This is a genomic window from Acidimicrobiales bacterium (assembly GCA_030747595.1).
GTDB lineage: Bacteria > Actinomycetota > Acidimicrobiia > Acidimicrobiales > MedAcidi-G1 > UBA9410.
Window position 1 is genome coordinate 57,307 of sequence record JASLKK010000009.1, and the last position, 57,006, is coordinate 114,312.

Here is a 57,006-nt window from a genome sequence, read left to right on the forward strand (position 1 = left end):
GTATTGATCGGGGGACGCCATTAGGGGAAGCCGACGTGATTGCCGAACGGTGTGGAGTTCGGGCTCTTGTGGTTCCGCCGGGCGGTTCTGCCGAGGGACGAGACTGGACGGAACTGTCACGGGAACACGCCGTGGAGGTGGACGCGACCCTTGGCGTGGTTTCGGTACTGGGAGGGAAGCTCTCAGATTGCCTCAATGTAGGTGAGGAGGTAGTGGAGGCCGCCGCTGCCTGTGGTTTATCGGGTCGCAGACCGGTGCGGCGGTGGTATGGCGAGCCAGGCAGAACGGCTCGTCGTCGTTATGACGAACGGGCCGCTGACCTCCAGTTGGCCCCGGGCGTGATCGCCGACCTGTGGCGTCGGCAGGGGATGCGAGCGTTTGCTGCCCTCGACCTGATTGCTACCGATCGATCCCTAGGTGAACCAATGGGCCCACTGGTACCACTGACCGAGGCTGAGGTTCGCGTCATGGCCGACCACGAATGGATCGTGGAAGCCGACGACTTCCTACGGCGACGAACAATGCTTGCCCAGGTCGAACGGGCAGAGGATCTCGCTGCGGACCCCGCCGTGGCCCGTGCTCTGGAGATCCTGAAGATCGCCTAACAGCGACTGGGGAATGATTGGCGGTATCGCCCGACTCTTGACCACTCCCCAACGATCGTGGCACCGTGGGCCGTCTGCCGGAACTACCTGCAGCAAGGACGGATGGGCGGCAATCACACCATGTACATCTACAACCGACAGTTAACGATCAAGCCGGATTCGCTCCGAGCGGGCAACGCAAGTGCAGCGGGCCTCATCAGTCATCTAAATCAGAATACGTCCTTGCAGTTCAATCTCTGGCAGGGCCTTCTGGGCGGTCCGGTTGGGACGGTTGGAGCGTCGAGTCGTCTCGACTCCTACAGTGACTTCACCGATGAGGTGGCCCGTCTCTATGCGGAGGACGAGGCCTACGTTGACATGGTGGAGGCAGCGGGGGCTCATTTTGTCGGCAACGCCGAGGACTCCCTCTGGAACGTGGTACACGTGGCCGGCGAGCAGGGCGACGTCCCCAACGTCTGCTCGGTGGTGCGCTTCCAGACCGAGGGGAGGGACTTCCCGTCAGGCGTGGCGTTCGCTACCGAGATGGCCGACTTCTTCAATTCGATCCACGGCGCGTCGATTTCGGTGTCGACGAGCACCTGGGGCGTACCGTTCGGCATCAGCGTGATCGCCGCCTACGACTCGGTGGCCCACTTCGAGGCGTCCACCATGGCGACACAGGCTGATCCCGGCTTTCGCGAGCGCATCACGGGGGCCGTAGGCATCCCCGGCAGCAACATGCACGCGGTCATGCGTCGCGTCATCTGACAGTCCCCTTTTCGGAGGGGCGTTCCAGGTCGAGGTTGAGGGAGACTGCGAGGATGGAGTTATTCCAACGCCGCCGTTGGATCTGTCCGGACCGGGTGGCCGAGGGGTTGGAGGCTTTTGTAGCCCAACTCGACTGGATCGACACCCATACGGGCCTGTCGATGGCCGGTTGGCGGGCAGAGGGGCACCCTGGCGGTTTGGCTGCCGAACCGGGGGCCATCCTGGCCACCACCACCTACCACGATCATGGCTGGTTCCTCGAAGAGGTAGCCCGCCTGCAATCGCTACGTAACTACGGCCCGGTCAATGAGGCAACTGCGACTCTGACCGTGGGCGTCGACACTTTCGAGCGATGGAACGCCCCGATGCACCTGCCGTCGTGCTGGACACTCGGCGATCCCACGTTCCGACAGGACACTGGCCCAGACGCTGAGATCTCTCACATCGCTACCTGGAGCAACGTGGAGGGTGGTGAGGGCCACGTGACGTGGTTCCCCGATGAGGATAAGACGCCCGCGGCAGCTCGTGGCGGGGTCCGGACGGAACGGTGGCGCCGTATCCACTGACAGGCCTCAACCGGACCCGTCGGTTGGCCAGGTCCAATGGCTGGGATGGCGGTCGTCGATCTCGCACTCGTGGTCATCGCGACGGCTGTGCCACTCGGCGAGAGGGTGCATGACCCATTTGCCCACAGAGTGGGCGAGTTCCCCGGATCGAGCCAGGACCGGCTGAAAGCGAGTCTGGCGTTCCACCGGAATGGGTTGGCGTACGCGTGTCCGGTAGGCCAGATAGAGGGCTAGGAGGCCGAGGATGATGGCGAGCGTCCAGAAGTAAGCCGAGGGACCGAACGACTCCATCGTGAAACCAATGATCATCGGCGCCGCCATAGCCCCGAGACTCGATGCCAGTACGAGCGTCGAAGCCGCAGCAACACGCTTCTCCGGTGGTACCCAGTCATTGGCAAGCGCCACGAACTGGCCGTACAGCGGGAACACGAAGGCGCCGAAGACCAGGTTCAAACCGATAAGGGCGAGGTGGGAGGAAGGGGTGAGCGCCCCGGCCACAGCCAAACCGCAAGAGATGCTGCTGACCACGAGAATTACTGCCCGGCGCGGGTAGCGATCGGACAACGAGCCAAGGGGCACCTGTAGCAGCACCGCACCGACCACCGCCGCAGAGGTGAACAGGGTGATCCGGCCGGTCCCCATGCCGGATGCGGTACCGAACACAGCCGCCATCGATGAAGCGGCCGCGGCGCTGAACGAGCAGAAGACAATGCCCACCACAGCTGACGGAATCGTCCGATACAGCTCCCGTAGCGGCATCTTCTCGGTGCTCGGCATAGGAGGAGCGGTCGATGCCGACAGCGTCACCGGGACCACTGCAAGTGAGATGAGTACTGACGAGAGTACGAACAACTCGAGACCATCGGCTGACCCCAGGTTCAGCAGCAACTGCCCCCCGGCCGTGCCACCCATCATGACCATCATGTAAACGCCGAGGATGCTGCCACGGGTTTCGTTGGTTGCCCGGTCGTTCAACCAACTCTCAAGAATCACGAATACGCCGGCGTTACACAGGCCGCTCACGAAGTACACCAGTGACCAACTGGGCGTAGTCACGAGTACTGCGTTGACAAGGACTGCAGTGGACCCCGTAGAGGCCAAGGCGGCGAAGACGCGTATGTGTCCGACGGACGTCAGGGCGATCGGAATGACCTTGGCCCCCGCGAGGTACCCGGCGAAGTGCACGGCCATGACAACTCCCATGGCACCCGCACCAATACCCTCCGACTCTCCGCGAAGCGGTAGCAGGATGCGCTGCAGCCCGGTACCAACTTGTAGAAGGGCGAACCCCAGAAACAGTGCCCAGACGCCAAGGAGCGACGAGATAGCCGACGACCGGATCTCCGTGGGGCCGCTCAACGAAGGGTCCTCACACCCTTCCCGACATGGTCGGGTGACGGCACTTCTGCATGGCCCGCAGCGGCGGCTAGGGCGGCCGAGGCCACCGGTTCGACCATCGGGGCCACCATGGGGCCACTTGGCCCCTGGACGACGTGTAGCAGCATGCACTCCTGGGTGGCCACCGGATCGGACTCGTCGTCGGCAAAGAGGTCATGGTGAACGTGAAGCCGCTTGGCGTCAGCGCCGAGGACCAACGAGTCGGTATAGATCTCCGCTCCTTCCCTGACCTCACGTAGGTACCGGATGCGGGTCTCCACGGTGTAAAAGGTGCCATTGGTCGCCAGGTAGTCGGATCCGAACCCCAGAGTCGACAGGATGGCATCGGTGGCATGACCGAATGCCACGCCATAGAAGCCCTCGGTCAGGTGGCCGTTGTAGTCGATCCATTCGGGGGGCACAACGGCGCGCCATACCTGAAGGGGTTCGGTTGCTGCCTCCATGGGGAGACCTCCGACGTTGAACTCCGCCCGGCGGCGGCGCGGACGCGCGCAATCTACGGCTCATTGGGGATCGGGAGCAATCACCTCTGGTGGTCATGGGGCACAAGAGGCTCCAGGGGATGCTGTTAGCCCAGAGGGCCCGGCGGAAGGGTCCTCGGATCAAGGGTGGCCAACGCCCCGATGTCAGGTGCTGGCGCCGTACCGAAGACCTCTTCGGCGGCACATAGAAGGGCTACTAGGGCGGCATCGTCATGACGTCGTCCAGCAAACTGGACCCCTACCGGAAGACCACCGTCGGTGAAGCCTGCCGGTAGGGACGCCGACGGTGCGCCAGTCACGGTGATCCTCGAACAGGACCGCATCCAGTGGGTGTAGTGGTCCAGGGGCACACCGTCGATCTCGTCAACCCATTCCAAGCCGACGGGAAAAGGTGGTACCTGGGTGGTCGGGGAAAGGAACGCATCGAATCGACCCTCGACGAAGAACCGATCCCAGTCAGATCGGATACGCCCCTCGGTGGCCACTGCCGCGGCTATCCGGTCTGCATTCAGAGAAAGTCCCAGTCGTATCTCGTAGCGGGCTGTGGCCTTCACCCGCTCGTCGTCGACGAGCGGCGCCATGTGAAAGGTCTGGAAGAGGGCCCGTAGGTCCTCGAAACAGCGATCGGCACCAGTGAGGTCGGGGCAGGCTTCTTCGACCTCCCATCCGGCATCCGCCAGTGCCTCGACGGCCCGAGCTGTGGCCGTCCGGATGTCGGGATCTACCGGAAGGTCTCCGAGGTCGGGAGAGAACGCCACCCGAGGAGCAGTTGTGACGGGCTCTATCGACACTTCGGAAGCGCTCATCACCCCCAGAAGGAGTGCTATGTCCGCCACCGTCCGGCCCATTGGGCCGGTGATCGGTTGGTCGGTTCGGGGGTCGGGATTCACGTCGTGGGGAATGGATCCCGTGGTCGGACGGAAACCGACCACCGCGTTGAAGGCTGCAGGATTCCGTAGCGAGCCACCCAGGTCAGAACCGTCGGCGATGGAGAGCGAGCCACAGGCAAGCCCCACGGCAGCACCACCACTGGATCCGCCTGCGCTGCGTGTCGGGTCCCATGGGTTACGGGTCAGTCCCAGAACCGGATTGAAGGTATGGGAACCCTTCCCAAACTCGGGTGTGTTGGTCTTGCCGACGGGCACTACGCCACACCGGCGGAGATGGGCGATCAGGGGTGCGTCTTCGGACGGTACGCGGTCCTCGAAGACCAACGATCCCCGGGTGGTCCGGACGCCGGCGGTGTCAACGAGATCCTTGAAGGCGGTGACCAGGCCACGCAGAGGTTCACCCTCAAGCAGGGTCGGGTCGTTGTCGAGCCGACTGGCCAGGCGCTCTGCGGTATCCCAGTGGACGGTTGGTATGGCGTTGACCACCGGCTCGGTCATCTCGGCCCGGGTCCGGCAGTCGGCCAAGAGTTCTCGGCACGATGCCTTGCCGGTGTCCAGTAGCACCCTCTGCTCGGTGGCGGTCAACCCTGCGAGATCCATCGTCGGCGAACCCTAGGGGACGTCGCTGATCAACTTCTTGCCGGTCTCGGACCGGAAATCCGGTCAGTGGCCGTGCAGCTCCCAACCGTGGGGGACCGATAGCCCGAACTCGGTGCAGGCGTCGGCCACAGCGGTAAACAGGAACTTCCCGAACGACCGCTCGCAGCTGATCAGAAACGATGTCTGGCCACCCTGGTCGTCGCGCACCCAGTCGCAGCCCACGGCGCCCAAAGAACCGCTGAACACAGCGCCGTTGGGCGTGAGCTCGTCGGACAGGTCGAGGTTGCAGATCTTGGACAACGACGCCGTGGCATTCACCCCACTGATCCTCAACATCGCCCGACCGTGGGTGATGTCGATGACCGTGACGAAGCCTTCGGTCGGTACCGATGCCGCGATTGCACCGGCTCGGCCCGGGTTCCCGTAGATAGTCCACTCGTCGGGTCGGGTGCCGCAGACCAGGTCGCCGTCGGCGTTCCGGTTACTGCTCCCGTAGGAGACGCCCAAGGTCGCCGCGGCAGCCGTGGTGGTGCCGGCTCGAACCTGAACCTTGGTGGTGGCGTAGGCGTCGGCCAGGGTCACACCTCCGTCAGGGGAGGTGAGCGGACCGACGTCCACTGGACTATGCATCGTGGTCTCAGACACGCTGGCGTGCTCCTTCGTGATCGAAGTGGGCGTGGTGCTCCTGCACCAACGCTTTGATGCGCCGACCGTCGGCCAGCAGCACCGTGATCTCGGTTCCGGTGGCCGACATCGACGGATCGACCTGCCCGAGGCAGATCGATCGACCCAGCGTCGGCGACATCCGGCTCGAGGTGATCCGACCAAGGATCGTGTTCTCGTTGCCGTCCACGATCTGGGCAGCCTCCTCTGGAACGATCGAGCCGTCCACAGTCTGGATGCCCACCAGGATTGGGAGGTCATCTCGCTCGTAAGCGTGCTTCAACTCGGGCAACCCCAGCGTGTCGGGCTTGTCGAGCTTCACCAGACCACCGAGGCCTGCCGTCGGGGCCTTGGATAGCCCGTCGGTGTCCTGGCCCACGATGTAGTGGCCTTTCTCCAGGCGAAGAATCCGTTGGGCCTCGACGCCGAATGGGGCGCAACCCAAGTCGGCTCCGGTCTCCAGCAGGGTCTCCCATACGTGGAGGGCGTGCCCTGAGGGCACGTGAACCTCATATGACAGTTCCCCGGTGAAGCCAATCCGCCAGATGATGCAGTCCGACACGTCGGCCACCGTGCCCTGCCGCACACTGAAGTACGGAAATGCATCGGCGCTCAGGTCGACCCCCTTGGTCAGGCGTTCAAGCAGTGTCCTGCTGTTCGGGCCTGCCACGTTGATGCTGGTCAATCCGCCGGTGACGGCGGTGACGTGCACGTCCCACTCCGGATGGGCGGTCTGCAGCCAGTCCTCAAGCATCTCCCATACCGCTCCGGCCCCCGACGACGTCGTCGTCATGAGCCAATGGTCCTCGCCAAGGCGACCGGTCACTCCGTCGTCGGAGACGACGCCGTCCTCGGCCACCATGGCGCCGTAGCGCACCCGACCAACGTCGAGCTTCTGCCATTTGTTGACGTACACCAGCTCAAGGAGCTTGGGTACGTCGGCGCCACGGAGGTCGAGCTTGCCCAATGGGGTTACGTCGATGAGACCGACGTTGGCACGCACATTGGCGGCTTCGGCCATCGCATCGCCGTACTGGTCGGGACGAACCCACTGTCCAGCAAGGAGCGGCGTCGACCCGTGGGCCTCGTGCCAGTCCTGCAGGGCCGAGCGACGTATCGGCTCGAGGATCCGCCCGGCGAGGGCGCCCAACGAGATCGGCGAGTACGGCGGGCGCCACACGGTGGTCCCGATGTCGGCCATGTCGACACCGTTTGCCTCAGCCAGCACGGAAGCGGCGTTAACCGTCTCGAGCTTGCCCTGGGACGGACCCATGGTCACGGTGGTGTACCGCTTCATGAGCTCGATGGAGTCGAAACCTTCTTTGGAGGCCTGGACGAGGTCCTTGGATGAAACATCCTCAGAGAAGTCGACCATGCCGTGGGTACTGCTCTTGTAGCACTCCGGATGTGGGTTGCGACCAAGAGGTGTGCGGCTGTCGGCCATCTCTTCTGGTTTAGGCCATGTGGGATTACCGGCACGTGCCGTCTGGCTGATCCGGTCGTGCCGGCGACGCAGCGACCGGTTGGCCGCCAGCTCGCCGGTGGCCCGACCGTGCGTCTCTAGCTCGACGGTCGACCCGTCGCCGGCGATGCCCCCTGTAGCCAGAATGTTGTTGGGTAGGACGCCAGACGAGAAGTACCGAGCGGCGGTGGCGTCATACACCGGGCGATCACCGCCCATGTTGAGCAACGACGTCGGTGCGGTCCAGCCGGTAGCCGTGACGACAGTGTCGGCACTCAACGACCGACCGTCACTCACCTCCACCTTCGAAACACGCCCCTTGCCCTCGACGGACACGATGGTCTCGCCCTTGCGAGCATCCAGTACGGCAACGATCTCAACGCCAGCACGCTCCAGGTCTGCAACGGCAGCGTCGCCCTCCTCGTTCGCGGTCAAGACGACGGCCCGATTGCCCGGCTTCACGCCAAACAGGTTGATGAGGCGTCGTACGGCACCCGCCAGCAGGACACCGGGGGTGTCATTGCCGGCGAAAACGTAGGGACGCTCGATTAGGCCGGCAGCCACCACCATCACGCCAGCGCGTGCCTTGAGAAGGCGTTCGGGGGCAATGGGGTGGTTCCGCTGATTTACGGCGATCCAGTTGTGGTCGTATCGCCCGGTGACCGTCGAGTCGACTAGCACCTCGATGTTCGCATGCGCCTCACAAGCGGCAGCGAGGTCAGCGGCCGCAGACCGCTGGGCGTCGTCCCCCCAGCGGAGGTGGCCACCTAGTTCGGTGTAGTGCTCGACGAGGAGCACCGAGGCACCAGCATCGGCCGCAGCCAACGCCGCGCCCATGCCGGCGGGTCCGCCGCCGGCAACCAGAACGTCTGGGTGGACATACCGTTTGTCGTAGGCACCGTGTGTGCTGGTCCTCCAGTGGATCTCGCCGCCTGGGGCGAACTTCCGCAGGATCTTTTGGTAAAGCGGCCACAGGAACTGTGGACGCATGAAGGTCTTGTAGTAAAAGCCCGATGACAGGAAGCGCCCCACCAACTGGTTAGCCGCCGCGAGGTCAAATTTGAGGCTTGGCCACACGTTTTGGGTCGAGACCTCCATCCCGGCCTGCAACTTGCGGCTGCCAGCCCGAACGTTGGGCTCGTCACCAACTTGTAGGAACAGGTTCGGGTCCCAGTGGTCGGCCGTCATGATGCCGCGCCTGCGGTGGTACTTCATGGAGCGACCGAACACGTCGACGCCGTTGGCGGCGATTGCCGAGGCAATGGTGTCGCCCTCAAAGCCGGTCATCTGTTTGCCGTTCCAGGTGAAGGAAAGACTGGTGGACCGGTCGATCACCTCTCCGGGCTGTACGGGAAGTCGGTTCGTCATGACGCCTCCTGACCACGGATTTCATTGGTGGCCGTGTTGCGTTCGATTGTGAAATACCGGCGGCAGCCGCCCCGGCAGTACCAGGTCTCTGTGACCCAGCCGGCGGGATTGGGTCGCATGTACAGGTATTCGCGCCACTCGCTCAACGAGCATGTGCCGGGATCGGGCCGGGAGATGACCTCTCCAGCCGGTCGAAGGTCCCCGGAGTTCCGGGGACCACAGTTGGGACAGGGAACAATGATCATTAGTGACCCACCGCCGCAGCACCCTTTTCGCCAACAAGGTCACCCTCGGTGAAGCGTTCGATGCCGAAGGCTGCGATCAGGTCCGCATTGCGACCGGTGGCGATCGTCTCAGCCAGGGTTTCGCCAGCCACCGGGCCGGCCTTGAATCCGTAGGTACCCCAGCCGACGTCGACCAGGTAGCCCTCGACGGGTGTGTTGCCCATCACAGGCGAGTAGTCCGGAGTCATGTCACACAACCCAGACCACTGGCGCAGCAGGCGCATCTTGGAGATGCCCGGCATGAGCTCCAGTACGTGGCCGGCCAGTTCCTCGGTGAACTCGAGGGTGCCATTGACCCGGTAGGTGCCCACCGGGTCGACTGAAGCGCCGAACACGAGCTCGCCGCGGTCGGTCTGACTGACGTAGACGTGCAGTGAACCCGACACCACCACGGTTGGCAGGAACACCTTGCACGGCTCGGTGACCGCCGCCTGCAAGGGGTGGGTGGTAATGGGTAGTGGCACCCCGGCCATGTTGGAAATCAACGTCGCCCAACCGGCCGTGCAGTTCACGACAACTGGGGCACTGATATCGCCACGGCTGGTCTTGACGCCAGTGACCTTGCCGCCCGCACCCTTCCCCCCGGGGCCTGAACCGCCCTCGACCATGATGTCGAGGACCTCGGTCTCCTGGAGGATATGGACGTCGTGTACATCAGCACCGCGGGCGTAGCCCCAGACAACCGCGTCGTGCCGGACGATGCCGCCCGGGGGGTGGTGAAGTGCACCCAGGATCGGGTACCGGGTGTCCGACGAGATGTCGAGACTGGGCGCCTGCTTCTTGACCTCCTGGGGGTCGATGACGCTGGAGTCGATGCCTTGGAGCTTGTTGACCTCAGCCCGCCAGTGCATGGTCCGAAGCGCAGAGTCGGTGTGGGCCAGTGTCAGATGGCCCCGTCTGGAGAACATGACGTTCAAGTTCAGGTCGGTAGCCATCGTGTTGTACAGAGTGAGCGACCGGTCATAAAAGGCCACGCCCTCCGGCGTGAGGTAGTTGGAGCGCACGATGGCCGTATTGCGACCTGAGCCACCGCCACCGATGTAACCCTTGTCGACCACGGCGACGTTGGTGATGCCGTGGTTCTCGGCCAGGTAATAGGCGGTGGCCAAGCCGTGCAGGCCGCCACCGACGATGACCACGTCGTATGACGATCGCATCTCTGGGCGTCGCCACATTCTCGGCCAATCGCCCCCGGTCAGACCGTGCTTGATCAGCGAGCTCGCCGAGTACTTCGGGGATTGTTTCCCCATGGGCTGTCTTCCCTTCTTCCTAGAGTTCGACCCTGCGCCACGGAAGTGGGTTGACCCCGGTTCCGTAGAGCGGTTGATCGTCGGATTCGTCGCCGGCTGGAATCCGAGTGGATCCGGTGAACCGGTCAGCGAGCATGTTGTGAAACCGGTGGAGTGGCTCCTCGAAACGCGGGGAAAGGCGGCCCGGCGTGTACCCGCCGGCGGTGAGGCCCTTTTGTCCACGCTGAACGATGTCGATGTCCTCACCGTTGACGTCCAGCCAGAAATCCCGGGTGGTGGCGAAGTCCTCGTCTGCAACGTGGGGATTGGACGGCGGTAGCAACCAGGTACAGACCTCACGGGTCATGCCGGGTGCGATCGGTTCAAGGCGCATCACGAAGACGTGGTTGGGAAGGATGCTAAGGAGCACGTTCGGGAACAGCGCGATGAACCGTCCACTGGCCATATGGGATTGGTCGAGCCCCTCGGCGGGGGGCATGGTCGCCCAGTCGCCCCGCTCGTCGTTGGACAGCGGGGTGGTGGTCTGACCGCAGTACATGCCGGCGCCCTGGTAGCGGTAGTGGTCTTCGACCCTGGAGACCTTCGCCAGTTCCGGATGAACCCAGCGAAGGTGGTAGTACTCCTGGAAGTTCTCGCTGATGAGCTTCCAGTTGGATTCGATCTCCATGCACTGGGTCAAGTGACTCCGCCAATCGGCCAGCCGGTAGCCATACAGCCGGTCGCCGAGGTCGCCGAACCATTCGTGTACCGGCGGGGTTTCTTCGGACAGGCAGACCACTAGAAGGCACTGCCAGGTATCGACCCGCACCGGGTGAAGCCCGTAGTCAGAAGGATCGAACCCGTCCACGCCAGCATCGGCGAACTTCGGAGTGGCCATGAGGGCACCGTCACGGTCGTAGCCCCAGCGGTGATATGGGCATCGGATCATGCTGCCTAACGTGCAGTCGTCCTCGAGCAACTGGGTACCGCGATGGCTGCACGAATTCATGAAGCCTCGAAGACGACCGTCGGCGTTACGGGTGAGGATCACCGAGCGGCCGGCGACCGTTCTCACAATGGCGCTACCAGGGGAATCAAGCTCGTCGTGGAGGCCGACACAGACCCACGAGGTGGCGAAGACGCACTCTTGTTCGTCGGCGAAGAAGGACTCGTCGACGTAACAGTCGGCCGGGAGCGCGTGGGCCTCGTGGACGGGACGCCGAGTCCCGACCCATGCCTCCTCGGTGGTCCATCGGGACTCCGGGACGAAATACAACTGTTCGGTGGAAGTGGTCATACAGCAAAGGGAGTCGCATTCGTGATCATCTGTCCACGGCGACAACGGCGCGACGGTACGCCCGGTTTCACTCTGTGTAAAGCATGAGTAATCTCATGGGACCATGAATCAGATCACTACCCACCAGTCCGGCGCAAGCGGCCCGACATCAAGGACCGGAGACCTCCCGTCGATCCAAGGACTGAACACGTTCGCCATAGTGGCACGACATGAAAGTTTCTCTAGCGCGGCAGACGAACTAGAGATCGGCCAGTCGGCGATCAGCCACGCCATCCGCCAGTTGGAACGATGGTTCGGTTGCGCCCTGTTCGATCGAGACCACCGGGGGATACGCCTCACCGCAGAGGGTCGGATCCTGGCTGACGGCGTGGGTGCCGGTCTGGCCCGTGTCCACCAAGCGGTCCGAGACGTCCAATACCTCCACGACCACCTCACCGAGGTGGTGACCATCTCGGTATCCACGGCCACGGCCAGCAACTGGCTGATTCCCCGTCTGACCCGATTCAAGGCCGATCACCCGGAGATCGACGTGCGATGTGTCACCACGGATTCGGATCGCAATTTTGACACCGGATCGGTCGACCTGTTCATCCCAGTTGGTCGGGCCCGTTGGCCGGGCTGCCAACGATGGGCCCTGACCGACGAGACCGTCTATCCGGTCTGCAGCCCGGAGTACGCCGCATCCGTCGGGCCGATGCCGTGGACATCCGATCAGTTGATGGGAGCGGACCTTCTGGCGCTTCAGGAACGACACCGATCCCGGATGCGATGGTCCGAGTGGTTAGCCGCCGCCGGCTCCGGTGTGCTGGGCGGGGCAGGTCAAGGCATCACCAATGACTACTCGGTACTGCTCCACGCCGCCATGGAGGGGCAGGGGGTTGCCCTTGGATGGCACCACCTGGTGTCCGACCTGGTAGCGCAGGGGCGCCTCGTGCGACCGATGGCTGAGGCGGTCACCACTGACGAGCCGTTGTGGCTGAACGCACCGCCGGGCCGCTCCCTCGACTCCGCCACTGAACTGCTGCGCGACTGGCTGCTCGACCACGCTTGAGGAAGTGCCGGCTGGGGGGCCGACCTAGGGTGCGGCCATGAATGAACCCGCCATCTCCGGCCTGCATGTCATCGACCATCCGCTGGTGGCCCACAAGCTCACCCAGATGCGACGGGTCGAGACGCCCAGTGGGCAGTTCCGATCCCTGCTGACCGAGATCAGTCTCCTCTTGGCTTACGAGGTGACACGTGACCTCGAGCTACGAAACGTCCGGATCACCACGCCGATGACCGAAACCGATCAGCCGGAACTGGTCGAGGATCCGGTGGTGGTGTCGATCCTCCGGGCCGGCAACGGGCTACTCGACGGCGTGCTCCAGGTGATCCCTTCGGCCCGGGTAGGCCATGTCGGCCTCTATAGGGACCACGACACCCTCGAAGCTGTCGAGTACTACTGCAAGTTCCCTCCGCTGAAAGGCCGAACGATCATCGTGGTGGACCCCATGTTGGCTACCGGCAACTCAGCCGCCGCGGCCCTCGACCGAATAAAGCTCGACGGGCCGGCGTCGATTCGGTTTCTGTGCCTCCTGGCAGCCCCGGAGGGCATCGAGGCTCTTCAGGTCGCCCATCCCGACGTGGCCATCTGGACGGCATCGGTCGACGAATGTCTAAACGAGGTTGGCTACATCGTTCCCGGGCTTGGAGACGCCGGTGACCGGATCTTCGGGACGACTTGATTCGGGGTTGTTTCGGTGAAACAAGTTCACGTTGGCGGCCGGCTGGGTGCCGCCGTGCTGATCCTGATGGCCTTCGGCCTGATGGCTGCCCTGACCACTGGACCGGCGCGAGCGGCCCCGACTGGTCTGGTGGATGTCGGTGAAGTGGAGGACACCGGGGCCGAGATCGGTGGGGCCGACGGCCACCCGACCAGCCGAGACCCCGGGGTCGTCTACCTGACTTTCGACGACGGTCCCGACCAACTCTTCACCCCGATCCTGCTGGACCTGCTGGATCGGCACGGCGCCCGCGCCACCTTCTTCCTCCTGGGACGGAACCTGGCAGCCCGGTGGGGGAGTGACGAGGTTCAGGACCTGTTGAACCGGGGGCATGCGGTCGGCAATCACTCCACTCACCACCGGAAGTTGACCGAACAGGATCCATGGAGCGTGGCCGCTGATCTCGAGGAAGCGTCGCTTCTACTGGCCGACCGGACTGGATTCCGACCCTCGTGCTGGCGTGCGCCCTACGGCGACCTTAACGAGATGGTCCACTCGGTGGCCGGTTCGCTGGACATGACCCATGTCGGCTGGACTGCCGATCCACAGGAGTGGCTCAACCCCTGGGTACCAGTAGTTGTTGACTACTTGACCCGAAAGCGGCGCGACGGTGCGGTGGTGTTGCTTCACGACCGGAAGTGGCTGTCGCTCCACATCGTGGACGACCTGCTACCGGTATTCCACGACGACGGATGGAGGTTCGATGCCTTGCCGACTTGTCGTGCCCCGGGGGAACGTGAAGCCCGGATGGCGACCCGGGGGAGCGATGCCACGCCGGTTGGCCGGGTGGATCGGGTAGCGACCGTCGGTGCTGTCCTGGAGGTCACGGGTTGGGCTTACGACGCCGACGCCCCGAGGGGCGGTCTGGACATCCGCGTGAGTGTGGGCGACCCCGACCAGGAGGCACCGACCACGACGGCGTCCCGGACAGGATCAGACCACGACTTCATCGTTCACCTGGACGAGGTTCCCGACGCCCTAATTTGCGTGTGGGCGGTTGACGCCGGACGACGACAGGACGCTTCCCTTGGTTGTCATCGCCCCGAGATCGCCCCCGAGGGGTGATGACACCCGTACCCTCCGTCGGGTGACACGGCAGTTTCCCAACGGGCCACCCGTAGACGAGGCAACGGCCCTCCTGTCCGTTCAGCACCGGGTGGCCCGCGCCATGAGCTTGGTGACCCGGCTCGAGATCGGGCCCCCACCCGATGTCACGCCCGGTCCGGTCATCCACGCAGCCAACCACCGGAGTCTGGCTGACCTCCTCCTGGCGGCCAATACATTCAGCCGTTGGGGATGGCCCATCCGCCCCCTGGTGGCCGGCTCGTACTTCAAGCGGGCGGGCATCGGTTGGCTGCTCAAGCGTCTACGTTGCATTCCAGTCGATGGCACGGAAGCGCTGGAGCTGGCCACCGATGCGCTGCACCAGGGATGGTCGGTGGCGATTATGCCGGAGGGTCGGATCGTGCCCGAAGCGGAATGGGCCCCGACCGGGGTGGGGCGTGCCCGTTCGGGGATTGGACGTCTGGCCATGGACACCGGCCTCCCGGTGGTGGCTATCGGCGCCAGCGGTACTGAACGCTTCTGGCCCCGCGGGGCGTCCATGCCTCGGATTAGGCCGGGTCACCGATTTCCTCTAGCCGTGAGCTCCGAGGTGGTGGGTGTCATTGCCGACGAGGCGGCCCGGGATGCAACCGACCGGATCATGGAGGCCATCGCCCGTCAGGTTGTCGAGTCGGATCGCAAGACCGGTCGAGTTGCCTGAGGGCTGGTGGATAAACCCTGAACGTGTCTGTAAGGGGCCCACGCGCCGAAGTCCGTTCGCAGGGCCTCGGAGACGAGCACCGTTTCCGGCGGGCTTTCGACAGTTCGGCGTTCGTCCAGCGCCGACCCTTGCTATGTCACTTCGGGCTCCTATTGTCCGTTCATGTCGTCTACACCCGTGCCCGCCGTCGAGGTTGAGGTACTGGCCACCTACGACTCCTCGGCAGACCTCGAGGGGAAGCGGAGGTGGACGCCGGACAAGCGAATGCAACTCGGTCCCGTGGGTCACATCGCTGACGAGCGTGAGCTCCTGCTGGGCCGTTCCTGGGAACACTTCGACGCCCACCTTGTGGCTCCGACGGTTGGAGCGGTGCTGCACGGCGTCGACCTGTCTGGCGACCTGCCAATCGAGGTCATCGACGATGTCCAGATCGCGCTGGACACCTACAAGGTCGTCTTCTTCCGTGAACAGCACTTGACCAAGGACCAGCACTTGAGACTCGCTCGGCGGTTCGGCGAGTTGGAGGTCCACCCGTTCCTTCCATCCGACGACTTTCAGCCGGAGCTGGTCCGTTTCGACAAAGGCCCAGACGTCGGCGGCTATGAGAACAACTGGCACCATGACGTGACCTGGAGAGAAAGGCCCTCGAAGTCGACCATCCTGCGGTGCGTCGAGGCGCCACCGATCGGTGGAGACACCTTGTTCGCTGACATGTGTGCCGCACACGACGGGCTTCCCGGCGACCTGCGAGCCGAGATCGACGGTCTCTCGGCGGTCCATTCTTTCGAGCGGTCGTTCGGCTCGCAGGTGCCCGATGAACGCAAGGACGAGTTTCGAGCCCTTTACCCAGAAGTCGAACACCCTGTGGTCTGCACTCATGATCGAACCGGCCGTCAGTTTCTCTATGTGAACAGAGTCTTCGTAGATCGATTCGTTGGCCGCAGCCATGGGGAAAGTATTGACCTATTGGACCGCCTCTGTCGACAGACGGATTACCCCGAATACCAGTGCCGTTTTCGCTGGGAACCAGGGTCTATCGCCTTCTGGGACAACCGGTCCGTCCAGCATTACGCGAGCAGCGACTACTGGCCCGCCGTGCGAGTCATGGAACGTGCCAGCATCAGGGGAGAACGCCCCGTCGCCTAATGCAGGCAGTATTGGACGCTTTTAGGAGTCCTGTTACCAGAGGCCGGTGCTCATGCCTCCGGCCAACGTTGCTCCCAGCTCAGTGGCTGCTTCTAGGTCGGCATCGGTGACGTCCCCCGTCACCACTAACGGCGGTATGACTGCCCGCCAGTCCAGACCAGTGGCCAGCGGGACCACGGCCTCAACCGCTGCAGATCCACCTCCCCCAGCCTTGACGAGGAGTCCGTAGGGCCGGGCTCTTGTGTGTTCCAGGCACGGGTAGTAGGTCCGATCGAAGAAGTCTTTCAAGGCTCCGGACATGTACCCGAAGTTCTCCGGGGTGGCTAGGAGGTAGCCGTCAGCGCCCAGGACGTCGTCGACGTCGGCTTCGAACGCTCCGCGGACGACCACGTCGACATGCATGCCGGCGGTTGCAGCTATTGCCGGGTCCCGAGCACCGGCAACTGCAGCGTCCACCAGCATTTGGGTCCCGCCAGAAGCAGAATGCAGGACCACCAGCAGTTGGAGCGTCTCGTCGTCTGTCACCGGGGCAGGGTCTTCATCTGAGATGGGTTCAGAAGTGATACGGGAAGTCGTCGAAGTCCTGGGGGCGCTTCTCCAGGAAGGCGTCACGACCCTCCCGGGCCTCGTCGGTGCCGTAGGCCAAACGGGTGGCCTCGCCGGCGAACACCTGCTGGCCAACCAGCCCGTCATCAATGAGGTTGAACGAGAATTTGAGCATTCTTTGAGCCATCGGACTCTTTGCGTTGATGGCGGCTGCCCACTCGAGGGCCGCCTCCTCAAGTCGTTCGTGCTCGACGACCTCGTTGACGGCGCCCATGGCATGCATTTGCTCCGCGTCGTATTCCCGACCGAGGAAGAAAATTTCCCGGGCGAACTTTTGTCCCACCTGGCGTGCCAGGTATGCCGATCCGAAGCCACCGTCGAAACTGGCCACATCGGCGTCGGTTTGCTTGAATTTCGCGTGCTGCCGACTGGCCAGAGTGAGGTCGGCCACCACGTGGAGGCTGTGACCACCGCCGGCCGCCCAGCCGGGCACCACGGCGATGACAACCTTGGGCATGAACCGGATAAGTCGTTGCACTTCGAGAATATGGAGGCGACCAGTGCGCGCGGGATCCACCGACTCAGCGGTGTCTCCGTCGGCGTAGCGGTAACCGTCCGTTCCGCGGATCCGTTGGTCGCCGCCCGAGCAAAAGGCCCAACCGCCGTCACTGCTGGACGGACCGTTGCCGGTTAACAGGACGGTGCCCACGTCGGAACTCATCCGGGCATGGTCCAAGACCCTGAACAACTCGTCGACCGTGTGCGGTCGGAAGGCGTTCCGCACCTCTGGCCGATCAAAGGCGATCCGCACTGTGGCCTGGTCCACGGCCCGGTGGTAGGTCAGGTCGGTCAGGTCGAAGCCCGGCACCACCTCCCACCTACTGGGATCGAAGATCGCTGAAATCGTGCGGTCCGAATCGTCCGTCGTCATGGGCCGGGAGCATAGGACCGGATCTAGATCGGGCTGGAACCAGCCCCGCGATCGCTCCGTCGATATCCGGCATTCCTGCTGAAGAAGCGCCAGCTCAGGGCATCTAGGGCACCCCAAAACCGGATAGGCATTCCTCAAGGGCACTTGGCGTGCCCGGCGCCAGACTTAGAGCTTCACTCAGTCCCATAGCCTGTAAATCGTCATAAGTGACGGGCATCATCTTCGACACCGCTGCATCTATCCAGGTGTCGTCTGGCACCGCCAATGCCGAGGTTGACGACTGATCGCCGAAACCGGTGATCACGGCCATGCCCGTTGGCCCTACGTCCAGCGTGGTGACCGTGAGGTCAGGCCGGTTCTCCCGGAGGAGCACGACCGCCTTCCATACGTCACCGCTCCACACGGCTGTCATCCGATCACGGGTGGACGTGGCAGCGTCGATCGGCAGGACGTCATGGACCAGCACCACCGTTCCCGGATGGGCGTAAGGCTCGATGGCCAGAACATCAGCCATCGCCACCTCGAAGTGATGCAGTCCGTCAACGAACGCCAGGTCCACCGAACCACCCAGGAGACCTGTGACGTCGTGAGACTTGAAGAACTCCTCAGAGGTGGCGGCAACCATCGTCCAGTCGGGATGGTCGAGGGCCGTGACCAGCGGTTCTGGGTCGACTCCCACGATCTTGGTCTGGGGTCGAACGAGGCCAAGCGAGTGTCCCTGATTGACGCCGATTTCCAGGTAGCGGACTGGTCGTAACCGTCGGTGTACGTCGACCAGGAGGTGGAAGTACGTCGGATAATCGACGTCTCCGGCTGCCGATACGGGCAGTTCAGCTACCGGATCTTCGTTCAATGGGTCCGTTGCCACCAGACGCCCGTCCAGTCAACCGGGACGACCACCTCGGAAATGTTGCATCTAGCGCGGTAGTCCTCGACGGCCTGCCGGCATGGTTCGAACGCCCCGTAGTCGTCCACGATCAGGATCCCGCCCACTGAGAGCTTCGGATACAGGTTCTCGAGTGCCTCCCACGTTGACTGGTAGAGATCGCCGTCTAACCGCAGCAGGGCGAGGCGCTCGATGGGGGCCGTGGGCAGCGTGTCGGCGAACCAACCCTCTAGGAAGCGAACTTGGCTATCCAACAGTCCGTAGCGGGCGAACGATGCCTCGACCTCAGGTCGCGAAACGGCCAGTGCCTCCACCTCGGAGAGGTCTACTCCCTTGTCTGCCGGCCAAGTTTCAGCATCGGGTGGCGGTAGTCCCCGGAACGAGTCGGCCACCCATACGGATCGGTTGTCGTCTCCCCATGCGGCCAGGGCACCTCGCATAAGGACCGTGGCTCCACCACGCCACACGCCGGTCTCCATCAGGTCGCCGGGCACATCGTTGTCGAGCACCATGGTCAGGCAGTCCACAAGGTTGTCGAGTCGCCGCCGACCGATCATGGTCTCTGCCGAAGCTGGCCAGTCGCGTCCTTCAGAGCGGGCTGCTATCTCGACGTCGGGTTCCATTTCTGGAAACAAATCCCGACACAGACAGCCGGCCATCAAGTCCAGATAACGACGACGAAGAAGAGCGGACGACCCATCGATCATTCTTGACCCTCCTTTAACCCCGTCCAGCGACTCCCGCCTGTCGTCAACGGTTGTCGGGTCGCCTCGGTCAGTCAAGGGCCTCAAGGGCTCCTGATTGGATTAGGACGTCGACATGCCCTGGATCCATTCCTAGATCCCCGGTGCAGAAACGGCGACTGTGTTCTCCGATGAATGGTGCCTGGAAGATTGCCGGGGGGCCCATGCCCGACCCAGTGAAGCACGGGCCGGCTAGAACAATGGGTCCCAGTCCCTGCTGATCGACGTCCATCAGGAAACCGCGTTCGGCGAGATGCGGATCCTCGAGCTGGTCGACACAGAACATCACCCGGCCGGCCGGTACGCCTTCGGCCTGGCAGCGATTCTGGACCTCGGCCCGATCTAAACCAGCCGTCCATTCGGCTACGAGCCTTTCTACACGTGCCCGGTCGGCCATTCGTCCCTTAGTGGTGGCCAACGAGGACTCCCGAGCCCAATCCGGGTTGCCCATGGCCCGACAAAGACCCTCCCAGTCCTTGTCCTCGCGAACACACACCACGACCCACCGTTGTTCACCGGCACAGGGAAAGGTTCCCCATGGCGCTCCACCTGGAGAGGAGTTCCCCCGGGGTTGCACACTGCCTGGATTGAGCGCTTCGGCCAGGAACTCGTCGGCCAATGTGGCCATGAGCGCCTCGACTTGAGCGACCTCCACGTGCGAGCCGGTGGCGCCCCGGTCCCGACCGACTACCGCGGCCAATGCGCCAAGCGCCCCGAGTCGACCGGCCAAGTGATCTGGGTGGATCGCGTTGCTGCCCGGAGGTCCGGCTCCGTCGTCGAATGCCCACAACCAACTGAGACCACCGGTCGTCTGGATGGTGGGACCGTAGCCAGACCACTCGGCCTGAGGCCCCCGTGACCCCATCAACTGGCTGGACATGAGAACGGCGCCAGGGTTCATCCGATGGACGTCGTTCCAACCGATCCCGAGGGCAGCCATCGTGCCCGTCGAGTTGTTTTCCACGATGACATCGGCCCACGCCACCAGATGTTCGATGACCTGGAGGGAGTCCGGGTGCTTTAGGTCGAGACCTAGACACCGCTTGGTCCGATTCGACGACGCAAACGGGCTGCTCATCTCGCTGCCCATGATGATGCGGATGAAGTCGGGATAGGCATGGCTTTCGACCTTGACCACGTCGGCGCCGTATTCGGCAAGCATGCGGCCGCATTCCACCCCGACACCGCCGTGTCCCAAGTCGGCCACCCGTAGGCCCCGTAACGGTAGATCCGATGCCGGTCCTAGTGGCGAGGACATGGTGAAACGGGGGCCATCGAAGGACGCCTTGTGTTCACCGGGTTCGGGGGCCCGCTGTCGATGACCGATACGAACTCCGTCGATTTCCATGGATCCGGCAAATACTGGTGCTTCTACTCCAGGGGTGACCTCGGCGGTCGTGAAGGTGCCTCGGGCAGCAAAGTGTTCATCGGTTAGGAGGTCAGCCGGTGAGAGCAGGGGAGTGGCCACCACCCCTCGGCGTTGGGCTTCGCGGCATCCTTCGATCATGGGCAGCCCGGCCCAGTGTCCGGCGTACAACTCATTGATGACGTCGGCGTTCATAAGCCGGTTGACGTAGTCGGCCCAGTAGTCATCGGCGAACGCCTCGGGTGAACCCATCCACTCCCACATGGCAGACCACTGGCGTCGCGTCATGATGACGCATCTGACCTTGCCGTCGGCGGCGTCGAAGGTCGGGTACATCGGGCTGTCACCAGACCGCACCGTGGGCGGAATCGACCCCCTTCGGAGACTGTCGCTGGTATTGGCCAGACCCCAGGTGTTCATCTGGCTCACCGCCTCCAGAGCCGACACGTCGAGGTGTTGCCCGCCGGCTCCTCGGGCCCGATGGACGAGGGCGACGAGCACAGCAAAGGCGCCCAGAATGCCGACGGTGTCACTGGCGATCGATCCAGGCAACAGGAGTGGCGGCTTATCGGGCACCCCACTCAGGGACTGCCAACCCGACAGGGCGAAGACCACGTCATCGGTGGAGGCAAGGTCCCTGTCGGGGCCGGTCTGACCGAAGTCGGTAAGAGATGCCACCACCAGCTCTGGGTTTGCAGCCAAGAGGACGTCCGGGCCGAGTCCGAGTCTGTCGAGAGTCCCCGGTGTCCACGACTCAACAACTACGTCAGCGTCCGCAACTCGGGCCAGGAAGGTCTCCCGGTCTCGGACGGCCTCCGGATTCTGCAGGTCTAGGACCGCGGATCGCTTGTTGGAGTTGCGTACAGCGAAATGTAGTGACGACCCGTCCGGGCCAAATGGAGCCCTTCGGCGGGACTCCACCCCTTCCGGCGGCTCGATCCGTAGTACATCGGCACCGAAGTCGGCTAGTAGTCGACCGCAGAGGTCGCCCCGACCATCTGTCAGATCGAGTACCCGTAGGTCGGCGAGCGGATGACTTGTGGGGGCCATGCGCGATGGTCTACCACCTGCCCCCGATGGCCATGGAACCCACGGGTACCCTCTCGGCCGAGACGATTCCCTTCACCACAGTGCCACTCCGACCTATCCCCACCTCCGTTGCGTCCTCCAGACGCCTGCTCGTTTGGCGAGCGCACCGTCTACGGGCTGTTGTTCTGGTCGGACTGATGGCCTCGTTGTTGACCGGAACGCTCCTGGTGGCCGTGCCGGCCGGAGCGGTCAAGGACACCGATTCCATTCGGGACGCACGGGACCGCAGGGAGTCGGCTAAGGGCCTGGCGGCGGAGGCTGCCGAGGCACTCGGGTTGGTGGAGGCCGCCGACGAGCAGGTTTCGGATGCACTGCACGCCCTTGACGATGCCGTGGCGCTCCAGGAAGCCAAGATCCTCGCGGCGCGGCAGGCCATCGAGGCTGCCGAGGCCGAGGCCACTCTGCGGTGGGTTCAAGCCGAGGAAATCTCCGTCGAGGTGACCGATCTACGACAGCGGATTAGGGAGTTGGCCGTCGACGTCTACATCGGCCGGATCCGCCCCGGCAACCTCCTGGAGTCCGATGACCTGACCGCCGGGGTTCGGCGTGCTGCCATCCTCGATGCGGTGACCGGCGACCGGGGAGATCTGGTGGACCGGATGCGGGCACTGGAGTCCGACCTCGAAGACGTCGCACGGTCCGCCGATGACGCGATCATCGACGCCCAGGCCCGGCAACGCGAGCTTGAATCGTCAATCCTCGTCTTGGATCGAAGGATCGCCGCCAAGGAGAACGTGAAGGGTGAGCTCCAGAGCCGTATTACGGACTATGAGGCCGAGATCAGAAGCTTTGAGCGGCAGGAATACTTGATGGCAATCCTGATCGACAACCTCATCGCCGAGGAACTCCGGAAGTCGGCCCCTGATCTGACCAAGGAGTCAGGCCAGGGGTTCATCATGCCCATGGAGGGCCGCCTGACGTCCTGGTTCGGCCCCCGCATGCACCCAATCTTTGGAACGATGCGTCAGCACAACGGTGTCGACATCGGCTGTGTTCGAGGACAGCCGATCTGGGCCGCTAAGGCGGGCAAGGTGATCTTCGCGGGCATGAAGTCCGGATACGGCAACGTCGTCCTGATCGAGCACGAGGGTCCGGTCATCACGCTGTACGCACATCAGGAGGACCTCCTTGTATCGACGGGCTATCAGATCGATAAGGGGGAGGTGTTGGGAAGGTGCGGCTCAACCGGCTGGTCGACCGGACCCCACCTCCACTTCGAGGTTCGTACTGGTGGCGAGCCCAAGGACCCGATGATCGTGCTCCCAGGCTGAGGCAATCCGACTATCGCTCAATGGGTCTTGTGGTTGTGCAGAGAGGCCCGAGGAGCCCTCTGCACAACTTTGCGAGTCGGTTAGGCGCCCGCGGCCACCACCGCCGAATCAGCCGACAAAGGCCGAGGCGAATACCAACGAGACGATCGTCATCACCTTGATGAGAATGTTCATGGCCGGGCCCGATGTGTCCTTGAAGGGGTCACCCACGGTGTCGCCGACGACGGCAGCCTTGTGGTTATCCGAACCCTTCCCGCCTAGGGCGCCGGCCTCGATGTACTTCTTGGCGTTGTCCCAGGCGCCACCGGCGTTGGCCATGAAGATGGCTAGGCAGAAGCCGGAGACGAGGGCGCCGGCGAGGAAGCCCCCGAGCGTGTCCACGCTGATAAAGCCCAAAACGAGGGGCACCACTACAGCGAGTGCACCGGGGATGATCATCTCCTTAAGCGATGCGGCCGTCGAGATAGCCACACAACGGGCCGAGTCAGGGTTAACGCCCGGTTGGCCCTCTCGCAGACCTGGGATCTCCCGGAACTGTCGACGGACTTCTTCGATCATCTCCTGGGCGGCGCGGCCCACGGCGTCGATGGTGAGGGCGGCGAATAGGAACGGAAGCATGGCACCGAGGAAAAGGCCGATGAACACCTCCACCTGACCAACGTCAAGGCTGAGGGAACCACCCGCCTGGGCTACGGCGAACTCAAAACTCTTGAATAACGCTAGGGCGGTGAGGGCCGCCGAACCGACGGCGAAGCCCTTGGCCACGGCTGCCGTGGTATTGCCTAGGGAGTCCAGGGCATCGGTGACCTCTCGAACGCTTGGGTCCAGTTCAGCCATCTCGGCAATGCCACCGGCGTTGTCGGCGATCGGCCCATAGGCGTCGACCGACACGACCACGCCGGTGGTGGCCAGCATGCCGATGGCGGCCACGGCGATGCCATAGATCCCGCCGTCGAGGTTGCCAATGGTGTCGAACGCCATTTCGCCACCCCAGTAGGCGACACCCACACCGATTGCAAGCAGGCCGACCGATGCGGCCACCGAGACCATGCCGGCGGAGATGCCACCAAGGATGGTGGTAGCCGGTCCAGTCGCCGTTTGGCCGGCGATCTTCTTCACGGGAGCGAAGTGGTCCGAGGTGTAGTACTCGGCGGTCTTCCCTAGAGCCCATCCGACTAGTAGGCCACCGATCACAGAGATAGCCAGACCAAGTGGGGACTCGAACGCAGGGTTGTCGCCGAACAGCCAGTAGGAGATGCCGAACGTGGCGATCACGGTGAGTCCCATCGCTACGTTGGTGCCCATGTGGAGTGCCTTGGAGAGGGCCTTGGAGTCCGTCGACGTGCCGCCCTTGACCAGAAACGAGCCGATTATCGAGGCGATCATTCCGGCAAAGGCGATGGCCATTGGGAACGACAGCAGAGAGATGTTGGTGACCGCGCTGGCCTGCTCGGCACCCAGGCCGAGGGCAAATGCCACCAACGAGATTGGAGCAAGGATCGAGCCGGCGTAGCTCTCGAAGAGGTCGGCACCCATGCCGGCCACATCGCCCACGTTGTCGCCCACGTTGTCAGCAATGGTCGCTGGATTTCTGGGGTCGTCTTCCGGGATGCCTGCTTCCACCTTGCCCACAAGGTCTGCACCGACGTCGGCGGCCTTGGTGTAGATGCCGCCACCCACTCGGGAGAACAGGGCGATGGACGAGGCTCCAAGGCCGTAAGCAGTGACGACCTCGAAGGCATCGTCGACCTTGAGGGCTAGCACGAAGACCACGTAAACAGCCATGAGGCCCAGCAGTGCCAACCCGGCGACGGAAAAGCCCATCACGGCGCCCCCGCGGAAGGCAATGGGGAGTGCCTTGCCGGGACCAGATTTGGCGGCTTCGGTCGTGCGGGCGTTGGCCATGGTGGCGACCGTCATACCGATGTAGCCGGCCAGAGCCGAGAGGACGGCACCGATTACGTAGGTGATGGCAGCGGCCGGAGCGATCAGGATGCCGATGATGAGGGCCATAACGACCACGAAGATCGATACCCAGCTGTATTCCTGCTTCAGGAAGGCCCGGGCACCCTTCTGAATCTCGGTCATCAGGAAGATCATGCGGTCATCGCCGGGCGAGGCGGCCTTCACATTGCTGAAGAAGAATCCGGCGAGCAGAAGGCCGAGAATGGCCGACGCGCCTGCCAGATAAGGGATGGCGTCCAAGGAAGGATCTCCTGGTGATTGAAACGGTTCTCGACCCGCCCGTGTTCATCGGGGCGAGTGGGCATCCGGCGCACGCCTGGGAGGCGGGATCGTCACGGAGCCGAGGGCACTCTAGTGAGTGGGACCCGTGGCTCGACGATCTGGGGCGTGATTATCCGGAACAGATGCTGGCGGTCGGGGAGTCGGTCGGCCAGCATGACCTGGTGGAGCACGGTGAAGATGGCCGAGATTTGGAGGAACTCAGGATTGAGATGTTGGCCTGGAGGCAGGCCTTGTCGCCGGATGTCGTCGCGCGCCATTCAGACACGGTGGTCCAGAGGCTCCGGTCACTTTCCGAGATGGAGGCACCAGGGACGATCGGTGCGTATGTGGGGGTGAGGGGAGAGATCGACCCGGTGGCCCTGCTCGATGATCCGCACATCCAGGTTGCCCTTCCGGTGACCACCCCCGGTCAGGTGCTGCAGTTTGTGGTTCCTGTCGGCCCTCTGGTCCGGGGCCCCTTCGGCATCCATGAGCCACGCGAGGGTCTCAATGTCGACCCGATGTCCCTGAGCGTCGTATTGGTGCCTCTGGTGGCCGCCGACCGAAACTGCAACCGCCTAGGCCACGGTGCCGGCTTCTATGACCGGACCTTTGCCGGTTTGATCACCGACCGTTCCTCTGGTCCCCTGTTCATTGGCCTCTGCCACGACCTCCAGGTTGTTGACTCGCTCGCAGCCCGAGAATGGGACGTTCCTCTCGACATATTGGTGACCGAGGTGGGCGTGATCCGGCCGAAGACCTAATCCGGGCGATCCACCTTCCAGCCTTGGATTGATCAGCTGAACAGGTCGATTGGACGGGCATGCCACCCCCTGGGTCCTCCGGTGGGCGATGATCGCGAGGTGAGAATCATCGTGGTAGGTGCCGGCGAGGTCGGCACCTACGTAGCCGACCGTCTCAGTACCCAGGGACACGACGTGACGATCATCGAAGTCAGTGGTGAACGCGTCCGCCGGATCCAGTCCGAGTTGGACGTCGAGATCCTCCGTGGTAGCGGTACTGACCCCGAAGTCTTGACTGAGGCGCGTCTCGGGAAGGCCGAGTTGCTCGTTGCAGTGACCAAGCGTGACGAGGTCAACATTTTGTGTGCCCTGATGGCTCGCAAGGCGGGTGTCAGCAAGACCATTGTGCGGGTGGAGTCCCGCTCTCTGCGTCGAGCCCAGGCGGTGTCGCTGTTCGAAGGAGTCGACGACCACCTGGTCATTGACCCCGACGAGGAGGTCGCCCATGCCGTACGACGCCTCATCCGATTCACCGGGGTGTTGGAATTCGACGAGATGGCCGGCGGCGAGGTCGTGGTACTTACCGCTCGCCTCCCCGGAGCAGCCCCATTGGTGGGCAAGTCGCTACGGGAACTGGGCCGGGAGTTGGAGCCCGACTGGGGTTTCATCGTGGGTTCGATCACTCGCCGGGACAACGGTGAGGAGATGGAACGGACGGCCGTTCCCCGTGGAGACTGGACCCTTCGGGAGGGGGATCTCATCACCGTCGTTTGCAAGAAGGACAACCTCGACGACGTGACGACCCGGATGGGCATGGAAAGCCAACGCTCGGACCGCGTACTCCTTCTGGGCGGCGGTCGAACTGCCGAGTTGCTGGCAGAGTCATTGCTTGCCCAGGGCCGGTCGGTTGGCATCATCGAAATGGATAAGGCCCGGGCCGATTATCTGGCGGAGAACCTGGACCGAGCTCTGGTGTACCACGGAGACATCACTGACGCCGTCCTGCTCGACGAGGCCGAGGTCGCCCGTCAAGATGTGGTGGTTGCCCTGACCGGGGAGGACCACGCCAATGTGTTGGCCTGCCTGTACGCCAAATCGGCTAGCGATTCCACCGGTGGTCGACGAGACCAGCAAACTGAGACCATCGCCGTGGTGCACCGACTGAAGTTGCTGGATCTTCTCGAGGCACATCAGGTGGACGCCACTATCAGCCCGCGGACGGCCACTGCCAACAGTGTCCTCCGGTTTGTGCGGGGTGAGGGAGACACAGTGGCTGCCGTCTCAACGTCCCTCCACGGTGACGCCGAGGTCCTGGAGTTCGCCGTGTCCCCGGGATGCAAGTGCGACGGCAAGAAGATTTCTGACCTCGGGCTTCATGAGGACGTGCTGATCGGCGCCATCGTGCGCGACGGGAAGGCCCAGATCGCGAGGGGACGGAGCACACTGAGGCCACGCGACCATGTGATCGCCGTGGTCCGTCCAGGGCAGGCTGCCCACCTCTCCTCGCTGTTCGGCTAGGTCGGCGGTCCGGATGAATCGTCCGGTGGGATCTGATATCAGGCCACGGAGCGGCGGACGTGCGCCCTGGCCTTCGTGGGCCGCCGCCGCTGCGTGGTCGATCGCCGCAGCATTGGGTGCCACTTTCCTGCTTGCCGTGACGGCCGGGTTGATTGATCTGCTCGGCGACGGCGACGACACGACAGCCCTTCTAATCGTCGGAGGTGCCGCAGGACTTCTGGCGGCGGTGATCGCCGTATGGGTCCGTCCACCGGATCGGGTCCGTGATGCCGACGTCCTGTGCGCCTTCACGGGCAGCCTGGTGCTCTTCATCGGGATGGTTGCCGGCCTCTTCCTGCTGGTCGACCCGGCGAGCGGCTTTGCGGACGCCCTGTTTAGGGCCGGCACGTCGGCAACCACTACAGCTATGGAGGCCTACCCGGTCGAACCGACGGAACATGCCGAGCGATTTCTGCTCGGAGGCGCCCAGTGGCTGGGGGGTATCGGCGCACTCCTGCTAGCGGTCGCTGTGTTGCCTTTCTTCGGAGCAGGGCGGGAGTTCGCCGACCGATCACGTCGAGGCGGTCGACGTCCCATGGCCCCCGACCCTGCCACGGCGGTGCGCCATTTAGTCATCGTCCATGGTCTGGCGTCTGGATTTACCCTGATCGGCTTCCTGCTGGTCGGGATAGCACCGTTGGACGCCGTACTCCTGGCGATGGCCACCGCATCCACCGGCGGACTCGTGAGCAGCCCGGACCTCGAGTCGGCGGCGGCGCAGTGGGTAGCCGTGATCGGTATGGCTGTTGCCGGCACAAGCCTCGTGGTTCTGTGGCGGCTTGGTGTCGGCCGAGTCCGTTCTCTTCTCCGTTCCACCGAACTTCAGGTTTATCTGGGTCTCCTGATCATCGGCTCCGCCCTGTTCTTGTTGTGGACCGACGGGTCGGGCGTTGATGGGGTGCGACGCGCCGCCTTCACTGTGACCGCCGCAGTCACCACCACCGGGTTCCCGTCGACTCCGGGCGGCAACTGGGCGCCGGCTGCGCCGGTGTTGCTGCTCGGCCTCGTCTCGATCGGGCCGATGACCGGTTCGGTCGGCGGCGGCTTCCAGATCCTCCGGCACCGGATTCTTGCTCGGGTAGCCATCCGGGAACTGCTTCGACAACTCCACCCGCGAGCTGTCATTCCGGCCCGGCTGGGCGGCCGGATCGCCGCGGAGAACACACTGGCCCGTGTCGTAGTGACGCAGTTTCTCTTCGTTAGCGTGCTCTTCGTGACCGCTGCAGTGGTGGCCTCGGCGGGCTTGGAACTGGCCACCGCTCTCGGTGCTGGAATCCATGCCATCTCGACGGCCGGACCGGTTCGGACATTAGATGGCACCTTGGTAGATGTCGGCGCCTGGCCGGCCGGCGTCCGACTAGCCCTCCTGCCCGCCATGGTGGTGGGACGCCTGTCTGTGTACCCGGCAATAGTGGCCCTTGGCGCCGGTACGACTCTGATCCGTGATCGGGTCCGTTTCCGACGACGTCTGACTGCCAGTCTGAGCCGCTCGCCTGGTGGCCGCCGGCACCCTCCGGGTACCGACCAATGAGCCCATTCCGCCGCTTCCCGTTCGGTGACCGTTGGGCGAGCACCACGGCCAGCGTTGCCGGTATGGCGATCTTGTTCGTGGCTGCTGGCATGGCCGTGGCAACGTCAGTGGCGATGGTCGACGGACGTGATGCCATCGCTCTGGCGACGGCTACGGCGGTCACCGGGTTAATTGGGCTGGCGCTATTCCACGTGGCCAAACCTGATTCCCAGGATCAGGCGGCGGTATTCAGTGCCGTCGGGACGACCTGGCTGGTGGCGTCGCTTCTGGGAGCCCTGCCGTACCTCCTTGCTGGCACGTTTGCCGTGGCAGGGCGTCCGTGGGCCATCGTGCTGGCCGATTCCCTATTCGAGTCGATCTCCGGCTTTTCCTGCACCGGGTCCACGGTCTTTGGTAGTCACAACCCGATCGAGGCCCAGGGGTCGGGCATCCTCATGTATCGCCAACTCACGCAGTGGGCGGGCGGTATGGGCATCGTTGTACTGGTGGTGATGGTCCTTCCGTCGCTCCGGTCTAGCGGCCTGGGCCTTATCGACGCCGAGGCACCGGGGATGGGTGTGGACCGTCTCGCACCGCGCATCTCCACCACGGCAGTCTGGTTCTGGGGGATTTATGCTGGGTTCACCGTGTTGGTGGCCCTCGGGCTGTTTGGGGCGGGGATGGGACCGTTCGATGCGGTCGCCCATGCCCTGAGTACCGCGTCGACAGGCGGCTTCTCCACCAAGGATGCATCAATTGGCCATTGGGACAGCCTGTCCATCGAGGTGGTACTGGTTGTGGCCATGCTCCTCGGAGGGGCGAACTTCACCCTGCACAGCAGGATGCTTCGAAGGCGCCGAATCGGCCACCACCGTGACCCGGAGTTCCGGGGTTACCTGGCCATGATTGCCATGGGAACACTGTTAGTGACCCTGCTCCTGGTCGACGATGGCATGGGGCTCGGAAGATCACTCCGGTCGGCGATCTTCAACGTCGTAACCCTTGGAACGAGCAGCGGCTTTGGCAATGCCACAGGTGAGGGAAGTGCAGGGGACTTCACGTCGTGGTCGTCGGGACCCCAGATGATTCTGCTTCTGTTCCTGGTGTTCGGAGGCTGCACGGGCTCGACGGCCGGCGGTGTGAAGGTGATGCGTCTTCGTGTTGGCCTGTCCCATGCCTACCGGACACTGCGGGCCTTCCGGCGTCCCCGGGCCATCCTGGTCGTCCGGCAGGGGGCCAACACCGTTCCCGAGCACCTGGTGGAGCGGATTGCCGGCTTCATGGTCGTGTACGGCCTCCTGGTGGTCGGTGGCACCATGGTCGTGGCAGCGTTGGGCACCGACCTGATTACAGCGGCTGGCGGAGTCATCAGCTCGCTGGGGAATATGGGCCCGGCCCTGGGTGATGCCGGACCGACGGCGTCGTTCGCCGACGCCTATTCGACTCCGGCACGAATGGCTTTGGCCATCCTCATGCTGATCGGTCGTCTCGAGATCTTCCCCATGTTGCTGATGCTGGTGGCGCCCTACCGGGCGCTGGACGGTGCCACTCGGGGCATGCGAATCCGACTACGTCGCGGTCGACACCGCTGACCGGCCGTCACCTTCAACCAGCCAGAACTGCGTCCAGTAGACGGCCTAGCAGCGCAGGATCCTCACTTCCACAGAACTCCCGAGCGCTGTGCATGGCGAGTTGAGCCACTCCGAGGTCCACGGTTCGCAGCCCCGTTCGGGCAGAGGTGGACGGACCGATAGTCGAACCGCACGGCATATCGGAACGGCTCACGAATGACTGCAGCGGAATCCCAGCCCGTTCGGCAAGATCACGAACCTCGGCAGCGCCCGGCGCATCGGTGGCGTATCGCTCCTTCGCATTGAACTTCAGGACCGGGCCGCCGTTGAGTAGCACGGGGTGATCGCCGTCGTGTCGGTCTTGGTAGTTGGGATGGGTGCCGTGGGCACCGTCGACTGAGAGGACGAGCGCGCCGTCTAGCCGCCGGTCGTCAAGCCCAACGAAGCGACGCAGCGAGCGAACCAGGAGTGGACCACCTGCTCCGGTGGCCGAGACGCTGCCAACCTCCTCGTGGTCGAACAGCGCCAGGACTGGCACGCCAGCGCCCGCACGACCCCCAACAACGACCGGTTTGCGGTCCGAGGAGTCGCCCGTTGAGTCAGCGGCAGTAATGAGCGCCTCAGTGCCCGCGTGGCATGACAGCAAATCGTCAAGTCGGGGCGCGCTTACGAACTCGGCGCCCGGTCCCGAGAGGACGGAGGGGGAGAGGTCGTGGAACATGGCGTCGAAGGCCAACACGTCGGACGGGTCCACGTCAGCGAGGGCGGCTAGTGAGCCGACGAAGGCCCCAGGTTCCGCTAGTCCGGCACCCATGACCGGCGAGAGGTGGTTCTGGGGGTTCAGGACTAGGCCTTTATCGGTTACTCCACGATCTAGATGGATGGCCAGCTGGGGGATGCGGGCTACTGGGCGGTCATCGCGCACCAGTCGCACGGTCCGGCCGGCTCCCTCACGGATCACAACTCGACCAGACACGCCGAGGTCGCGGTCTAACCAGGAGTTCAAGAGAGCACCGCCGTAGACCTCGACGCCCACCTGCCGGAGGCCAAGGCTCCCATGGTCGGGGAGCGGCTTGACCCGAAGATTCGGGCTGTCGGTATGCGCCCCGATTATCCGCAGAGGTGCATCCGACGATCGGCCTTCGTCTACCCAGGCCACCAGAGCACCGCCTGAACGGAGGTACCACCGGCCCGGCTCCGGACGGGCGTCGTCGGCATCCAGTCCGCGGAATCCGGCCCCCTCAAGGCGGCGTACCGACTCGGCGACGGCATGGAACGGACTGGGGGAGGCATCGATGTATCGACAGAGGTCACTCGCCCGGGCATTGTCTACGGTAATCATCCCGCTATTCTGGTTGGTACACAGTCCTCCTGAGGTGCCCGGCGACGGGAACCCGAGGGAGGCCATCGCTCCGACCGACGATGTTCCGGGCGATCTCCCCGGCGGCACAACCGCCCCGTCAAGGAGACGACCTCGAACCACATGGATGTCGACCAGCGCGATTGGACCCCAGGGCTGGGCACTCCTTTGTCCCGCCGGGATCTTCCGGCGCCTCAGGGGCTCTACGACCCGCTCTTCGAGCACGACGCCTGCGGCGTCAACTTCGTGTGCCATCTGCGCGGCCATGCGAGCCACAAGATCGTCGAGTTGGGCATTGGTGCCCTCTGCCGCATGCAGCACCGCGGAGCCCTCGGCGCCGAAGTCAATACCGGTGATGGCGCCGGCCTGTTGATCCAAGTTCCCGACGGCTTCTACCGGTCTGTAGTCGACTTCGACCTTCCCGAAGCTGGGGCCTATGCCACCGGCATTGCCTTCCTGCCCAACGTTTCAGTCTTGGCTGACGAGGCCATGGCCCTTGTGGAGGCCACCGCCGAGTCTGAGGGCCTCGAGGTTCTCGGATGGCGGGATCTACCCATCGACGGCTCGATGATCGGAAAGGCGGCCCAATCGGCCCAGCCGATCTTCCGTCAACTCTTCCTAGCTGCGCCGGCTACCGGGGAAGGACGCCGGCCGGCCGGCATCAACTTGGACCGGCTGGTCTACGCGGTCCGGAAGCGCACCGAGCACGAAATCTCTCTCGTGGACCGCTCTGGAGTCGACGTTCACGGCGTCTACTTCCCCTCCCTCTCGTCCCGGACGATCGTCTACAAGGGGATGCTCACCACCACCCAGTTGGCCAGTTTCTTTTTGGATCTGACCGACCAACGTGTCGAGAGTGCACTGGCCCTCGTGCATTCCAGGTTCTCTACAAACACCTTCCCCTCGTGGCCGCTGGCCCATCCGTACCGGTACATCGCCCACAACGGGGAGATCAACACCGTGCAGGGCAACCGCAACTGGATGCGAGCCCGTGAGGCCCTTCTGGCCACCGACACGATTCCGGGCGATCTGGACCGACTGTTTCCGATCTGCACGCCGGGCGCCAGTGACAGCGCCGGCTTCGACGAAGCGCTCGAACTCCTTACCTTGGGGGGCTACTCGCTTCCCGAGGCGGTTCTGATGATGATCCCCGAGCCGTGGGAGAACCACGCCGAGATGTCCGACGAACGCCGGGCCTTCTACCAATACCACGCATCCCTGATGGAGCCATGGGATGGCCCAGCCTCGATCGCATTCACCGACGGAACCGTGATGGGTGCTGTCCTAGATCGAAACGGCCTACGACCCAGCCGCTACTGGGTAACCGCCGACGACCTTGTGGTCATGGCCAGTGAGGTCGGAGTGGTCGAGGTCCCGACCGCTGAAGTGGTCGAGAAGGGTCGCCTTGAACCCGGACGGATGTTCCTCATCGATACCACCGAGGGTCGCATCATCCGCGACGACGAGATCAAGTCGGGCATGGCCTCCGGTCGCCCATATCGGGAGTGGCTGGAGCAGAACCTCGTCTACCTGGACGACCTTCCGGCCCACGAACGTGTCAGTAACGACGATTGCACTCTCCAGCAACTCCAGCAGGCTTACGGCTACACGCATGAGGCTCTAAAGGTGGTGCTTGCTCCGATGGTCCGCGACGGCAAGGGCGCGATTGGCTCCATGGGTACTGATACGCCGGTAGCTGTCCTCTCGGACCAGTCCCGACCGCTCTACGACTATTTCCAACAACTCTTCGCCCAGGTCACCAATCCGCCACTAGACGCCATACGCGAAGAGCTCATCACTGCGCTGTGCTCAACCGTCGGCCCGGAGGGAAATCTGCTGGACCCCGCGCCGGAGAGCTGTCGACAGATCCATTTACCACATCCCGTCCTAACCGAAGCCCAGTTGGCGTCGATCGTCGGACTCGGTCGTGGCTCTACCGGCTCCGATAGTTTGCCGACAGGCTTCTCCGCCCGGGTGCTGGACGGTCGCTATGAGGTGGCCCGAGGTGCCACCGGCCTCACAGAGGCATTAACCCGGTTGAGGGCCGAAGCCTCGGCGGCGGTGGACGATGGCGTGAGTTTCATCGTGCTGTCTGACCGCTGCCCGACAGCCAACCTGGCTCCCATACCATCCCTGCTGGCCACCGGCGCAGTGCACCATCACCTAATCGCCGAAAAGACCCGGACCCGCGTGGGCCTCTTGGTGGAGAGCGGCGACGCCCGCGAGGTTCATCACATCAGCCTGCTGCTGGGATACGGCGCCTCGGCCGTGTGTCCATACCTAGCTTTCGCCACCATCGACGCGCTGGTCGGCGAGGGGATGTACGGCCTCTCGCCTGGCCTGACCTTGGAACAGTCGCGCTCCAACTTCATCAAGGCCTGCGACCAGGGGCTCCTCAAGATCATGTCCAAAATGGGCATATCCACCGTCGCGTCATACAGCGGTGGGCAGATTTTCGAAGCAATCGGTCTGGGCGACCAAGTCATCGGGTCATGCTTCAAAGGCACTGTGAGCCGTCTAGGGGGAGTCGGCTTCGAAGTGTTGGCGGCCGAGGTGGCTGAACGCCATGCCCTGGCCTTTCCAACGAATCCGGAGGAACGGGCACATCGCACCCTGGAGGTGGGTGGCGAGTACCAGTGGCGCCGAGAGGGCGAGTACCACCTTTTCAACCCGGAGACGGTTTTCAAACTCCAACACGCCACCCGCGAGGGTCGGTACGAGGTCTTCAAGGAGTACACAAGCCTCATCGACGACCAATCTGAACGTTTGGCCACCCTGCGAGGCCTGTTCCGATTCCGTGACGACTTACGGCCGGCCATTTCCATTGACGAGGTTGAACCGGTTAGTGAGATCGTCAAACGGTTCTCCACGGGCGCCATGTCCTACGGCTCGATTAGCGCCGAGGCCCACGAAACCCTAGCTATTGGCATGAACCGGCTGGGCGGTAAGTCCAACACCGGCGAAGGCGGCGAGGACCGGGACCGCTTCACCCCGGAAGCCAACGGCGACCTGCGTCGGTCGGCCATCAAACAGGTGGCGTCTGGTCGGTTCGGGGTGACCAGCGAATACCTCGTCAACGCTGACGACCTCCAAATCAAGATGGCACAGGGAGCCAAACCCGGCGAGGGCGGCCAGCTACCGGGTCACAAGGTGTACCCGTGGATCGCCCGCACCCGCCATTCCACGCCTGGTGTGGGCCTCATCTCACCGCCTCCCCACCATGACATCTATTCCATCGAGGACCTCGCTCAACTGATCTACGACCTCAAGAACGCCAATCCGGTAAGCCGCGTGCACGTGAAGCTAGTAGCCGAGGTCGGCGTCGGGACTGTGGCAGCCGGGGTCTCCAAGGCCCATGCCGACGTTGTCCTTATTTCTGGACATGATGGCGGAACTGGCGCCTCGCCGTTGACCTCGATCAAGCACGCCGGTGCTCCGTGGGAGCTCGGCCTGGCCGAGACCCAGCAAACGCTGCTACTCAACGACCTGCGGGACCGCATCGTGGTCCAGGTCGATGGCCAACTCAAGACGGGGCGCGATGTGGTGATCGCAGCGCTGCTGGGTGGCGACGAGTTCGGATTTGCCACGGCACCCCTGGTGGTCTCTGGCTGCGTGATGATGCGGGTCTGCCACCTCGATACCTGCCCGGTAGGTGTTGCCACTCAGAACCCAGAACTACGAAAGAAGTTCAGCGGGCGCCCTGAGTTCGTCGTCAACTTCTTCGAGTACATCGCCGAAGAGGTTCGGGAAATCCTCGCAAAACTGGGATTCCGCACGTTGTCCGAGGCCATCGGACAAGTCGAATGCCTTGATGTTCGTGAGGCGGTCGGCCACTGGAAGGCTTCGGGCCTGAACCTGACCCCCATCCTTCATGTGCCAGACGTAGGAGACGCCGACCGGCGAAACACCGGCAGGCAGGACCACGGCCTGGCAGACATCTTGGATCGCACACTGATCACCGAAGCCGAGACCGCCCTGTCTGACGGCAAGTCGGTACGGATTGCCGCGACAGTGACCAACATGGATCGTTCAGTCGGAACCATGCTGGGCTACGAGTTGACGCGTCGACACGGTGGAGACGGCCTCCCCGACGACACCATCTCAATCGACCTCCACGGATCGGCTGGCAATAGTTTCGGCGCCTTCGTACCCAGGGGCATCACGTTGCGCCTGACCGGCGACGCCAACGACTACGTAGGGAAGGGTCTCTCCGGCGGCCGGGTTGCTATTCGTCCACCGGCCGATTCGTGCTTCGTAGCCGAGGAGCAAGTCATCGCGGGGAACGTTCTGCTGTACGGGGCGACATCGGGCGAGGCCTTCATCCGTGGTCGGGTAGGGGAGCGGTTCTGCGTCCGAAATTCGGGGGCCACAGCGGTGGTCGAGGGCATCGGCGACCACGGCTGTGAATACATGACCGGCGGCCGGGCCGTGATCATCGGACCCACCGGCCGGAATTTTGCGGCCGGCATGTCCGGCGGTATGGCCTTCGTGCACGACCCGGCTGGCGTGTTCCCGGACCGAGTGAACCGTGAGATGGTGCTCGTCGAGGTGCCAAACGTTGAGGACCTGTCATGGATCCGGGACCTTCTGGTACGCCATCAGGCCGAGACCGGCTCGGCGGTGGCGGAGCGCCTGCTCTCCAACTGGAACTCCGAGGCGGGACATTTCGTGAAGGTCATGCCTACCGATTACAAGCGGATCCTTGAGGCGGCTGCTGGTGCCCGGGCCTCAGGGCGTGACGAGGTGGCAGCCATCATGGCCTCCACCGGGAACTGACCGCCGTAGGGGCGAGGAGACCATCGACCATGGGTGATCCACGGGGTTTCATCAAACATGACCGACTTCTACCGGACCGTCGGGCGGTGCCAGTACGCCTACGCGATTGGAAGGAGGTCTACGAGCCATTTTCTGAGGAGCACCTGCAGACCCAGGCCAGCCGATGCATGGACTGCGGAATCCCGTTCTGCAATGACGGCTGCCCGCTAGGCAACCTCATTCCGGACTGGAACGACTTGATCTGGAACGGCCACTGGCGCGAGGCAATCGAACGGCTGCACGCCACCAACAATTTTCCGGAGTTCACCGGTCGCCTCTGTCCGGCCCCGTGCGAGGGTGCTTGTGTTCTGGGAATCGACGAACCACCAGTCACCATCAAGCAGGTCGAGGTCTCGATCGTGGACCGGGCGTGGGACGAAGGCTGGATTATTCCGCTTATTCCCGCCGAGAACACCGGACGCCGTGTGGCAGTGGTCGGTTCCGGCCCCGCTGGCCTAGCAGCGGCACAACAGCTCACCCGGGCCGGACACAACGTCGTCGTATTCGAGCGGGCGGATCGTATTGGTGGCCTGCTCCGGTACGGCATCCCCGAGTTCAAGATGGAGAAGCGCCATCTGGACCGACGTCTGGCCCAGATGGAGGCCGAAGGCACCGAGTTCCGAACCAATACGTCGGTGGGTGTCGACCTGGCAGTGGAGTCCCTGATTAGCGATTTCGATGCAATCGTTCTGGCTTGTGGGTCTACCCAGTGGCGAGACCTGCCCATTCCCGGGCGGGAACTCACTGGAATCCACCAGGCCATGGAATACCTGCCGGGCTCTAACCGGGTCCAGGAGGGCGACCTAGACGGTAGTCCGATCGATGCCGAGGGCCGTGACGTCATCGTCATAGGCGGAGGCGATACCGGCGCCGACTGCCTTGGGACCGCCCTGCGCCAAGGCGCCCGGTCGATACACCAGTTCGAGATCATGCCCCGACCGCCCGACGAGCGTCCCGACGCCAACCCTTGGCCAACATGGCCAATGATCTACCGGGTGTCGTCGGCTCACGAGGAGGGCGGCGTTCGGGAGTTTTCCATTAACACATCCGAGTTCGTGGGCGCCGATGGGGCACTCACCGCCCTTCGCACCCATCGTGTGGCGCAGGTATTCGCCGATGGACGGATGTCCTTCGAGCCAGTCGAGGGCACGGAACGGGACTTCCCGGCAGATCTTGTGTTCCTCGCCATGGGCTTCACTGGCCCGGAGCGCAACGACCTCCTAGACGGTCTCGGCGTGGAGCTCGACGTAAGGGGCACTGTGGCTCGTGACGATGACTTCCGCACCTCGGTTGAGAACGTCTACGTATGTGGCGATATGGGACGTGGCCAATCCCTGATCGTGTGGGCTATTGCCGAGGGTCGATCTTGTGCAGCCGCGGTAGATCGCGCTCTGTCGGGCTCATCGCACCTGCCGGCAGCCATCACACCCAGCGCCGCCCCCCTTCGCTGACATGTCCGCTGGTCAGGGCCTTCGGGCCGTGGATGGCGTTCACCTCGTCCTGGTCCATCGGAATCGCGGTGCAACCTGTCGCGACACTCTCGACCGGTTCCTCGATCCGGCGACCAGAGGTAGCACGGGTCTTGCCATAACCGTGGTGGACAATGGCTCAGATCCTCTAGAACTTGCGTTGCTTCGAAAGGATTTGCCCGACTGCGTAGAGGTGATCGAGACGGGAGTCAACCTGGGCTTCGGCCCCGGTGCCAACGTCGGCCTGAAGCGTTGGCTGCATTCGGACTCCGAGATCTGCCTGGTGGCTCCCGATGACGCCCGGCCAGCCGATGGGACAGTCGAAGCCCTCGTCGCCCGATTACGGGCCCATCCTGAGGCCGGACTGGCGTGCGCCGACGTGGGCGACGGACAGGTACCCCGAGTCCAACCGTGGCTCGGTCCGATCAGCGAACCAGCAACCTCGATAGACGGTCTAATCGAGGGAGACGGGTATCGATGGGAGACTGCCGATTATCCCCATGGAACCCTCATGGCGCTCCGGCGGGGATGCGTAGCCCAGATCGGTCTGTTCGATGAGCGCTACTTTGCCTATTGCGAGGAAGCCGACCTCGGGCTGCGGGCCCGGGCGGCCGGTTGGACGGTGGGCCTCGTGAGGGGCGCTCTGGTCGATAACCCGGAAAGCAACACCGATGCATCGGCCATCGACCATCTGATGGTTCGAAACACGCTGCTTCTGCTGCGGGTTCACTTCGGGGTGGTCAACATGGTGTTCCGAATCGGTGTGGTACTGGCCGAACATGTGCTCGGCTGGTGGAGGCCCACTGTTCGAGGGCCGTACCACTCAGGCCGGGCCCGCTTCCGGGCCGTCCTCGATGCCTCCACCGGTCGTTTCGGCCCACCACCCGGCGTCTGAACTGTGCTCCCTTCTAAAGGGGCTGGGCGTCCAGGAAACTGAGGGCGGCGTCCAAGAACCCGAAGTCCTTGGGTGTGGCGAAGTGGTCCACGCCCCGCAGGTTGCACAGCGTGGCATCCGGAAGTGCATCAATCAATGGATCTGCCGGGCCAGCAAAGTCTCGGTCACCCAGGACCACAAGGACGGGCACGGTCAGCCGGGCAAGTAGGTGGGGGGTGAAGGCCCGATGGTCTGGGCGGCTCATGAATGCAGCCAGCGCGGCACGGGCATCGGGATCGACCCCCCCGACCTCGGGTAGGTCGGCGAAATAGCGCAACTCGGGATCGTCGGCGGTGCCGGTACGGACCGCTTCGGCAATGGCCTGGCCCCGGGCGGGGTCGCGCTCGAACAGGTTGGCCCCTACCCCAGCCACCACGATCCGGCGAAACCGTTCTGGATGGTGGGCGGCCAGCCAGAGCACTGTCATGGCACCGGCTGAAAAGCCCACAGCGTCCACTGGATCACCTGGAAGGACCGCCAACACGTGGCTCTCAAGATCCCGATAGTCCTCCGGGTCGGTCGGCTTTGGGGCCGTGCCATGCCCAAGGAGATCGACGCCAATGACCCCACGACCCGCATCGGCGAGAAGGTCGACCCAGCCGTTATGGCGCCAGGTGGCGGCAAACGACGTCCCGAAGCCGTGCACCAGAAGTACGTCGGGAGACACCTGCGGATCAGCCACTTCCCTGAAACTATCGCCGGAAGGGCATGTGGGCCGATGCGCCCGGAGCAGCCTTTCAGATCGTCGTGTTTGGACTCGGTACTCTCAGGCAGATGGCGCCCCAGCGACTCCTTCTGGCCGTTGGCCTTCCATTAGGTCTCCTGATCTGCCTCATGTCGCCGGCGTGGACTGGCTACGACGAGTTCACACACTTCGCCCGGGTCGTTGATATGGCCAACGGCAATTTGGAACCGGGACCCGAACCGGAAGGCACCGGGTCAGTCATCCCAGTGGCGCACCGGGAGGCCACTACCCAGATCTTCATGGATCACCAGGCCGGTCGTGCACCGTGGACGGTCACCTCTATCCGAGGATTATTGGACCATCGACCTGACGGCCAGGTGGAATTCATCGACACGAGGCCCACCTCCGCTTCGACCCCCGTGGCCTACCTCCCAGCCGCCCTCGGTTCCCTGCTCCCCGTAGCGATAGATGCGCCAGGCATCGTCGTCCTCTGGGCCGGACGGGTCGTGTCGCTTCTGGCATACCTGGCACTCGCCTGGTGGGCGATTCGGTCCGCGGCAGCGTTCCGCTGGAGCCTCACCGCGGCGGCTCTCGTGCCGCTCAATCTGGCATTGGCCGCGTCGGTGTCACCGGACGGGTTCACAGTGGCTGCCGTGTTGATGGCAGTCTCATTGTGGACCCGCGTGGAAGCCGACGAGACGATCATCCTCCCCTCCCTGGTCCTGCCCATGGCTCTATTGGCGCTGGCCAAGCCTCCCTACTTTCTGATCCTGGGACTGTTCCCACTGTCCGCTGTACTGGACCGGAGCCGGATACGAGTGCGGGCGGCACTCATTGCAGGGGGTGCACTGACTGTCGGTCTGGCCACCACGCTGGCCCGATCCTCGGAGAACTATCAAGCTGCCACCACCACGATGATTCGGCAGATCGAATACCAACCATCCGTGCAGCGGGACCGCCTTCTGGGAGACCTGCCGGGTTTCGTATGGGCCACTGTCGACACGTGGATATCCGAGTACCGCTTTTACGTACAGGGCTGGTTCCGGCAGTTGGGGTTCTGGGAAGCCGACCTTCCCGGGGTGGTCCCGTGGGTGCTGGTCGGGCTAGTTCTGTTGTCCCTCCTGGCTCTCGACGGCGACGACCTTCGATCGTTCCGTGGTGCCCGCCGTGGTCTGATGGCCGGGGGAGTGGGCCTCCTTCTGGTGGCCATCTACGCGGCGAGCTACGTGTACTTCACCGACCTGGTGAGCTACAGACACATCGGCCTCCAAATGGCCAGATATTCGGCGCCGCTGGCCATCCTGGCATTTGTGTCCTGGATGCCCCGAATGCTTGCCCCGGTCGCAGACTCCGTCGTGAGTCGGGTGGGTCGTCAGTGGGCAGTGGCTGCGGTTGCCGGGGTTCCCGTGGTGGCGGTAGGCGCCTCGATAATCACCTGGCTCTGGACGGGCGCAAACACGCCTCTGGGATGAGACGGCCGTTCTGGGGCCCGTTAGTCCTGATGGTCGCGTCGCTCTATGAGGGCCTCGGCTGCGGCGGCAGCTAGAAGCAGCACGGCGATCACACCCAGGACGTGAACATGTTCGAAGAACAGTGGCCACACGAAGTCCCGGGGGAACCGGAACCGGATCTGGTTGGCGGCGATCCACACCGTCGCCGTGCCCATGGCGAGCACCCCGGCCAGGGCACTGGTGCGCTGGGGAAGCATGCCCCTAAGGCCGGTCCAGGAGGCGAAGGCGATACCAGGAGCGACCCAACTCCACGCCCAACCGCCGGGCAGGTTCAACAACGCGAATCCGCATACCACCCCCGCGGTGCATGTGGCCATCACCAGCCCAACCGGCTTGGCTCGCGGACGGTGAGCCGGTAGTAGTCGGGATGGCTCGAAAGAGCGGACACCTATGTCGCGCCGCCCGCGCCACGCCACCAGAAGGCACCCGGCCGCCGCGAACAGCGAAAGACCGAGGCTCAGCCGGACTAGTCGCTGGGGAGTCCACCGGAGATGTAGGCCAATCGGTTCGCCGGCACCCTGGGCCTGCGTAACCAGCCACCCGTTGGCGAACCCATCGACGAGAACGGGTGCGATGCCGGAATCGGCACCGTCCACCGTGGCCCCATCCAGGGTGAGACGCCATCCGTCGCTATAACTCTGCCCCAGCACCAGCCAGAACGAACGGATCTCGCCTCTGGCCACGATGTCCATCGACGTGCGGCTCTCCGCGGTGACCTGCAACTCCGGACCCGTCTGCCTATCGGACGCCGGATCGTGGACTGACGGTGAAATGAGGACTAGACGGTCCAGGTCGAAGCCCGACCCTTTCCCGGGGCTGATTCGGAGCCGGTGCGATCCGGCGGCGAGAATCAGGGGACTATCGCAGGCCTCTACGATCAAAGGCTGACGGGTCCGTGCATCAACGGTGGTTCCACTGATCCGCACCGAGACCGACCGACCGTCGAGAGTTACCAGGTCGCTCCGACAACCGGTGTCCAGCAGATCTGGTGCGCCAGCAGCGGTCACCCCGTCGTTCACCTCCACGATCCCAACTGGAAGCACGTCGGGAAGGCCCGAGTACCAGTTCATTGTTCGTCGCTCGACCACCTCGTCGATACGGATGGTGAGGGTCCTGCTGGTGAAAGCTGGGAGATCCAGTGGCACCCGGATGACGCCTTCTGTCCTGTTGAGGAGTGTTCCTGGGAGATCCACGGTCCCTACCGGGCCGTCGTCGCCCACCACGGTCACCGTGCGGGGTGCCGAGTGGAGGCCGTCGGCTCGATAGGACAGGACCAGGTCAACAAACGTCTGCGGGTTGGCCAGGGCCAACGTCAACGCATGGCCCTCCTGGGGGCCAATGGGCGTCTGCCATGCCGTCAAGGGGTCATCGTCGAACGCTGCTCGGGCCCTCGACGTTAGATCGCCGGCAAGACTCCCCGTGGCAGACGCCGTACCAGAGCTGGGATCACCGAGGACCGCATTGAACAGGTCGTCGGGCGCATGTGCCGAGAGGCGGGCCTCGCCGTGCAGAAGGAACGGACGGTCCCACGGCACCACGAAGGTGCGATCCATGGACTGCTCCGGTTCGGTGCGGATGGGGTCTCGAGGATCAGAGCGCTGCCTGGTCAACAGCACGGCAACCTCGGATCCGGGATCGGTCAGGCCAGCGGAACGGATGGCATCTGAGAGGTCAGTAGGCAGTGCAATGGTCTCGTCGGCAGCCACGTAATCGAACCCAGCGGAATCTCCTGATTCGCTTCCTGGTGTACCGACCCGCACCTCGGCAAATCCGACGCCGGTCACACCGGCGTAATGGTCGAGTTGGCCGACATCGGTGGCCCGGATCTCCAGAGTGATGCGAGACACCACGCCCCTATCTGGCAGGGCGACTACCTGGCCCGGTGCGGTGTGGGAGGTCTCGTCTAGATCAACCAGCAGGGGAGATTGTTCGTCCAACCCAACGGCAAGCTGCGTGATCCAACGGTTTTGACCTCGAAGCCGAGCTTGTTCCAGCACCAGGTGGGCCACAGGGACGGGGTCATCCAGTGTCAGAATTAGTCGTTCGCCAACGACGTGGTTGAAGGCTCCCACGGTCCAGGCCGTATCGGAGTCGCCGTCCACCGCGTGGAACGGCCGATCGCCAGGCGTGAAGGTCACCGGGTTGCCGTACTCACTGGCGTCGACTCGCAGGGCGTACTGGATAGCCACCGTCTGAACGCCGGGTAGGTCGTCTATGACGGTCAAGGCGTGGTCCGAAAGGTCGAGACCCATGGCCTGCTCGTCTACTCGCTCGGTGTACCCGGCCGTCTCTCGAATGGTGCCCCAACGGTGCCCGTCTTTCCGATTGGAGTCGGTGAGAACAATGCGGGTGCCGGGCCCCACCAGATCAAGTACCCGGACAGCATCGTGAGAAAAGGAGCCGGTCAGGAAGAGCGGTCGGCCAGCCTCCAGCAGTCCCTCACCGGCGGCGGCCACGATTCCCTCAGCATCACCCGAGACCAGAATCGGCCGGGATGGATCAGCGGTTCGGAGAATGGGAACGGGATCGGTTACCGGGAGGACCACCACCGGCGCGGGATCCTCGGCGCTGGCCGGTCGACTCAGGGTGTGCTGATCCAGGAGAGGGCGCTGCGGTCCGGCCACGTTTGGGAGCGGGCTGCCAAACTCGATCAGGCGATCAAATCCCGGTGCGTCACGTACTCCCTCCCATAGATCGACTGGTCGGGGCGTCCGGAAACGCTCGAACTGCAGATCAGATCGGAGGACCACGTCTCCCACGCCCATCAAGCGAGCTAGAGGAGCCAGGGCATCGGCGTCCAGACGGCCCTCCTGGATCTCCGTGTCCAATGCGACCAGCAGGGCTGCCGAAGCCGGAGAGCCCTGAGGTATGAGCTCGCGCGCCACATGCGGACGATCAATGAGGCCGGGTAACACTGGGTCGCCAGAGTTCCCCCAGCGGTAGGCCGCAAAGTCGCTCCCGGGAATCTCCAGCACCCTGGTGCCAGTTCCTGGAGCAGATGAGTCCGGGGTCTCAAGGTGCTCTGCCGCGTCATGCCAGTAGGCGGGGATGTCCTCGGGACGTTGGACCAGTGAGCCGAGCATCTCTCCCTGCCACAGGGGAGACAGATTGGCCACCACGAGTAGACAAAGGACACCGGTGACAGCCGGACCGACTCGGGGGCGCCAGCGAGCCAAAGCTCCCACCCCGGCCCCAAGGCAGATGGCCAGGCCGAGGACCGACAGGGGGAGGGCCCGCGGTGTGCTGCGCAGTGCCAACCCGACATCGGTAAGTGTCCACTCGCGGAAGATCCGGCCGAGAAGTGATGGGTCGTCGTACGGGTGGGCCCCGATGCCCACGAGGATCCCAACCACGATCAGGGCCAGGACGTGGCCCCGATGGCGAAACCGAACCACGGCAGCGGCCAGGAGTGCCAGTAGGGGCAGAGCGAACGACAACGGCAGTGCCCACCGGGTGTACGAGGTGGAGGGTTCGATCCACGCCCCTAGGCGACCCTGACCGTAGAAGTACCAGTATCCCAGTCCCCGGAACAGTTCGGGAGCTGTGGCCGCGTCCGACACCACCCGATAGTTCTCCGTCAGCCGAAGGGTGGGTAGGCCGTGGCTGGCTTGGACTGCCAGACCGACCATCCACCAGAGACCGGTAAGCACGAAGGCCGCACCGATACGAACCGCGGCGCCCACAACGCGTCGCCATGGCACCGAGGCCTCGAGGCCCGACCAGAGCAGCCACAGGGCGGGGCCTAGCCCAACCAGAAGGAGCGAACTGGCGTTCACCCCACCCACCGTCAGGGTCACCAGACCGAAAATGGCCGCATGACGCCAGCCGGGAGTGCGCAGCGACCGGGTCGTGAGACCGAGCATCCACGGTAGGCCGGCCCATGGCAGGAGGATCACCGAATGCCGATCCACGTAGTTGAGGAGATACGGGCTGAGCATGTAGGCCAGTGAGGCAACCAGGACGCCACCGTCCCGCCACCCCAGGGTTCGCAGCAGCCAGCGCACGCCGAGACCAGCGGCAGCTAGCACAGTTCCCATCCAGAGTCGTTGTGCCAGCCAGTCAGGCAAGCCAGCGATATCGGCAAGCCAGTAGAAGGGGCCGATCGGCCACAGGTAGCCAATGTTCTGGTGGGTCACGGTCCCCATGGCAACCTCGGGCTGCCACATCGATGTGGCCCGCTCCATGAGGCGACCGGGGTCCAGATACAGGTACGCCTTGGTGTCGGCCGCCACCCGACCGGGATCGTTCAGCAGCAGCGGAACGTAGGCCAGTATGAGGATCACCAACCGCTCCAAGGCGGATCCGGACAGCCTCAGGAAGCCAGCCGGGGATCGGATCACTGGGCGGGCACCGTGGAGGCCAGTACCCGGAACGCCCCTGAGGCCGTGCGATCCCAGTCAAATCGAGTAGCCCCCGTGAGGGCGCCCGCCGAAAGCTGGTCCCAGCGCGATCCCAAAGCCTCCACCAGTAGTCCGGCCAGTTCATCGTCGGTGGTGGCCAGCAGGCCGGTGCGTCCGTCAATGACGGCGTCACGGTGTCCGGCAATATCGGTGGCAACCGACGGGGTGGCACACGCAGCGGCCTCAGTCAGGGTCATGCCCCAGCCCTCGCTGATCGACGCGCTGGCCACGAGTCGAGCCCGGCGATAGGCCGCTACGAGCTCGTCGTTGGAGACCCGTCCACGGAAGGTCGTGGCTGCGTACACGCCGAGGTCGCCAGCCAGGGCCCGAAGGGCCTCCTCCTCGGGACCGTCACCAATGACCTCCAGACGAAGTCCAGCCACCTGGTCCCTGGCCTCGGCAAAAGCCCGGATCAGAACGTCCACTCGCTTTGATGCAGTGAGTCGGCCCACCGAGACGATTAGGGGTTCGGAGTCACGCCGACCAGCCGGAGAGAACCGGCGGTGCACGCCGGGTTCGACCACGTGGACGCCATCGGGCCGGTGGCCGACCCCGGCGATCAGTCCGTCGCGTGATGACGCCGAGAGAGTTACGACCGGCGTGGACCGGTACCACCGTGGAGCAAGGCGATGCTCCAGAATCGATCCCAGCCGTGCCGGACCCGGTGGTAGAGCCAGTGGCCACATGTCGGCGTGGTCGTGGTGCTGGATGACCATACGTGGGCCGCGGGCCCACAGGGGAGAGAGGAAGGGCATCCCGTTCCAGACCTCGACAAGGGCATCCCGTCGACCATGTCGACCTAGTAGTTCGGCCAGTACTGCCCGCGGGAAGACCTGGTGGCGTCCTGCCCGACGCACTACCTCGACGCCATCACGCATGATCGTGGCCGGTTGGCCGGCCACTTCAGAGGTCCGTATGCAGACCTCCAGGCCAGCATTCGCCCACCGGCTGGTGACTTCCTGAAGGTGGAGTTCGGACCCACCGGCTTCGGGGTCTTCAAGGTCGCGCCAAGCCAGGACATGGACACGTCGGATGCCCGACCTGTCGATGCATTCGTCGAGGTCGTCCCCGAGCTTTTCAACGGATGTCCGGTCGTCTGCCGACGGTTCAGGGGTCATGCGCTCCGGATCGTACCGGTCGGCCCATTGGCACCCGGGGCGGTGGGGTCCAGATGGCAGACTCGGTTTGCCCATGCTGTTCCCGACGATCACCTTCGCCGTGTTCCTACTCCTAGTGCTTGCCGTCCACACGGTGCTCATGGAACGGCCCAGGGCATGGAAGGCCTCCATGCTTGTGGCCAGCTACATCTTCTACGGCTGGTGGGATTGGAGGTTCCTGTCGCTCATCTGGGTCTCCACGCTGGTCGACTTCGTGGCGGGACGTGCGATGCACGCTTCGGACGACCCGAGTCGACGGCGGTTTTGGTTGTGGTGCAGCCTGGCCACCAACCTTGGGATGCTGGGCTTTTTCAAGTACGCCGGGTTCTTTGTCGATTCCTTCGTGGACCTGCTGGGGAGCCTGGGCGTCCAAGCCACGGCGGGACCGCTGGGGATCATCCTCCCAGTGGGTATCAGCTTCTACACGTTCCAGACCATGTCGTACTCAATCGACATCTACCGTCGGGTTCTTGAACCAACCAACCGGCTACTGGACTTCGCACTGTTTGTGGGCTTCTTCCCACAACTAGTCGCCGGACCTATCGTGCGGGCCCGGGACTTTCTGGCTCAGTTGGCCACGGACGACCGGTCACCTATCGACACCGGGCGGGCCACTCGACTGGTACTTGGCGGCCTGTTCAAGAAGATGGTCCTGGCCGACGTACTCGGATCCAAGCTGGTCGACGGAGTGTTCGCTGACCCTGGCGGGGCGACCGGCCTGGAAACGCTGCTTGGCATCTACGGCTACGCCTTGCAGATATACGGCGACTTCAGTGGGTATTCCGACATCGCCATCGGCATCGCCTTGCTGCTGGGTTTCCGGTTCCCGGTGAATTTCGACCAGCCGTACCGGGCTCTCAGCCTCCAGGACTTCTGGCGGCGGTGGCACATCAGTCTTTCGTCATGGCTCCGGGACTATTTGTACATCGGGTTGGGGGGAAGTCGACGTGGTCGGTCCCGCACGGCTCGGAACCTGATGGCCACCATGCTGTTGGGCGGCCTGTGGCACGGGGCCGGATGGACATTCGTCTTGTGGGGGGCCATCCACGGCGTGGGTCTGGTCGCTGAACGGTCGATTCCCGGCCTACTGGGAGGGGCCGAGCCGTCCCGGCCGGGTCGGGTCGTCAGGACTTTGGTGACGTTTCACATCGTTTGCATCGGTTGGGTGTTCTTCCGCTCCGTGAACGTGGACAGGGCCATGGAGGTGTTCGGAGCCCTCGGGGGCTCGTGGACGACGGCCCCCGAGGTCGGGTTCGGCGTGGTGCTGCTACTCCTGGTCGGTGCGGCCACTCAACTGCTTCCGGTTGGGGCCGCCGACCGCTGGTGGGATCGGGCGGCACGCCTACCCGTGGTTCTGCAGGCCACCGGCTTCACCTGTGCCATCCTCGCTTTCGACCTGTTGGGTCCCGAGGGCGTCAAACCCTTTCTGTATTTCGCCTTCTAGAGAGCCCATCAAGAGCGGGCCCGATCGTCCCCTCAGCTGTGCGGTGAAATAGCTGGGGCGGGCAGCCGGGGGCGCCAGACGATGGCCACCACGACCAACACCGCTGGCCAGATGGCGAAAACGGTGAGCGCCTCGCGGTAGCTGCCAAATAGATCGGCTCCTAGTGAGAAGGCCAGGGCCCCTAGTGCGGAGTTGACCACGCTGACAACGTGCAGTAATCCCGACACGGAACCAATGTTGCGGATGCCGAACAGCGCCGGCAGGAGGGCGCCGTTGATCGCCGCTCCACCGCCTGTGCAGATCCCCAGGCCGATCGAATAGGCGAACACTGTGGCGGTAGTGGTTCCCGTCCCGCCTAACAGGCAACTCACGGTCAGCAACAGGGCGATCGCCGCGGGAAGCAGGAACCGACCACGGCGATCCGAGGCCCAACCGAAGGCCAGGCCACCGGCAATTGCTCCTATGGCTTGGGGAAGGAACATGGCCGCCGCCCGGGCATCGGAGTAGTCCAGCTCACCCAGCACGTTGGTCTGATGGAACACCATCCCGGTGATCAGGAGACTGTTGGCCGACGCCACAGCAGCCAGTACCCAAAATGCCGGTGACTGCAACACCTCGGCTCTTGACGGCGAGGGTCCGCCAGCGTCCCTTCCGCCGTTGGAGTCTGCAATCCTGCCGTCGGGGACCTGTCCGAGGTCCGATGGCCGATCCACCATTCCGAACCGGGCAATGGCGATAACACTGACGAGGATCACGCAAGCGGCGGCGACCCAGGTCGACCGCCATCCCCAGGCATTCACACCAATGGACAGGCCAAGGGGGACCACCGCCATGCCAGCTGCCGTCAAAGTCATCGAGACGCCCAGGGCAAATCCCCGGCGTCGCTCGAACCAGTGCACGATCGAAACCCGCGCCGCCAGCGAAAGAGCACCCTGTCCCATCATCCGGATACCCAAGAACCCGACGGCTAGCCACGCCACGTGGCGGATCAGGGACATATGGACCAAGACCGCGGCGAACACAACGGCGATCACCGTCATAGCCCGTCGGACGCCCACCTCGTCGATCCAGCGCCCGAGTCGTGGAAGCGCCGTCGACGCCCCCAGGGTGCCCACCATGTAGGCGGTCGACACTGCGGTGTCTGACGCGTCAAGGTCAAACGCCATTGCCTCGCGGAAGACCGACACACCAATGGACTGGCCAGGGCCGGTCAGCGCTCCCACGAGGCTGGCCAAGCCCACTATCCGCCATCCGTAAAATCCGGTGGGGGAGCGGGGGCCCGATACCCCGACGGCGACCATCTGCGGACGCTAGCGGTCCAGATCAGGTCTTCTGGGCGACTCCACGTATGCCTCTAGCGCCGATGAACCGATTACGAGGCCGACGCACCGAGGGTGCACCAGGTATCGGTTCCTGGTGCTGGTCAGTCAGTCATTGTCCGTCGGCATGCCGCTTATCGATTCATCCCATAGTTGTGCAGTGCAGTGGTTCGACCACTGCGGTGCACCGCTTATCCAGCGGTACGGCATGCTCGCGGGGGAACTCGTCCTCGTCCCGGTACTTCTTCGCCATGGCGTCCAGCAGGCTCAGGGCGCCGTCGCGTTCCCACCCGACTACGCGACCACGGACCTCAAGGTACCGCTCGTTGTTGTCGGGATCGGTGGCCGACAAGGCAATGCGGTCGTCGGCGCAGAGATTGCGCCATTTCTGACGGCCCTCAGCGTGGGGGAAGCGGACATGGGTGCCGTCGAAAGTGGCCCACACCGGTGAGACCTGAGGTTCGCCATTGGGGCCGATGGTTGCGATATGCCAGATAGCTGGCAGGTCGAACAGGTCGACGTGTGTAGCGGGGATATCGGCGATTGAGGGGGAGGTGTCCATGGACGGACGCTAGCCCCACGGGATGATTCCCATGGCCTTCGCCAGGGCTCACCCGGAGCCTCCGTCGTTCTAGAACAGGTCCGGTTCGCCGATCACACCATCGGCTAGCAACCCGTCGATCTCGACATCGGTCCGGCCGATGCTGCGTAGAACCTCACGGTTATCTGCCCCCTTATGGGATGCCGACAGGCGCATCTCGATGGGCGTTTCGGAGAACCGGGCCCCCGGACGGGCGCTCCGGACCGTGCCGGCGGAGGGATGTTCCCACGTGGCGATCGCCCCGTTGTGCACTACCTGCGGATGGTTCAACACCTCTTCCTTTTCGAGGATCGGACCACTCGGGACATCCGCCTCCAATAGCCCGGCCAGAGCGTCAGCCATGGTGATGGATGCAAACGCTTCGGCGGTCATCACACCGAAGTCGACAAGGTTCTGCTGGTCACGGACGAAGCCCTCGAGGCTGTAGCGGGGATCGTCACACCATTCAGGATGTCCGACAGCCCGACACACCCCATGGATGTGCGCCGTCGAGGCCGAGAAGTAGATGATCTTTCCGTCGATGCAGTCAGTCAAGCGGTAGACCTCGGCCAGCGTCTTGCCCGGCGATACGCCGTCTCCCTTCATGGTGTGGGCCACCATCCCGTCGTTCCAGAAGAACGCAAGTGTGGCGTCCAGCATTGGGATGACCACGTGTTGGCCACCGGAACCCCGTTCTCTGGCCAGGAGAGCAGCGGTGCAGGCCTGCGCCACGGTCAGAGCGGTGGCCTTATCAGACACGATATTGCGGACTAAATCGGGGAACGGGATATCCGGGTTCACCTGGTGGGACACCATTCCGGTCAGACCCTGGATAACCGGATCAAGGACCGGTCGCCCCGAGTAGGGCCCATCGGGACCGTAACCACTGATTGACACGTAAACGATGTCGGGATTCACTGCCCGGACGTCGTCATAGCCGACACCCAGTCGATCGCACGCTCCCGGTCGGAAGTTTTGAATGAAGACATCAACCTCGGCAGCGAGGTCTAGGAGGATCCTTCGACCTTCGTCTCGACTTAGATCCAGCGACATCGAGCGCTTGCCACGGTTGCCATTGATGTAGAAGGCCGAGAGGCCGCCGCGGGCGAAGTTCTGTCGACGGGTCACGTCCTGGCCCACCACCGGTTCAACCTTGATCACGTCCGCTCCCTGGTCGGAAAGGAGCATCGTCCCGAACGGTCCGCTGACGATCTGACTGAGATCCAAGATGCGGAACCCGTCAAGGGGGCCGCTCATAGTGCACTTGCCATTCGCCGTTTGGACCACCAACGGATCAGAACTGCTACGGCAGGTAGCGCCCCAACCACTGCGGCCCCGTGTCCCAGCACAGGAAAGGTCGATACCTCCAAGACCAAACCTGCGACGATGCCTGCTGAAGCTCCACCGGTAGTCATGCACATGTCAGCCAGTCCCTGAATCCCGACTCGATTCGGGCCGTCGAAGGTCCGGACCAGCAATGCCGAAGAGGCAATGAGTCCAAAGCTCCATCCAATGCCAACGATGAACATCCCCACGAAGGCACCAAGGGACTGGTGGGCTTCGTCGTGGGCGGCCACATCGGCACCAACGGCCAGTAGGAGGCTCCCGACGACAATCAGCCTGTGCGGCCCCAGTCGATCGACAAGCCTCCCGACTATTGGTGAAAATGCGTACATCCCGACGATGTGCAGCGAGATCATGGCGCCGATGAGCTGGAGTCCATGGCCACCGGAACGCATGTGAAGCGGCATCATCGTCATGATTCCGACCATCACCACGTGCCCCACGACCATCGAGCCCACCGCTAGTCGTCCATCCGGTGATCCCACGATCGGACGGAGGAAGGATCGCAGCGGTTCACGTTCCTCGACGTTCCCGAGACCCCCGGCGACCACCAGCGGGTCGGGCCTCAGGAATAGGTGAACGGCCAGGGCGGCGATGCCAAACAGAAGAACTGACAACAGGTAGGGACCGGCTAACTCGTGGAGACCCACCAGAGTGGCCAACGAACGAAGTGGGCCAAATCCCAGCAGTGGACCAAGAACCGATCCGAAAGTCGAAGCCCAGATCAACATTCCAATGGCTGATCCCGGCTCCTCGGCAAGATCGGCTGAGGCGAACCGGGCTGCCATGTTCGATGCATAGCCCATACCCACCGAGAGCATTCCGAGCACGAGTAGCGGGTACCACCCGACCTGAGCAGCCACCAGACAGGCGAGTGCGCCAATGCCGGCGATGGCGTATCCGCCAGCAATACCGACCCGTCGCCCTCGCCTTGCCATCAGGCGTGCAAGTGGGATGGCCGTAATCGCCGCTCCTGTCGTCAGACCAGAGGCAGCGAGCCCTCCGAGTAGCTGATTGCTGGTCAGTTCTTCGCCGAGGATGGCCGCCGAGCTATACGCGCTGCTCATTGCTGCCCCGCCGGGGACAATGCCGCCCATCAAGGTTCGCAAGGTCCGACGCTGGATACCGGCACGATCTACCGGGGTGCCCCCCAGTCGGGCCGACTGGTCCTCAGAAGAGGTCGCCTCCGAGACCCTGGGCTCATGCATCAACGGAGCGTAGGACGCGGGACTCCGGTTACGTCACACCCGGCGGCTACCGTCGCATCCGTGTCGAACTCAGCCGAGCCACCGTCATCCGGGTCATTCCCAGACGAGCGGATCTTCGCCTGCTTCGACGTGGAGACGACCCGTCTAGATCCCCATTCCGGACACGTCATCGAAGTGGCCATAGTGCGTATCGGGGCCGACGGCACGCCCATGGGGGAGTGGACGACCTTGGTCGATGCGGGGACCACCGACGTCGGCCGTACCGACATCCATGGCATCAGGCCCGAATGGCTACCTGATGCGCCCCGATTCCCGGAGATTGCCGGTGACCTTGCCGCCCAGTTGGACGGGTGCATCCCGGTTGCCCACAACTCCCCGTTCGACATTGGCTTCATTGTCGAGGAATGGGGACGCGCAGGCCTAGGCGCTTTGGATCTGGACGCTGTCGACACGCTTCCACTAGCACGGTCGCTGGGGCTTCCCGGACGTCTCGGCCTACTGGCAGCCGCCCTCGAGGTTCCTCTAGGTGATGCCCACCAAGCGCTTGACGACACCCGGGCTCTAGCCGGCGTACTGCTGGCACTCCTGGACCAAGGTGCCCAGCCGCCCTTGTGGCCGATCTTCGGTCCGCCGTTGCTTACGCCGGCGCCCACCGGGCGGGTCCTGCATCGCCCCGGCGCCGTCGTGTGAGTCCCCACTCCATCAACCCCAGAGAGGCGGCCACCTCTTCTCAAGGAGATGGCGCTGGTTGCCTTGTCGGCCCCCCCCTCGCGGCGCGTACTTCAGCTGAGAACCCCTCCTGAGCAGCTCGGACCACGGAGCAAATGAATCGTCTCAGTTCAGGCTGACGTCGTCCGGGTAGTCGCCAAGCAGAGAGGCAATCCCGACTTGCCGCCCTAGGACATGGCGCCACAACCCGTCAGGGTCGGGGGAGCGAACGTCCTCCTCATGGGAATCGACGACCATCCAGCCTCCAGCGGCCAACTCGGCCTCCAGTTGGTTGGCGCTCCATCCGGCGTAGCCGGCGAAGAGCCGCACCTCGTCGATCTCAGGCACCTCAGTGGGGTCGCGGTGTAGGTCGACGACACCTATCCGACCCATCAGCGGGCTGAGCCCCTGAAGTGGGCCTACGGGCCCTCGACCCAGGCCAATCACCGAGTCGGTCGACACCGGTCCGCCATTGTGGAGCCTGGCCGGATAGGCCAGTCGAGGGGCCCAGCGGGGCACCGCCTCGCCGCCGCCTACCAGTCGGGGGCGATTCAGGATGACGCCTAGGGCACCCTCGTCGGTGTGCTCAAGCATGAGGATCACCGTACGTGCGAAGTTGGGATCCATCAGCCCGGGAACGGCCACCAGAAGCCGGCCTTTTGTGGATTCCGGTTGGGGAGGTGTGGAACTCACGGCGCGGTCCTCACGGTCCGTCAAGCGGGTTCTGAGGTGAGAGCGCCTCAGCCAGAAGGGTGTTGGCGCCCGACTGCTCCAGGACTCCAACTAGCTGGCCGCCGGCGAGTTCGGTGTAGATGCCCGTCGTGGTTATCGTGGCATGGCCCAAAAGACTCTGGATTACGTTCATGGATACTCCGTCGGCCGCCAGCTGAACCCCTGCCGTGTGGCGAAGTGAGTGAAGTGACCGATCACGCAGGCCGGCCTCACGGTTCAACAGTTTCAGCCAATACCGCAGACGCTGGTAGGTGAACCGGTCGCCACTATTGGTGACGAATAGGGGAGCGGTCGCTCCCGATGGCCCAAAACGTTCCGCCCGCTCGGCCTGCCACCGGTCGTTCGCTTCGACCAGCTCGTCCGACAAGGGGAGTCGACGTATTCGCCGTGCCTTCCCAACCACATGGAGCATCCAGGTCGCGCGGTCGTCCGCGTCAACCAGGCGCTCTCTGGTGATCCAGCTGACGTCGGCCGCCAGAATCTCGGCGGATCGAAGGCCGAGGACCGCCAGAAATGAGCACATGGCCAGATCCCTGGCGGGCCACCGCACGCGGCTCCCCCGTGGTTTCCCGTTATCTTGAGAAACCGGCCAACTTCGGGCCTCCTCGTAGAGTTCGCTGATCTCATTTGGGCGGTAGTACTCGGGGTCAACTTGAGGAACGTCAAGTTTGGCTACCTTCCGAATCCTGGCTATGTCGGGCACCACGGTCACCAGTCGGTCAGCCACGCAGTAATCAAAGAATGACTTGAGGGCCGCCAACGTCTGGTTGATAGTCGACTTGGAGACGTCTGGTTCGGCCCGCATGGCCCGCACGGTGTCCGTGAGCGTGGCCTGATCAAGGCTGTCAGCCCGAAACGTCGCCGGGGCTATTTCAGCAAACGAGACGACTCGCCGGACACCCTGACTGTAGGCCCGCACCGTGTGGGGCGGTTTGTCCTCGTAGAGAGGCAGCCATGCCAGCCATTCGTGAAATACGGCCGACATGTCCTCTGTTTGGGGCAGCTCCCTATAGGGCATATTGCTGAGTGTTCTCCCGACGTTCCCTAATCAAGTCATTGATAATCTCCATTATCTTGACAGCATGGAGACTGGGTATGTTGGATCCCCTATTCATAGTTCGCCCCCAACGCCATAAAGCATCGAAGGATTAGCGCCAGCCTGATGGCTTCTGTGCGCGGCGGAGCCCCGGATCCAGGCTCGTAAGCCGGTATCCGGGGCTCCGCTTCACACGATGGGCGGCTCCCCTTACGGAGTGCCGTCCATGATGTCGGACAGGGGTTCAATGGCTCCGGCGTCTGTGCCGTTATCGACAAAGGTTGAAAGCCGGAAGGAATCAGATGCATCGAACTTGCTCGGCCCCAGGGACGAGAAGGGACTCAATGGGAGCTTGAACTCCGGCATCGAGGCCGCCGCCTCCCGGAAGGAGTCATGGGTGAGATTCGCACCTGCCTTACCGGCAATCAGCTCGAACATTCGCAAGGTGTTGCAGTAGGTCATAATCGAGCGCCACCACTTCTCGATCCCGTCCTCGTGCGTGTCTGGCGACCCGACTTCGATTTCGGGATGACGTGCCTGGAACGGCTTGATGCACAGCTCCTGAACCTCGTCCTGTTCCAGTTGCTCCTGCTCGGTCAGGCCGGTGAGCGTCACAGCACCATCCACCATCTCGGGGGTCACGTTGCTGAGGCTGGTGAGGGACTCGTTGTTGTACGGGAAATATTCCACGTCAACGCCGGCCCAGAACAGCCCCCGGAAGCCGGCACGGTCACCGCCGGCGAATACGACCGCCTCAGCTCCCGATGTGCGAACCCGTTCGGATACGACTTCCCACCACGCGTCCTCTGCCTCGGTGTCCCCTACCGTGACCTCGCTGATGGCCTCCAGCACCACGTCGATGCCAAGGGCGCTCAGGGTCTCCACACCAATGTCATATGCGCCCTGACTCGCCGTGGCGCCGACGATTGCGACCTTCTTGCCGTCTAGGTAGCCGTTCTGGTGCAGCAGCGTCAGGTACACCGCCATGCGACGCTCCGTAGAAGTCCCGGACTCCAACCACGGGGCTGAGGCCTGGGCGAGACGTTCATCGGTTATCCGGCCGCCGATCAGGATGGTTTCCTGCTGTCCGGGAATGCAGATGTTGGAGATTTCAGCCGGGCCCAGGAAGCCACCAAGTACGGCGAACGTCTCAAAGTCGCCAGCCACCTCCAGACACACGCTGTCGGCGCTGATGCCCAGGCCAGGGATGGCGCTGTATGGACGCACTGCGTCGAGCACCACCTGGCGGCCGTTGATGCCGCCCCGGTCGTTCAGATCGGCCACCACGGACTCCCACACCAGTGTCGGGTCGCCCCAGCCATTGGGCGAGAAACCATTGTCGACCAACCACTGGAAGTCGATGGTGGTCGTAGCAATGTGGATCGAGTCCTCAGTGACGCCCCGCCACGAAGCCGTCAACGGCTCTTCGACAGGGAGCATCGGGCCGACCTGCATCGAGCCGCCGGGGGCGTACTCGTAGACGACGTTGGCGTTGGACCCAGCAATGTCACCGGAGTCGCCGTGGCCGATCACGGTGATCTTCTGGGAACCACAGTCGCCAAAGGCGTCACAGGTGATCAGGCCAATGATGCCCGAG

At 63.8% G+C, this 57,006-nt stretch carries 43 protein-coding genes (1 of these 43 only partly in view); 19 read left to right on the forward strand and 24 right to left on the reverse strand.

Annotated features, from left to right (window positions below):
- The 3 genes from QF777_08445 to QF777_08455 all read left to right on the forward strand — a co-directional run.
- Nucleotides 1–605 carry the 3' portion of an FAD-dependent oxidoreductase gene (locus tag QF777_08445; GenBank protein MDP6911577.1) on the forward strand. Its footprint begins 952 nt before the window's first position, so only the last 605 of its 1,557 coding nucleotides appear in the window; the start codon falls outside the window, past its left edge; it ends in the stop codon at nucleotides 603–605.
- Nucleotides 606–827: 222 nt separating this feature from the next.
- Complete coding sequence (locus QF777_08450; protein ID MDP6911578.1) at nucleotides 828–1,352, forward strand: hypothetical protein; 525 nt, start codon at nucleotides 828–830, stop codon at nucleotides 1,350–1,352.
- A gap of 53 nt (nucleotides 1,353–1,405) precedes the next feature.
- Complete coding sequence (locus tag QF777_08455; protein ID MDP6911579.1) at nucleotides 1,406–1,918, forward strand: hypothetical protein; 513 nt, start codon at nucleotides 1,406–1,408, stop codon at nucleotides 1,916–1,918.
- Nucleotides 1,919–1,924: 6 nt separating this feature from the next.
- Here QF777_08455 and QF777_08460 read toward each other — a convergent pair whose 3' ends face one another.
- The 7 genes from QF777_08460 to QF777_08490 form a co-directional block, all read right to left on the reverse strand.
- Complete coding sequence (locus tag QF777_08460) at nucleotides 1,925–3,277, reverse strand: MFS transporter (GenBank protein ID MDP6911580.1); 1,353 nt, start codon at nucleotides 3,275–3,277, stop codon at nucleotides 1,925–1,927.
- On the reverse strand, nucleotides 3,274–3,759 hold the full coding sequence (locus tag QF777_08465) for a thioesterase family protein (protein MDP6911581.1): 486 nt from the start codon (nucleotides 3,757–3,759) through the stop codon (nucleotides 3,274–3,276). The genes QF777_08460 and QF777_08465 overlap by 4 nt, the downstream gene beginning before the upstream one ends.
- Nucleotides 3,760–3,884: 125 nt before the next feature.
- A complete protein-coding gene (locus QF777_08470) occupies nucleotides 3,885–5,288 on the reverse strand; it encodes an amidase family protein (protein ID MDP6911582.1) in 1,404 nt (467 codons plus the stop codon).
- A 63-nt stretch (nucleotides 5,289–5,351) separates the two neighbouring features.
- Complete coding sequence (locus tag QF777_08475) at nucleotides 5,352–5,933, reverse strand: hypothetical protein (GenBank protein MDP6911583.1); 582 nt, start codon at nucleotides 5,931–5,933, stop codon at nucleotides 5,352–5,354.
- Nucleotides 5,926–8,781 (reverse strand): 2Fe-2S iron-sulfur cluster-binding protein, encoded by a 2,856-nt coding sequence (locus QF777_08480; protein MDP6911584.1) that lies wholly within the window; start codon nucleotides 8,779–8,781, stop codon nucleotides 5,926–5,928. The genes QF777_08475 and QF777_08480 overlap by 8 nt, the downstream gene beginning before the upstream one ends.
- Before the next feature lie 244 nt (nucleotides 8,782–9,025).
- Complete coding sequence (locus QF777_08485) at nucleotides 9,026–10,315, reverse strand: FAD-dependent oxidoreductase (protein MDP6911585.1); 1,290 nt, start codon at nucleotides 10,313–10,315, stop codon at nucleotides 9,026–9,028.
- 19 nt (nucleotides 10,316–10,334) lie between these two features.
- Complete coding sequence (locus QF777_08490; protein MDP6911586.1) at nucleotides 10,335–11,591, reverse strand: aromatic ring-hydroxylating dioxygenase subunit alpha; 1,257 nt, start codon at nucleotides 11,589–11,591, stop codon at nucleotides 10,335–10,337.
- Nucleotides 11,592–11,694: 103 nt separating this feature from the next.
- Here QF777_08490 and QF777_08495 point away from each other — a divergent pair, with 103 nt between their 5' ends.
- The 5 genes from QF777_08495 (at nucleotide 11,695) to QF777_08515 (ending at nucleotide 16,268) form a co-directional block, all read left to right on the forward strand.
- Nucleotides 11,695–12,642 carry a LysR substrate-binding domain-containing protein gene (locus QF777_08495; protein MDP6911587.1) on the forward strand — a complete coding sequence of 316 codons (948 nt, stop codon included), beginning with the start codon at nucleotides 11,695–11,697 and terminating at the stop codon, nucleotides 12,640–12,642.
- Nucleotides 12,643–12,679: 37 nt separating this feature from the next.
- On the forward strand, nucleotides 12,680–13,318 hold the full coding sequence (gene upp, locus QF777_08500) for a uracil phosphoribosyltransferase (protein ID MDP6911588.1): 639 nt from the start codon (nucleotides 12,680–12,682) through the stop codon (nucleotides 13,316–13,318).
- 15 nt (nucleotides 13,319–13,333) lie between these two features.
- On the forward strand, nucleotides 13,334–14,422 hold the full coding sequence (locus QF777_08505) for a polysaccharide deacetylase family protein (protein ID MDP6911589.1): 1,089 nt from the start codon (nucleotides 13,334–13,336) through the stop codon (nucleotides 14,420–14,422).
- Nucleotides 14,423–14,444: 22 nt separating this feature from the next.
- Entirely contained in the window at nucleotides 14,445–15,122 is a 678-nt protein-coding gene (locus tag QF777_08510; protein ID MDP6911590.1) for a lysophospholipid acyltransferase family protein, read from the forward strand.
- A 162-nt stretch (nucleotides 15,123–15,284) separates the two neighbouring features.
- Complete coding sequence (locus QF777_08515) at nucleotides 15,285–16,268, forward strand: TauD/TfdA family dioxygenase (GenBank protein MDP6911591.1); 984 nt, start codon at nucleotides 15,285–15,287, stop codon at nucleotides 16,266–16,268.
- A gap of 33 nt (nucleotides 16,269–16,301) precedes the next feature.
- Here QF777_08515 and QF777_08520 read toward each other — a convergent pair whose 3' ends face one another.
- From QF777_08520 to QF777_08540, 5 genes are all read right to left on the reverse strand, one after another.
- Nucleotides 16,302–16,793: an NAD(P)H-dependent oxidoreductase gene (locus QF777_08520; protein ID MDP6911592.1), complete on the reverse strand. Its 492-nt coding sequence runs from the start codon at nucleotides 16,791–16,793 to the stop codon at nucleotides 16,302–16,304.
- Nucleotides 16,794–16,821: 28 nt separating this feature from the next.
- Nucleotides 16,822–17,745 carry a 1,4-dihydroxy-2-naphthoyl-CoA synthase gene (locus QF777_08525; protein ID MDP6911593.1) on the reverse strand — a complete coding sequence of 308 codons (924 nt, stop codon included), beginning with the start codon at nucleotides 17,743–17,745 and terminating at the stop codon, nucleotides 16,822–16,824.
- A 103-nt stretch (nucleotides 17,746–17,848) separates the two neighbouring features.
- Entirely contained in the window at nucleotides 17,849–18,613 is a 765-nt protein-coding gene (locus tag QF777_08530; protein ID MDP6911594.1) for a class I SAM-dependent methyltransferase, read from the reverse strand.
- Nucleotides 18,595–19,338, reverse strand: coding sequence for a TylF/MycF/NovP-related O-methyltransferase (locus tag QF777_08535; protein ID MDP6911595.1), 744 nt, complete (start codon nucleotides 19,336–19,338; stop codon nucleotides 18,595–18,597). Before QF777_08535 ends, QF777_08530 begins: the two co-directional genes overlap by 19 nt.
- A gap of 67 nt (nucleotides 19,339–19,405) precedes the next feature.
- On the reverse strand, nucleotides 19,406–21,790 hold the full coding sequence (locus tag QF777_08540; protein MDP6911596.1) for a CoA transferase: 2,385 nt from the start codon (nucleotides 21,788–21,790) through the stop codon (nucleotides 19,406–19,408).
- 176 nt (nucleotides 21,791–21,966) lie between these two features.
- Between QF777_08540 and QF777_08545 the strand changes: the two genes are divergently transcribed.
- A complete protein-coding gene (locus QF777_08545; protein ID MDP6911597.1) occupies nucleotides 21,967–23,100 on the forward strand; it encodes a peptidoglycan DD-metalloendopeptidase family protein in 1,134 nt (377 codons plus the stop codon).
- A 108-nt stretch (nucleotides 23,101–23,208) separates the two neighbouring features.
- Here the strand turns inward: QF777_08545 and QF777_08550 are convergent, their stop codons facing one another.
- Complete coding sequence (locus QF777_08550) at nucleotides 23,209–25,305, reverse strand: sodium-translocating pyrophosphatase (GenBank protein MDP6911598.1); 2,097 nt, start codon at nucleotides 25,303–25,305, stop codon at nucleotides 23,209–23,211.
- Nucleotides 25,306–25,319: 14 nt separating this feature from the next.
- Between QF777_08550 and QF777_08555 the strand changes: the two genes are divergently transcribed.
- The 4 genes from QF777_08555 (at nucleotide 25,320) to QF777_08570 (ending at nucleotide 30,728) form a co-directional block, all read left to right on the forward strand.
- The gene (locus tag QF777_08555) at nucleotides 25,320–26,090 is read left to right on the forward strand and encodes a 5-formyltetrahydrofolate cyclo-ligase (protein MDP6911599.1); all 771 of its coding nucleotides are present in this window, start codon (nucleotides 25,320–25,322) and stop codon (nucleotides 26,088–26,090) included.
- Between the two features lie 99 nt (nucleotides 26,091–26,189).
- Nucleotides 26,190–27,587 (forward strand): Trk system potassium transporter TrkA, encoded by a 1,398-nt coding sequence (gene trkA, locus QF777_08560; GenBank protein ID MDP6911600.1) that lies wholly within the window; start codon nucleotides 26,190–26,192, stop codon nucleotides 27,585–27,587.
- A gap of 25 nt (nucleotides 27,588–27,612) precedes the next feature.
- The gene (locus QF777_08565; GenBank protein MDP6911601.1) at nucleotides 27,613–29,157 is read left to right on the forward strand and encodes a potassium transporter TrkG; all 1,545 of its coding nucleotides are present in this window, start codon (nucleotides 27,613–27,615) and stop codon (nucleotides 29,155–29,157) included.
- Nucleotides 29,154–30,728, forward strand: coding sequence for a TrkH family potassium uptake protein (locus QF777_08570; protein ID MDP6911602.1), 1,575 nt, complete (start codon nucleotides 29,154–29,156; stop codon nucleotides 30,726–30,728). The genes QF777_08565 and QF777_08570 overlap by 4 nt, the downstream gene beginning before the upstream one ends.
- 13 nt (nucleotides 30,729–30,741) lie before the next feature.
- Here the strand turns inward: QF777_08570 and QF777_08575 are convergent, their stop codons facing one another.
- Entirely contained in the window at nucleotides 30,742–32,049 is a 1,308-nt protein-coding gene (locus QF777_08575; protein ID MDP6911603.1) for a M18 family aminopeptidase, read from the reverse strand.
- A 141-nt stretch (nucleotides 32,050–32,190) separates the two neighbouring features.
- On the opposite strand from QF777_08575, the gene gltB reads away from it, so the two are divergent.
- Genes gltB through QF777_08590 form a run of 3 tightly spaced genes read left to right on the forward strand, consistent with a single transcriptional unit; the run spans nucleotide 32,191 to nucleotide 39,246 of the window.
- Nucleotides 32,191–36,843, forward strand: a complete 4,653-nt coding sequence (gene gltB, locus QF777_08580) for a glutamate synthase large subunit (protein ID MDP6911604.1) — start codon at nucleotides 32,191–32,193, stop codon at nucleotides 36,841–36,843.
- 29 nt (nucleotides 36,844–36,872) lie between these two features.
- Nucleotides 36,873–38,333, forward strand: coding sequence for a glutamate synthase subunit beta (locus tag QF777_08585; protein MDP6911605.1), 1,461 nt, complete (start codon nucleotides 36,873–36,875; stop codon nucleotides 38,331–38,333).
- A gap of 1 nt (nucleotide 38,334) precedes the next feature.
- A complete protein-coding gene (locus tag QF777_08590; protein ID MDP6911606.1) occupies nucleotides 38,335–39,246 on the forward strand; it encodes a glycosyltransferase in 912 nt (303 codons plus the stop codon).
- 13 nt (nucleotides 39,247–39,259) lie between these two features.
- On the opposite strand, the gene QF777_08595 is transcribed toward QF777_08590, so the two are convergent.
- Entirely contained in the window at nucleotides 39,260–39,967 is a 708-nt protein-coding gene (locus tag QF777_08595; GenBank protein MDP6911607.1) for an alpha/beta fold hydrolase, read from the reverse strand.
- A gap of 92 nt (nucleotides 39,968–40,059) precedes the next feature.
- On the opposite strand from QF777_08595, the gene QF777_08600 reads away from it, so the two are divergent.
- Nucleotides 40,060–41,442 (forward strand): DUF2142 domain-containing protein, encoded by a 1,383-nt coding sequence (locus QF777_08600; protein MDP6911608.1) that lies wholly within the window; start codon nucleotides 40,060–40,062, stop codon nucleotides 41,440–41,442.
- A gap of 20 nt (nucleotides 41,443–41,462) precedes the next feature.
- Here the strand turns inward: QF777_08600 and QF777_08605 are convergent, their stop codons facing one another.
- Both QF777_08605 and QF777_08610 read right to left on the reverse strand, forming a co-directional pair.
- Nucleotides 41,463–45,764: an alpha-(1->3)-arabinofuranosyltransferase family protein gene (locus QF777_08605; protein ID MDP6911609.1), complete on the reverse strand. Its 4,302-nt coding sequence runs from the start codon at nucleotides 45,762–45,764 to the stop codon at nucleotides 41,463–41,465.
- 53 nt (nucleotides 45,765–45,817) lie between these two features.
- Nucleotides 45,818–46,999, reverse strand: a complete 1,182-nt coding sequence (locus tag QF777_08610; protein ID MDP6911610.1) for a glycosyltransferase family 4 protein — start codon at nucleotides 46,997–46,999, stop codon at nucleotides 45,818–45,820.
- A gap of 73 nt (nucleotides 47,000–47,072) precedes the next feature.
- Here QF777_08610 and QF777_08615 point away from each other — a divergent pair, with 73 nt between their 5' ends.
- Nucleotides 47,073–48,482 (forward strand): MBOAT family protein, encoded by a 1,410-nt coding sequence (locus QF777_08615; GenBank protein MDP6911611.1) that lies wholly within the window; start codon nucleotides 47,073–47,075, stop codon nucleotides 48,480–48,482.
- Between the two features lie 32 nt (nucleotides 48,483–48,514).
- Here the strand turns inward: QF777_08615 and QF777_08620 are convergent, their stop codons facing one another.
- The 4 genes from QF777_08620 to QF777_08635 all read right to left on the reverse strand — a co-directional run bounded on the left by QF777_08620 (nucleotide 48,515) and on the right by QF777_08635 (nucleotide 52,933).
- Nucleotides 48,515–49,783, reverse strand: coding sequence for an MFS transporter (locus tag QF777_08620; GenBank protein MDP6911612.1), 1,269 nt, complete (start codon nucleotides 49,781–49,783; stop codon nucleotides 48,515–48,517).
- A gap of 160 nt (nucleotides 49,784–49,943) precedes the next feature.
- A complete protein-coding gene (locus QF777_08625) occupies nucleotides 49,944–50,363 on the reverse strand; it encodes a PPOX class F420-dependent oxidoreductase (protein ID MDP6911613.1) in 420 nt (139 codons plus the stop codon).
- 69 nt (nucleotides 50,364–50,432) lie between these two features.
- Nucleotides 50,433–51,638, reverse strand: a complete 1,206-nt coding sequence (locus QF777_08630; GenBank protein MDP6911614.1) for a CaiB/BaiF CoA-transferase family protein — start codon at nucleotides 51,636–51,638, stop codon at nucleotides 50,433–50,435.
- Nucleotides 51,635–52,933 carry an MFS transporter gene (locus QF777_08635; GenBank protein MDP6911615.1) on the reverse strand — a complete coding sequence of 433 codons (1,299 nt, stop codon included), beginning with the start codon at nucleotides 52,931–52,933 and terminating at the stop codon, nucleotides 51,635–51,637. Before QF777_08635 ends, QF777_08630 begins: the two co-directional genes overlap by 4 nt.
- Nucleotides 52,934–52,993: 60 nt before the next feature.
- On the opposite strand from QF777_08635, the gene QF777_08640 reads away from it, so the two are divergent.
- Nucleotides 52,994–53,623 carry a 3'-5' exonuclease gene (locus QF777_08640; GenBank protein ID MDP6911616.1) on the forward strand — a complete coding sequence of 210 codons (630 nt, stop codon included), beginning with the start codon at nucleotides 52,994–52,996 and terminating at the stop codon, nucleotides 53,621–53,623.
- A gap of 144 nt (nucleotides 53,624–53,767) precedes the next feature.
- Here QF777_08640 and QF777_08645 read toward each other — a convergent pair whose 3' ends face one another.
- The 3 genes from QF777_08645 to QF777_08655 form a co-directional block, all read right to left on the reverse strand.
- A complete protein-coding gene (locus QF777_08645; GenBank protein ID MDP6911617.1) occupies nucleotides 53,768–54,268 on the reverse strand; it encodes a YqgE/AlgH family protein in 501 nt (166 codons plus the stop codon).
- Nucleotides 54,269–54,344: 76 nt separating this feature from the next.
- Nucleotides 54,345–55,358, reverse strand: a complete 1,014-nt coding sequence (locus tag QF777_08650; protein MDP6911618.1) for a tyrosine-type recombinase/integrase — start codon at nucleotides 55,356–55,358, stop codon at nucleotides 54,345–54,347.
- A gap of 261 nt (nucleotides 55,359–55,619) precedes the next feature.
- Nucleotides 55,620–57,006 (reverse strand): hypothetical protein (locus QF777_08655; GenBank protein MDP6911619.1); only part of this gene is annotated, 1,387 nt, incomplete at its 5' end.

What these genes read in the sequence shown, in the direction of transcription:
- QF777_08455 (MDP6911579.1), top strand. Translation starts at nt 1,406, where the DNA reads ATGGAGTTATTCCAACGCCGCCGTTGGATCTGTCCGGACCGGGTGGCC.
- QF777_08465 (MDP6911581.1), bottom strand. Translation starts at nt 3,759, where the DNA reads ATGGAGGCAGCAACCGAACCCCTTCAGGTATGGCGCGCCGTTGTGCCC.
- QF777_08470 (MDP6911582.1), bottom strand. Translation starts at nt 5,288, where the DNA reads ATGGATCTCGCAGGGTTGACCGCCACCGAGCAGAGGGTGCTACTGGAC.
- QF777_08480 (MDP6911584.1), bottom strand. Translation starts at nt 8,781, where the DNA reads ATGACGAACCGACTTCCCGTACAGCCCGGAGAGGTGATCGACCGGTCC.
- QF777_08485 (MDP6911585.1), bottom strand. Translation starts at nt 10,315, where the DNA reads ATGGGGAAACAATCCCCGAAGTACTCGGCGAGCTCGCTGATCAAGCAC.
- QF777_08490 (MDP6911586.1), bottom strand. Translation starts at nt 11,591, where the DNA reads ATGACCACTTCCACCGAACAGTTGTATTTCGTCCCGGAGTCCCGATGG.
- QF777_08495 (MDP6911587.1), top strand. Translation starts at nt 11,695, where the DNA reads ATGAATCAGATCACTACCCACCAGTCCGGCGCAAGCGGCCCGACATCA.
- upp (MDP6911588.1), top strand. Translation starts at nt 12,680, where the DNA reads ATGAATGAACCCGCCATCTCCGGCCTGCATGTCATCGACCATCCGCTG.
- QF777_08515 (MDP6911591.1), top strand. Translation starts at nt 15,285, where the DNA reads ATGTCGTCTACACCCGTGCCCGCCGTCGAGGTTGAGGTACTGGCCACC.
- QF777_08525 (MDP6911593.1), bottom strand. Translation starts at nt 17,745, where the DNA reads ATGACGACGGACGATTCGGACCGCACGATTTCAGCGATCTTCGATCCC.
- QF777_08535 (MDP6911595.1), bottom strand. Translation starts at nt 19,338, where the DNA reads ATGATCGATGGGTCGTCCGCTCTTCTTCGTCGTCGTTATCTGGACTTG.
- QF777_08540 (MDP6911596.1), bottom strand. Translation starts at nt 21,790, where the DNA reads ATGGCCCCCACAAGTCATCCGCTCGCCGACCTACGGGTACTCGATCTG.
- QF777_08545 (MDP6911597.1), top strand. Translation starts at nt 21,967, where the DNA reads ATGGCCTCGTTGTTGACCGGAACGCTCCTGGTGGCCGTGCCGGCCGGA.
- QF777_08570 (MDP6911602.1), top strand. Translation starts at nt 29,154, where the DNA reads ATGAGCCCATTCCGCCGCTTCCCGTTCGGTGACCGTTGGGCGAGCACC.
- QF777_08575 (MDP6911603.1), bottom strand. Translation starts at nt 32,049, where the DNA reads ATGATTACCGTAGACAATGCCCGGGCGAGTGACCTCTGTCGATACATC.
- gltB (MDP6911604.1), top strand. Translation starts at nt 32,191, where the DNA reads ATGGATGTCGACCAGCGCGATTGGACCCCAGGGCTGGGCACTCCTTTG.
- QF777_08585 (MDP6911605.1), top strand. Translation starts at nt 36,873, where the DNA reads ATGGGTGATCCACGGGGTTTCATCAAACATGACCGACTTCTACCGGAC.
- QF777_08590 (MDP6911606.1), top strand. Translation starts at nt 38,335, where the DNA reads ATGTCCGCTGGTCAGGGCCTTCGGGCCGTGGATGGCGTTCACCTCGTC.
- QF777_08600 (MDP6911608.1), top strand. Translation starts at nt 40,060, where the DNA reads ATGGCGCCCCAGCGACTCCTTCTGGCCGTTGGCCTTCCATTAGGTCTC.
- QF777_08610 (MDP6911610.1), bottom strand. Translation starts at nt 46,999, where the DNA reads ATGACCCCTGAACCGTCGGCAGACGACCGGACATCCGTTGAAAAGCTC.
- QF777_08615 (MDP6911611.1), top strand. Translation starts at nt 47,073, where the DNA reads ATGCTGTTCCCGACGATCACCTTCGCCGTGTTCCTACTCCTAGTGCTT.
- QF777_08620 (MDP6911612.1), bottom strand. Translation starts at nt 49,783, where the DNA reads ATGGTCGCCGTCGGGGTATCGGGCCCCCGCTCCCCCACCGGATTTTAC.
- QF777_08625 (MDP6911613.1), bottom strand. Translation starts at nt 50,363, where the DNA reads ATGGACACCTCCCCCTCAATCGCCGATATCCCCGCTACACACGTCGAC.
- QF777_08630 (MDP6911614.1), bottom strand. Translation starts at nt 51,638, where the DNA reads ATGAGCGGCCCCCTTGACGGGTTCCGCATCTTGGATCTCAGTCAGATC.
- QF777_08635 (MDP6911615.1), bottom strand. Translation starts at nt 52,933, where the DNA reads ATGCATGAGCCCAGGGTCTCGGAGGCGACCTCTTCTGAGGACCAGTCG.
- QF777_08645 (MDP6911617.1), bottom strand. Translation starts at nt 54,268, where the DNA reads ATGGATCCCAACTTCGCACGTACGGTGATCCTCATGCTTGAGCACACC.
- QF777_08650 (MDP6911618.1), bottom strand. Translation starts at nt 55,358, where the DNA reads ATGTCGGCCGTATTTCACGAATGGCTGGCATGGCTGCCTCTCTACGAG.